49 protein-coding genes (2 of these 49 cut by a window edge) are annotated in these 56528 nt (G+C 68.5%); 17 read left to right on the top strand and 32 right to left on the bottom strand.

Annotation, left to right across the window (positions count from 1 at the left end):
- From AC1DP9_RS21870 to AC1DP9_RS21860, 3 genes are all read right to left on the bottom strand, one after another.
- On the bottom strand, positions 1-1391 hold the 5' portion of the coding sequence (locus AC1DP9_RS21870; protein ID WP_454757807.1) for a SulP family inorganic anion transporter. 343 nt of this gene lie to the left of the window's left edge; the window shows 1391 of its 1734 coding nt (coding positions 1-1391); it begins with the start codon at positions 1389-1391; the stop codon falls past the left edge of the window.
- Between the two features lie 82 nt (positions 1392-1473).
- Positions 1474-2385 (bottom strand): bestrophin family protein, encoded by a 912-nt coding sequence (locus tag AC1DP9_RS21865; RefSeq protein ID WP_477108473.1) that lies wholly within the window; start codon positions 2383-2385, stop codon positions 1474-1476.
- 1 nt (position 2386) lies between these two features.
- Positions 2387-3601: a cation:proton antiporter gene (locus AC1DP9_RS21860; RefSeq protein WP_477108472.1), complete on the bottom strand. Its 1215-nt coding sequence runs from the start codon at positions 3599-3601 to the stop codon at positions 2387-2389.
- A gap of 209 nt (positions 3602-3810) precedes the next feature.
- On the opposite strand from AC1DP9_RS21860, the gene AC1DP9_RS21855 reads away from it, so the two are divergent.
- Together AC1DP9_RS21855 and AC1DP9_RS21850 are read left to right on the top strand one after the other, a co-directional pair.
- Positions 3811-5223 (top strand): PepSY-associated TM helix domain-containing protein, encoded by a 1413-nt coding sequence (locus tag AC1DP9_RS21855; RefSeq protein WP_477108471.1) that lies wholly within the window; start codon positions 3811-3813, stop codon positions 5221-5223.
- Positions 5224-5281: 58 nt separating this feature from the next.
- Positions 5282-5680, top strand: coding sequence for a hypothetical protein (locus AC1DP9_RS21850; RefSeq protein ID WP_477108470.1), 399 nt, complete (start codon positions 5282-5284; stop codon positions 5678-5680).
- A 9-nt stretch (positions 5681-5689) separates the two neighbouring features.
- On the opposite strand, the gene AC1DP9_RS21845 is transcribed toward AC1DP9_RS21850, so the two are convergent.
- The 10 genes from AC1DP9_RS21845 to AC1DP9_RS21800 form a co-directional block, all read right to left on the bottom strand.
- The gene (locus AC1DP9_RS21845) at positions 5690-6343 is read right to left on the bottom strand and encodes a methionine ABC transporter permease (protein ID WP_477108469.1); all 654 of its coding nucleotides are present in this window, start codon (positions 6341-6343) and stop codon (positions 5690-5692) included.
- Positions 6324-7466 carry a methionine ABC transporter ATP-binding protein gene (locus tag AC1DP9_RS21840; RefSeq protein ID WP_477108468.1) on the bottom strand — a complete coding sequence of 381 codons (1143 nt, stop codon included), beginning with the start codon at positions 7464-7466 and terminating at the stop codon, positions 6324-6326. The genes AC1DP9_RS21845 and AC1DP9_RS21840 overlap by 20 nt, the downstream gene beginning before the upstream one ends.
- Positions 7467-7482: 16 nt before the next feature.
- Positions 7483-8304, bottom strand: a complete 822-nt coding sequence (locus AC1DP9_RS21835) for a MetQ/NlpA family ABC transporter substrate-binding protein (RefSeq protein ID WP_477108467.1) — start codon at positions 8302-8304, stop codon at positions 7483-7485.
- A gap of 21 nt (positions 8305-8325) precedes the next feature.
- The gene (locus AC1DP9_RS21830) at positions 8326-9681 is read right to left on the bottom strand and encodes an LLM class flavin-dependent oxidoreductase (RefSeq protein ID WP_477108466.1); all 1356 of its coding nucleotides are present in this window, start codon (positions 9679-9681) and stop codon (positions 8326-8328) included.
- On the bottom strand, positions 9681-10934 hold the full coding sequence (locus AC1DP9_RS21825) for an SfnB family sulfur acquisition oxidoreductase (RefSeq protein WP_477108465.1): 1254 nt from the start codon (positions 10932-10934) through the stop codon (positions 9681-9683). The genes AC1DP9_RS21830 and AC1DP9_RS21825 overlap by 1 nt, the downstream gene beginning before the upstream one ends.
- Before the next feature lies 1 nt (position 10935).
- The gene (locus AC1DP9_RS21820; protein ID WP_477108464.1) at positions 10936-12171 is read right to left on the bottom strand and encodes an SfnB family sulfur acquisition oxidoreductase; all 1236 of its coding nucleotides are present in this window, start codon (positions 12169-12171) and stop codon (positions 10936-10938) included.
- Positions 12172-12299: 128 nt separating this feature from the next.
- Entirely contained in the window at positions 12300-13262 is a 963-nt protein-coding gene (locus AC1DP9_RS21815; protein ID WP_477108463.1) for a type 2 periplasmic-binding domain-containing protein, read from the bottom strand.
- Entirely contained in the window at positions 13255-14028 is a 774-nt protein-coding gene (locus AC1DP9_RS21810) for an ABC transporter permease (protein ID WP_477108462.1), read from the bottom strand. Before AC1DP9_RS21810 ends, AC1DP9_RS21815 begins: the two co-directional genes overlap by 8 nt.
- Positions 14025-14912, bottom strand: a complete 888-nt coding sequence (locus tag AC1DP9_RS21805; RefSeq protein ID WP_477108461.1) for an ABC transporter ATP-binding protein — start codon at positions 14910-14912, stop codon at positions 14025-14027. The genes AC1DP9_RS21810 and AC1DP9_RS21805 overlap by 4 nt, the downstream gene beginning before the upstream one ends.
- Positions 14909-15973, bottom strand: a complete 1065-nt coding sequence (locus AC1DP9_RS21800) for an ABC transporter substrate-binding protein (protein WP_441645364.1) — start codon at positions 15971-15973, stop codon at positions 14909-14911. Before AC1DP9_RS21800 ends, AC1DP9_RS21805 begins: the two co-directional genes overlap by 4 nt.
- 261 nt (positions 15974-16234) lie before the next feature.
- Here AC1DP9_RS21800 and AC1DP9_RS21795 point away from each other — a divergent pair, with 261 nt between their 5' ends.
- The 4 genes from AC1DP9_RS21795 (at position 16235) to AC1DP9_RS21780 (ending at position 19107) form a co-directional block, all read left to right on the top strand.
- Entirely contained in the window at positions 16235-17026 is a 792-nt protein-coding gene (locus AC1DP9_RS21795; protein WP_477106025.1) for an alpha/beta hydrolase, read from the top strand.
- 98 nt (positions 17027-17124) lie between these two features.
- Positions 17125-17682, top strand: a complete 558-nt coding sequence (locus tag AC1DP9_RS21790) for a DUF3455 domain-containing protein (protein ID WP_477108460.1) — start codon at positions 17125-17127, stop codon at positions 17680-17682.
- Positions 17683-17812: 130 nt separating this feature from the next.
- Entirely contained in the window at positions 17813-18391 is a 579-nt protein-coding gene (locus tag AC1DP9_RS21785) for a sigma-70 family RNA polymerase sigma factor (protein ID WP_255370972.1), read from the top strand.
- Positions 18388-19107, top strand: a complete 720-nt coding sequence (locus AC1DP9_RS21780; protein WP_092300545.1) for an anti-sigma factor — start codon at positions 18388-18390, stop codon at positions 19105-19107. Before AC1DP9_RS21785 ends, AC1DP9_RS21780 begins: the two co-directional genes overlap by 4 nt.
- 6 nt (positions 19108-19113) lie before the next feature.
- Here AC1DP9_RS21780 and AC1DP9_RS21775 read toward each other — a convergent pair whose 3' ends face one another.
- Together AC1DP9_RS21775 and AC1DP9_RS21770 are read right to left on the bottom strand one after the other, a co-directional pair.
- Positions 19114-20088: a DUF3616 domain-containing protein gene (locus AC1DP9_RS21775; RefSeq protein ID WP_477108459.1), complete on the bottom strand. Its 975-nt coding sequence runs from the start codon at positions 20086-20088 to the stop codon at positions 19114-19116.
- Between the two features lie 28 nt (positions 20089-20116).
- Positions 20117-20959, bottom strand: coding sequence for an IclR family transcriptional regulator (locus tag AC1DP9_RS21770; protein ID WP_477108458.1), 843 nt, complete (start codon positions 20957-20959; stop codon positions 20117-20119).
- A 133-nt stretch (positions 20960-21092) separates the two neighbouring features.
- Between AC1DP9_RS21770 and AC1DP9_RS21765 the strand changes: the two genes are divergently transcribed.
- Genes AC1DP9_RS21765 through AC1DP9_RS21750 form a run of 4 tightly spaced genes read left to right on the top strand, consistent with a single transcriptional unit; the run spans position 21093 to position 26228 of the window.
- Positions 21093-22100, top strand: coding sequence for a Bug family tripartite tricarboxylate transporter substrate binding protein (locus AC1DP9_RS21765; protein WP_477108457.1), 1008 nt, complete (start codon positions 21093-21095; stop codon positions 22098-22100).
- A 50-nt stretch (positions 22101-22150) separates the two neighbouring features.
- Positions 22151-24142, top strand: a complete 1992-nt coding sequence (locus AC1DP9_RS21760; protein ID WP_477108456.1) for an FAD-dependent oxidoreductase — start codon at positions 22151-22153, stop codon at positions 24140-24142.
- Positions 24139-25344: a CaiB/BaiF CoA transferase family protein gene (locus AC1DP9_RS21755; RefSeq protein WP_092300559.1), complete on the top strand. Its 1206-nt coding sequence runs from the start codon at positions 24139-24141 to the stop codon at positions 25342-25344. Before AC1DP9_RS21760 ends, AC1DP9_RS21755 begins: the two co-directional genes overlap by 4 nt.
- Entirely contained in the window at positions 25344-26228 is an 885-nt protein-coding gene (locus tag AC1DP9_RS21750; RefSeq protein WP_477108455.1) for a patatin-like phospholipase family protein, read from the top strand. The genes AC1DP9_RS21755 and AC1DP9_RS21750 overlap by 1 nt, the downstream gene beginning before the upstream one ends.
- 19 nt (positions 26229-26247) lie before the next feature.
- Here the strand turns inward: AC1DP9_RS21750 and argH are convergent, their stop codons facing one another.
- Complete coding sequence (gene argH, locus AC1DP9_RS21745) at positions 26248-27765, bottom strand: argininosuccinate lyase (protein WP_477108454.1); 1518 nt, start codon at positions 27763-27765, stop codon at positions 26248-26250.
- A 109-nt stretch (positions 27766-27874) separates the two neighbouring features.
- Here argH and AC1DP9_RS21740 point away from each other — a divergent pair, with 109 nt between their 5' ends.
- Positions 27875-28744 carry a LysR family transcriptional regulator gene (locus AC1DP9_RS21740; RefSeq protein WP_441593004.1) on the top strand — a complete coding sequence of 290 codons (870 nt, stop codon included), beginning with the start codon at positions 27875-27877 and terminating at the stop codon, positions 28742-28744.
- On the opposite strand, the gene AC1DP9_RS21735 is transcribed toward AC1DP9_RS21740, so the two are convergent.
- From AC1DP9_RS21735 to AC1DP9_RS21720, 4 genes are all read right to left on the bottom strand, one after another.
- Entirely contained in the window at positions 28741-30552 is a 1812-nt protein-coding gene (locus tag AC1DP9_RS21735; protein WP_092300572.1) for a tyrosine-type recombinase/integrase, read from the bottom strand. The genes AC1DP9_RS21740 and AC1DP9_RS21735 overlap by 4 nt on opposite strands.
- Before the next feature lie 183 nt (positions 30553-30735).
- Positions 30736-32409, bottom strand: coding sequence for an S-layer protein (locus AC1DP9_RS21730; RefSeq protein ID WP_477108453.1), 1674 nt, complete (start codon positions 32407-32409; stop codon positions 30736-30738).
- 110 nt (positions 32410-32519) lie between these two features.
- Entirely contained in the window at positions 32520-33488 is a 969-nt protein-coding gene (locus tag AC1DP9_RS21725) for a SphA family protein (protein WP_477108489.1), read from the bottom strand.
- Positions 33489-33610: 122 nt separating this feature from the next.
- A complete protein-coding gene (locus tag AC1DP9_RS21720) occupies positions 33611-34666 on the bottom strand; it encodes an SMP-30/gluconolactonase/LRE family protein (protein WP_477108488.1) in 1056 nt (351 codons plus the stop codon).
- A 276-nt stretch (positions 34667-34942) separates the two neighbouring features.
- On the opposite strand from AC1DP9_RS21720, the gene serA reads away from it, so the two are divergent.
- Both serA and AC1DP9_RS21710 read left to right on the top strand, forming a co-directional pair.
- Positions 34943-36145: a phosphoglycerate dehydrogenase gene (gene serA / locus AC1DP9_RS21715; RefSeq protein WP_092300584.1), complete on the top strand. Its 1203-nt coding sequence runs from the start codon at positions 34943-34945 to the stop codon at positions 36143-36145.
- A 216-nt stretch (positions 36146-36361) separates the two neighbouring features.
- The gene (locus tag AC1DP9_RS21710; RefSeq protein WP_441592996.1) at positions 36362-37351 is read left to right on the top strand and encodes a tripartite tricarboxylate transporter substrate binding protein; all 990 of its coding nucleotides are present in this window, start codon (positions 36362-36364) and stop codon (positions 37349-37351) included.
- Between the two features lie 53 nt (positions 37352-37404).
- Here the strand turns inward: AC1DP9_RS21710 and AC1DP9_RS21705 are convergent, their stop codons facing one another.
- Positions 37405-38475 (bottom strand): type IV toxin-antitoxin system AbiEi family antitoxin, encoded by a 1071-nt coding sequence (locus tag AC1DP9_RS21705; protein ID WP_477108452.1) that lies wholly within the window; start codon positions 38473-38475, stop codon positions 37405-37407.
- 310 nt (positions 38476-38785) lie between these two features.
- On the opposite strand from AC1DP9_RS21705, the gene AC1DP9_RS21700 reads away from it, so the two are divergent.
- Entirely contained in the window at positions 38786-39052 is a 267-nt protein-coding gene (locus tag AC1DP9_RS21700) for a DUF2188 domain-containing protein (protein WP_441592994.1), read from the top strand.
- A 50-nt stretch (positions 39053-39102) separates the two neighbouring features.
- On the opposite strand, the gene AC1DP9_RS21695 is transcribed toward AC1DP9_RS21700, so the two are convergent.
- The 3 genes from AC1DP9_RS21695 to AC1DP9_RS21685 form a co-directional block, all read right to left on the bottom strand.
- A complete protein-coding gene (locus tag AC1DP9_RS21695) occupies positions 39103-39396 on the bottom strand; it encodes a hypothetical protein (protein ID WP_441645372.1) in 294 nt (97 codons plus the stop codon).
- A gap of 108 nt (positions 39397-39504) precedes the next feature.
- On the bottom strand, positions 39505-39798 hold the full coding sequence (locus tag AC1DP9_RS21690) for a BON domain-containing protein (protein WP_477108451.1): 294 nt from the start codon (positions 39796-39798) through the stop codon (positions 39505-39507).
- A gap of 15 nt (positions 39799-39813) precedes the next feature.
- Entirely contained in the window at positions 39814-41460 is a 1647-nt protein-coding gene (locus AC1DP9_RS21685; protein WP_477108450.1) for a BON domain-containing protein, read from the bottom strand.
- A 323-nt stretch (positions 41461-41783) separates the two neighbouring features.
- On the opposite strand from AC1DP9_RS21685, the gene AC1DP9_RS21680 reads away from it, so the two are divergent.
- Positions 41784-42143: a hypothetical protein gene (locus AC1DP9_RS21680; RefSeq protein WP_092300601.1), complete on the top strand. Its 360-nt coding sequence runs from the start codon at positions 41784-41786 to the stop codon at positions 42141-42143.
- A 196-nt stretch (positions 42144-42339) separates the two neighbouring features.
- Positions 42340-42840: a hypothetical protein gene (locus AC1DP9_RS21675; protein WP_092300604.1), complete on the top strand. Its 501-nt coding sequence runs from the start codon at positions 42340-42342 to the stop codon at positions 42838-42840.
- A gap of 12 nt (positions 42841-42852) precedes the next feature.
- On the opposite strand, the gene AC1DP9_RS21670 is transcribed toward AC1DP9_RS21675, so the two are convergent.
- Positions 42853-43395 (bottom strand): malto-oligosyltrehalose synthase, encoded by a 543-nt coding sequence (locus tag AC1DP9_RS21670; protein WP_092300607.1) that lies wholly within the window; start codon positions 43393-43395, stop codon positions 42853-42855.
- 302 nt (positions 43396-43697) lie between these two features.
- Between AC1DP9_RS21670 and AC1DP9_RS21665 the strand changes: the two genes are divergently transcribed.
- Entirely contained in the window at positions 43698-44003 is a 306-nt protein-coding gene (locus AC1DP9_RS21665) for a hypothetical protein (protein ID WP_092300610.1), read from the top strand.
- Positions 44004-44113: 110 nt separating this feature from the next.
- Here the strand turns inward: AC1DP9_RS21665 and AC1DP9_RS21660 are convergent, their stop codons facing one another.
- From AC1DP9_RS21660 to AC1DP9_RS21630, 7 genes are all read right to left on the bottom strand, one after another.
- Positions 44114-44950 carry a BON domain-containing protein gene (locus AC1DP9_RS21660; RefSeq protein ID WP_477108449.1) on the bottom strand — a complete coding sequence of 279 codons (837 nt, stop codon included), beginning with the start codon at positions 44948-44950 and terminating at the stop codon, positions 44114-44116.
- A 162-nt stretch (positions 44951-45112) separates the two neighbouring features.
- The gene (locus AC1DP9_RS21655; RefSeq protein ID WP_092300759.1) at positions 45113-46489 is read right to left on the bottom strand and encodes an MFS transporter; all 1377 of its coding nucleotides are present in this window, start codon (positions 46487-46489) and stop codon (positions 45113-45115) included.
- Between the two features lie 293 nt (positions 46490-46782).
- Positions 46783-47235 carry a short-chain fatty acid transporter gene (locus AC1DP9_RS21650; RefSeq protein WP_477108448.1) on the bottom strand — a complete coding sequence of 151 codons (453 nt, stop codon included), beginning with the start codon at positions 47233-47235 and terminating at the stop codon, positions 46783-46785.
- 126 nt (positions 47236-47361) lie between these two features.
- Positions 47362-53244 carry an excinuclease ABC subunit UvrA gene (gene uvrA / locus AC1DP9_RS21645; RefSeq protein ID WP_477108447.1) on the bottom strand — a complete coding sequence of 1961 codons (5883 nt, stop codon included), beginning with the start codon at positions 53242-53244 and terminating at the stop codon, positions 47362-47364.
- 223 nt (positions 53245-53467) lie between these two features.
- The gene (aspT, locus tag AC1DP9_RS21640; protein WP_477108446.1) at positions 53468-55165 is read right to left on the bottom strand and encodes an aspartate-alanine antiporter; all 1698 of its coding nucleotides are present in this window, start codon (positions 55163-55165) and stop codon (positions 53468-53470) included.
- 66 nt (positions 55166-55231) lie between these two features.
- Complete coding sequence (locus AC1DP9_RS21635; RefSeq protein WP_477108445.1) at positions 55232-55822, bottom strand: hypothetical protein; 591 nt, start codon at positions 55820-55822, stop codon at positions 55232-55234.
- Positions 55819-56528: the end of an alkyl/aryl-sulfatase gene (locus AC1DP9_RS21630; RefSeq protein WP_454757790.1), read on the bottom strand. It continues 1261 nt past the right edge of the window; the window shows 710 of its 1971 coding nt (coding positions 1262-1971); the start codon falls outside the window, past its right edge — the gene reads right to left on this strand; its stop codon occupies positions 55819-55821. The genes AC1DP9_RS21635 and AC1DP9_RS21630 overlap by 4 nt, the downstream gene beginning before the upstream one ends.

Genomic DNA, 56528 nt, shown 5'->3' with positions numbered 1-56528 from the left:
AACAGCACCAGCCCGTCGATGCGCGCCGCCTCGGGGTAGCGCTTCATGTCGTGATAGCCGCGCAGCCCGGGCACCCGGCCCAGCACCGCGAAGTGCGGCCGCCAGCCGTCCCACAGGAACTCGATCACCGCCACCACCACGGCGAGGCAGATGCCGGGAATCGCGCCGAACACAGCCACGCCGGCGAAGCACAGCATCGACAGCCAGAACTCCCATTGCTGGATGCGAAAGATGCGCTGCAGGTCCTTGAACTCGAACAGCCCGATCGCTGCGGCGATGACCACGGCGGCCAGCGCGCTGGTGGGCAGGTAGCGCAGCAGGTTGGGCGCGAACATCAACAGCGCCGCCACGGCGACGGCGCCGACCACGCCGGTCAGCTGCGTGCGTGCGCCGGCCGCCTCCGCCACCGGGGTGCGTGACGCGCTGCTGCTGATCGGAAAGCCCTGGAAAAAGCCCGCCGCCAGATTAGCGGCGCCGAGCGCCACCATCTCCTGATTCGGGTCCACGCGCATATGCGCGCGCGCCGCGAAGGTGCGCGACAGCACGCTGGTATCGGCAAACGCGATCAGCGCCACGGCGCAGCCGCCGAGCACGATCTTGACCAGATCCGCCTCGCTGAGCCACGGCACCGCAAACGCCGGCAGGCCCTGCGGAATTTCGCCGAGGATCTTCACGCCGCGGCTATCCAGATGGAACAAGGCGACCGCCAGCGTGGCCAGGATCACGGCGATCAGGATGCCGGGAACCCGCTCGAAGCGCTTGAGCAGCAGGATCACGACCAGGCTGGCCGCCCCCACCGCGAAGCTGTAGCCGTTGGTCTGGCCATCGGCAATCGCCCGGCCCAGCTCCCACAACTCGCGCAACGGCCCGGCATCCTCGATCTGGATGGCGAACAGTTTCGGCAGTTGGCTGACCAGCACGGTCAGCGCAATGCCATTCATATAGCCGTAGCGGATCGGCTTCGACAGCAGCTCGGTGATGAACCCAAGGCGCAGCAGCCCCAGCACGATGCAGAACAGGCCGGAAACGATGGCCATCAGGCTGGCTGTGGCGATGGCGCGCGCCGGATCGCCGGCGGACGCGGTAATGACGACGGCCAGAATCGGCGCCGCCAGCGCGGAATCCGGCCCCAGCACCAGAATTCGGCTCGGGCCGAATAGCGCGTAGGCCAGCAAGGGGACGATCGTCGCGTACAGGCCATAGACGCCGGGCACGCCCGATGCCTCGGCATAGGCGATGCCCACCGGTACCAGCATCGTGGTCAGCACCAATCCGGCAGCAATGTCACGGGGTAGCCAGGCTGGCTGGTAGGTCGCCAGGGTTGCCAGTCCGGGCAACCAGCGCCGCCATGGGGAGGCAGGCGCGTCACGCGGGGCAGAGGCGTTGGCCATGGATGGGGTGGGCAGGCACGCCGCATGCAGCGCGATGCTTCAGCATAGGCCGGGAACGCCGCAAAGGGAAATGGCGCGAACGTCAGGTCTGGATGAAGTCCCGGTGGGCCGGCGCGGCGCTCTTGGGGGCTTCGCCGATCATCTCCAGCACCGTCGATTCAATCATGTAGGACATGGCGGTCAGCGCCAGATCATTGGGTTCCTCGCCGAACGGCTCCTCGATCTCGGCGCTGAGCGCCTCCAGCGCGAAGAAGGTGTAGGCGATAAAGCAGACGATCACCGGCGTCATCAGCCCGATCGAATCCAGCAGGCCGAACGGCAGCAGCATGCAGTACAGGTAGATGCAGCGATGGATGATGACGGAGTAGGTGAACGGGATCGGCGTGCCGGCCAGCCGCTCGCAGCCGCCCAGCGCCGTGCTGAGCTGATTCAGCGACATTTCCATCGACTGGGCCAGCGGCGGCGCCAGTTGGCCGGCACGGAGTCGCTCCCCCACCCATTCACCCGCCATCAGCAGCACGATCGCGGGTTTGAACTTGGCGGCCTTGAGGCGGGCCGCATCCGCCTCGTCGAGGAAAGGCGCCACATCGGGCCAGGCCTCGCTGCCGCGCAACTGATGGCGCAGCGCGTGCACGAACGCGCAGAGCCGATAGGCCAGCTGGCGCGCGTCGCGCGGGTCGGCCCCGAGCGTCAGCGCCTGCCGCGTCAGCGAGCGCGCTTCATTGAGCACGCTGCCCCAGAGCGTGCGCCCTTCCCAGAACCGCGCGTAGCTGGTGCTGTTGCGAAAGCCAAGGAAGATGGCCAGCGTCAGGCCGATCAGCGAGAACGGCACGAAGTTCAGCGATACCTTCCAGTCGCCAATCCGGCCGTGGAAGATGGTGATCAGCGCGGCAAACAGCGTGATGGTGACGAGCTGCGGGGCGATCTTGGGCAGCACCGAGCCCCGCAGGACAAACAGCATCCGGAACCAGTGGAGCGGCGGGCGGGTAATCATGTCAGGGGGCCTCGCGCAGCCGCAGCGCCGCCAGTGCCAGCGGCTTGGCGACGACGGTCGTGGCGAGGGCCATCAGCAGCAGCCCCGAGAACGCCGCCGCGCTGATCAGGCGGTTCTCGAGCAGGATGGCCAGCACCACCACCTCCATCAGCCCCTTGGTCTGGGCCAGCGCGCCCAGCGTCCAGGCGTCGCGCCGCCCCAGGCCGGCCATCCGCGCCGGCAGCGCCGTACCCGCCATCTTGCCCACCACGGCCACGACGGTGGCCACGGCAAACACCACGAGGGCGTCGCCGCCGGCCGTGGTCAGGTCCGTGCGCAGGCCGGTCATCAGGAAGAAGAACGGCATCAGCACCACCACCGTGGTCGGCTCCAGCTGCCGGCCGATATCGGCCGCCGCGCCCCGCGGCAGCACCACGCCGGCCAGGAATCCGCCCAGGATGTAGTGCAAGCCGATCAACTCCGACGCGCACGCCGAGCCGAAGATCAGCACCACCACCGCAGCAAGCCGGGCATCCGTCCCGCGCAGGCGCGGCAGGCCCGCCGCCAGCAGCGGCCGGACGATCAGGAACATGGCGGCCACGTAGGCAGCCCCCGTCAGCACGAGCCGCAGCGGCGCGTGGGCCGCCTGCCCGGTGCTGGCGAGGATGCACGAGAGCACGATCCAGATAGCGGCATCGCTGACGGCCGCGCAGGCCACCGCGAGGCGGCCGGCCGTGGAATCGCTCAGGCCCATTTCCCGCAGGATGGCGCCAAGCACCGGCAACGCGGTCACGGCCATCGACACCCCCACGGCAATCGCGAATTGCCAGGGCGTGGCGGCCTCGCCCAGCAGCCCGGGCCGGAAGTGGCCGAGCCCCAGCCCGGCGCCCACGCCCAGCACGAACGGCACCAGCACGCAGCCCAGCGCGGCGCTAATGGCGATCTTCCGCAGGCCGCGCGCCTCGCCCCCGCCAATGTGCAGGCCGGACAGGAAGGCGAACAGCACCACGGCCAGCCATTGCAGGCCGGTCAGCGCGGTCAGCCGGGTGGCGCCGAACAGCGCCTGCCAGCTATCCGGCCAGAAGGCCCCGAGCAGCGACGGCCCCAGCAGAATGCCGCCCACGATCTGCATGACCACGAGCGGCACGATGCCACCCATGCGCAAGCCGCGCCACAGCAGCAGCGGTGTGCCGACGACCAGACAGGCCTGGGCGAAGAAAATCGAGGTGGGATTCATGGTCTGAGCGATGGTTGGCGCGATGCAGCGGCGATGATACCTCGCCCGCATCACGCGCCCGTCGCTCAGGCCGGCGCCTTGCGGAAGGCAATCGCGAAGCGGTCCCAGGCATTGGGGGCACCATCGATCACACGCGCCAGCGGCATTAGGTCGCAGCCGCAACCGTCACCCGGAAGGTATCCTTGGCGCACGTTCTTTTCGCACGCCTCATGCCCCAAATCGCTCCCCGGCCCGCCGCCCTCGCCAGCGCGGACGCCTCGTACCGCATGCTCTGGCGCTGGCATTTCTACGCCGGCCTGTTCGTGATGCCGTTCCTGATCGTGCTGGCCGTGACCGGCACGCTCTACTGCTTCCAGCCGCAGATCGAGCCCCTGCTCTACCCGCAGTTGCTGAAGGTCGAGCCGTCCGGCGAGCGGCTACCTGCCCAGCGCCTGCTGGACCGCGCACGGGAGGCCGCGCCCACCGGGGCGACAGTCACCAACTACACGCTCAATACCGATCCCCGGGCGAGCGCCGAATTCGTCTTCCGCCTGCCTGCGGGCGGCAGCGACAGCGTCTTCCTGAACCCCTACACCGGCACCTACCTCGGCAGCCTGAGCGTGGAAGACCGCTTCATGAAGCAGGTGCGCATGATCCACCGCGCCCTGCTCGTCGGCAAGCCGGGCGAGTTGCTGATGGAACTGGCGGCATGCTGGGTGCTGGTGATGATCGCCACGGGCCTGGCGATGTGGTGGCCGCGCCTGCGCCAGCGCGGCGCGCGCGCCTTCGTGCCCGGCCCCGCCACGGGATCGCGCGGCGGATGGAAGGAAATCCATCTCGTGCTCGGCGCATGGCTGGCCGTGGGCGCCTTGGCGTTCATCCTGTCCGGTTTGCCGTGGACGGGTTCGTGGGGCAAGCAGTTCAAGGCGCTCGCCACGGCCGCCAATCTCGGCCGTCCGGCCGATGGTCAGGGCGACATGCACGCGCATGCCGCGCCCCCGGCCGCCGGCGCCGATCACGCCAAGCATCACCACACGATGGAATCGCTGCCGCTGGCGGACATGCCATGGGCCGTCGGCCTGACCGCCGTGCCCAGCGTAGCCCCGGCGCAGACCGCGCCGCTGACACTGGATCAGGTCGTGGCCGTGGTGGCCGCCCAAGGCATCACCACCGGCTGCCAGGTGGTCTTCCCGAAGGCGCCCGGCGGCGTCTATACCGCGTCCTGCTTCCCTGCCGATCCGAGCGGCGAGCGCACGCTCCATATCGATCCCGCCAACGGGCGAGTCGTCAAGGATCTCCGCTTCGCCGACTACGGGCCCGTGGCGCAGGCCATCTCGTACGGCACCTCCCTGCATATGGGCCGCTACTTCGGGCTGGCCAACCAGCTTATCAGCGCGGCGATTTCGTTGGGCCTGATGGCGATGGCCATCACGGGTCTGGTGATGTGGATCCAGCGCAAGCCGGCGCGCAAGCTCGGCGCACCGAGCCATCCCGCCGCATTGCCGCCGATGCGCGCCTGGGCCATCGGCCTGGGCCTGCTCGGCGCCGTGTTCCCGATGATGGGCGTCACGCTGCTCGCGGTCTGGCTGCTCGACCGCCGCATCGCTGGGGCGGGCGGTGTGCGGACTGCGCCGACGGTGTGACACGCCTTGCCGGGGAATTGGGGGTAAGATCGCCCCACTCCCCAGCCTTGCCTCCACCGTGGAAGACTTTCCTTACCTTGATTTCGACGCCTTGCTGCAACTGGCGCAGCGCACCGACCACGTCACCGCCGACTGCACCTGCGCCGCCGACGCGCTACGCGGCTGGGCCAGCCTGCCAATTTCGTTTCCCGACGCACAACTGAAGAAGATCGGCACGCTGGTTGCCAGCGCCTATGAGGAAGCGACGTTCCAGGAGTACGACCCCGACAGCGTCGGCTTCTGGTCGCCCGAGGCCCCGGTGGCGCCGCTGTACTACCCGGCCAACCGTTGCGATGTCTGGGCCTGCACGGTCTGCGACCGCGCGTTCCTGCGCTATGTGGAAGGTGGCGGCTACTTTGTCGATCCCCGCATTCGCCGGCTCACGGGCCGCGTGCTGGTCGATGCCCGCCTGGGTTGAATCGCCCGATCAGCGCGCGCGCAAGCGCCTGACCCACCGGTCGCCGGCTGCCTGTACGCCGGTGACCAGCGCAATCAGCACCACAATCACCACGACCATCACCACCGTATCGAAGCGCTGGTAGCCGTAGCGGATCGCCAGGTCGCCCAGCCCGCCCGCACCGACCGCGCCGGCAATCGCGGACGCCCCGATCAGCGAGACCACGGTGATCGTGAACCCGCCGACGATGCCCGGCAACGCCTCCGGCAGCAGCACATGCCAGACGATGTGGCGGCGCTGGCATCCCATCGCCTGGGCCGCCTCGATCAAGCCATGGTCCACTTCGCGCAGGCTCACCTCGGCAATCCGCGCGAAGAACGGCGTGGCGCTGATCGCGAGCGGCACCACGGCCGCCCAGACGCCAATCGTCACCCCTACCACCAGCCGCGTGAACGGCAGCAACGCCACCAGCAACACGATGAATGGCGTAGCGCGGAAGCCGTTGACCAGGGTGCCAGCCAGCCGATGGAAGCGCGGCGCGGGCCGCATGCCGCCCGGCGCAGTCACCACCAGCAGCACGGCGAGCGGCAGCCCGGCCAGCGCGGCGATCAGCGCGGAGGCGCCGACCATCGTCAGCGTATCGAGGAAAGCGGCCCAGAGGCGGTCAATGAGTATCGGAGACATAACCTAGCGTGGTGACGTGATGGGCGAGCGGCGCGTCAGCCCTCGCCGCATCGTCCGGCGTGGCGTGGGCGGGGATGGAGAGCAGCAGCGCGCCTTGCGTGTGCCCCTGAATCCGGTCGAGACTGCCATGCAGCAGCCGCACGCCGGCGCCGAACGCGGCGGCCACGCGCGACAGATCCGGCACCTCGCCGCCGGCATAGCGCAGTTCGACCACTCGATGCCAGTCCCCCGCGCCCTCCGGCTGCGCATGCAGGCGCTGCGCGATGTCCTCCGGCACACGCGTGGTCAGCGGCGCCAGCAGCGCCCGCGTGGCGTCATGCTGCGGATTCCCGAAGACCTGCCACACCTGCCCGGTCTCGGCGATGGCCCCGCGTTCCAGCACCAGCACGCTGTCGCAGATCGCCCGAATCACGCGCATTTCGTGGGTAATCAGCACGATGGTGATGCCAAGCCGCGCGTTGATGTCGCGCAGCAGGGCCAGGATCGACTGCGTGGTCTCCGGGTCCAGCGCGGAGGTGGCCTCGTCGCAAAGCAGGATGTCGGGCCGATGAACCAGCGCCCGCGCAATGCCCACACGCTGCTTCTGTCCGCCCGACAGCCGGCCGGGGTACGCATCCGCCTTGCCGTCGAGGCCGACCAGCGCCAGCAGCGACGCCACGCGCTCCGCGATCTCCGCCCGGGGCACGCCGGCCACCTTGAGCGGCAGCGCCACGTTTTCGGCCACGGTCTTGGCGGACAGCAGGTTGAAGTGCTGGAAGATCATGCCGATCCGCCGGCGCAACGTCACCAGCTCGCCCGTCCCCAGCGTCGCGACATCGACACCGCCCACGGTGACCCGGCCTGCGCTCGGCGTCTCCAGCCCGTTGATGGTGCGCAGCAGGCTCGACTTCCCCGCGCCGCTGCGACCGATGATCCCGAAGACGCCGCCAGCGGGAATCTCAAGGTCAATCTCGCGCAGCGCCTCCACCGGCCCGCTCGCCGCGTGATAAGTCTTGCCCACGCCCTCGAATCGGATCGAACCCGCATTGGGCGCGGTTGTGCCTTCCGCGCGTGCCACGGGCGGCGCGCTACGCGAAGCAGTCTGGAGAAGTCCCCTGCGGAACAACGGAAAGGTGGCGGCCATCTGCACAAGTCTCCAGTCAGGGCTTCAGCCAGGGCAGGCTGTAGAGCTTGTCGTTGTTCGCGAACGAGGTGCTGAGCTGCTTGCGCACCGCCGGCGACTCCTGGTAGATCTTCACGAAGCGCGCCACGCGGGCATCGCTGGCATTGTTCTCCCGCGTCACGAAGCGGATGGCGAAGTAGGTGTCGTCGATGCCCGAGTAAAGCAGCCCGGAGCCCGCCACCTGCGGCTTGCCGGCGTTGACGAAGTGCGCCGGGTAGCCCTGCGCGAGGTCCACGTCATCGAGCGCGCGCACGAGCTGCGGCCCCTCCACTTCCACGAACTTGAGCTTCTTGGGGTTGTCCACGATGTCGTTGACGCTGCCCTTCGCGCCCACGCCATCGCGCAGCTTGATCAGCCCCGCCTTCTGCAACAGCAGCAGGCCGCGCCCCTGATTCACCGGATCGTTCGCCACGCCCACGCGCGCGCCGTCCTTGAGGTCGCCGAAGCGCTTGATGTGGGTGGAATACAGGCCGATGTTGGGCAGCACCCCAAGCGCCACGCTGCGGAACTTGTAGCCGCGCTCCTTCACGGCGTTGTCCAGAAACGCCTGATGCTGGAAGTAGTTGATGTCGAGGTCCCCGGCAGCCAGCGCCACGTTCGGCGTGGTCCAGTCGGTGAACTCGATCACCTTGACGTCGAGGCCCTGCTTGCGGGCCTCGGTGGCGGCCACCTCGACCGAGTCGGCCAGCGAGCCCGGCGTGACGCCAATGGTGAGCGGCGCGGCGTGCGCGGCTGAAGAGGCGGAAGCGACGATCGCCAGCGAAGCAAACAGGGGAAGCCGCAGTGAGGATTTCAGCATGGTGATGGGCAGGATGAAGAATCAAAGGCGGCGGAACTGCGCGGCCGCGTGGCGATCTGGCAGGCGGTCGCCGTCGCCGAACAGCTTGTGGCGCAGCGACCCCTCGGCATAGGCCGTCTTGTAGCGGCCCCGGTTCTGTAGCTCGGGAACGATCAGGTCGACGAAGTGCGTGTAGCTCTCCGGCACCACGGTGCGGCTCAGGTTGAAGCCGTCGATGCCGGTCTCGTCGATCCAGGACTCGAGTTCGTCGGCCACCTGTGCGGGGTCGCCAACGATGGCGGGATAGCGTCCGCCCAGCTCGAACAGATCCAGCAGCTTGCGGCGCGTCCAGCCATGCTGGGCGGCGGTGCGCTGCGCGGACTCGATGGCGTTGCCGCCGCCATAGTCCACCGGCTCATCGAGGCCATAGCGCGCGAAGTCCACGCCCGTGCTGGCGGCGAAATGCGCAAGCCCGGCTTCGCGGCTCGCGTAGTCGCGGTACTCGGCGTGGAGCGCGCGCGCCTCCGCTTCGGTGCGGCCCGTGACCACGGCAGCGCCGGCAAAGACCTTGACGTCATCCGGGCGCCGCCCCGCCGCCACCAACTGCTCGCGCAGCGCGCTGACGGTCTTGCGTGCCGCCTCCTTGCACGGCGGCGAGATAAACACGCATTCCGCGTGGCGCGCCGCGAACTGCTGGCCGCGCCCCGAACTGCCGGCCTGGAATAGCACCGGGGTGCGCTGCGCGGAGGGCTCGGCGAGGTGGTAACCCTCCACGTTGTAGTAGCGGCCGTGATGGACCACCTTGTGCACCCGGGCCGGATCGGCGAATGTACGCGTGGCCTTGTCGCGCAGCACGGCGCCCTCCTCCCAGCTGCCCTCCCAGAGCTTGTAGAGCACGTCCAGATACTCGTCGGCGCGGTCGTAGCGCTCGTCATGCGGGAACTGCCCGTCGAGGCCCATGGCGCGCGCCGCGCTGTCCAGATAGCCGGTGACGATGTTCCACCCAACCCGGCCGCGCGTCAGGTGATCGAGCGTGGAGAAGCGCCGCGCCAGCAGGTACGGTGCGTCGTAGGTCAGGTTGACCGTCACGCCGAAGCCAAGGTGGCGCGTGGCGGCGGCCATGGCCGGTACCAGCAGCAGCGGATCGTTGACCGGCAGCTGGATCGACTCACGCAGCGTGACATCGACATTGCCGCGATAGAGGTCGTAGACACCGACGATATCGGCGATAAACAGCCCATCGAACAACCCGCGCTCCAGCGTGCGCGCCTGCTCCACCCAGTATTCGAGCGTGTTGTATTCCGTGGAGCGGTCGCGCGGGTGGGTCCACAGGCCGTGATTGATGTGCCCGACGCAGTTCATGTTGAACGCGTTGAGCAGGATCTGCTTGCGCGCCATCAGAGGGCTCCGTGCCGCGTCGGCGGGCGGTCGTTGAGGTAGTAGTTGCCGATGGCGTGATACTTCCATCGCACCGGATCGTGGAGGGTATGGGTGCGCGCGTTGCGCCAGAAGCGGTCTAGCCCTTGCCCGTCGAGCGTCGATGCCGTGCCGCCCAGTTCGAACAGCCGGGTGCCGGCCAGCAGCGAGGCGGTGGTTGTGGCCGCGCGCGCTTCCGCCACGGCGATGGATGCCGCCGCTACGGTCTGGGCGTCGGGGCTGCGCTGCGCCGCATCGACGATGCGCCCGGCCCGCCGCACCAGCGCCTCGGCGGCGCGGAGCCTGACCTTGACGTCACCGACCTGATGGATCGTCAGCGGATCTTCGCTGGCACGTGCGACCTTCGCATCCACCCAGGGCCGTGCATGATCGCGGATGAACGGCAACGTGGCGGCGAACGCGCCGCGCCCAATGCCAAGGTCGATGGCCGCATGCATCAGCTGCGCCACGGGACCGATGGTGGTCGGCGTCTCGAACGACGCCTGGAACGGCAGCACCCAGTCCGCCTCGACGCGCACGTTGTCGAACGTCACCGATCCGCTACCCGTGACGCGCTGGCCGAAGCCATCCCAGTCGTCGACGATGGTGATGCCGGCTGCATCGCGCGGCACGATAGCGATGTAAGTGACCTCGCGCCCATCCTCCTGCGCCAGCGTGGGAATCTGGTGTGCGAAGACCGCACCCGTGCAATAGAACTTGTTGCCGATCAGCCGGAAGCCGTCGCCATCCGGCACCAGCCGCGTGCGGCGCTTGAAGTCCTTGTGACCGATCTCGGCCAGCGCATTTCCGAAGCGCTCACCGGCCAGCGCCCGGGCGTAGAACGCCGCTCGCTGCGCCGCCGTGCCGCCCACGCGCAGCACTTCGAGCGCGTAGTAGTGGTTCTGCGGGATCTGGCCCAGCGAGCCATCGGCAGCAGCGAGCGTTGCGATCACTTCGGCCAGCGTGCCGTTGGACACGCCGGCGCCACCGTGCTCGCGCGGCACGGTGATGCCCAGCAGGCCGCTGGCGCTCAGCGCGTCGAGTTCTTCCCACGGCAGGCGGCGCTCGCGGTCGCGCAGCGCGGCGTCGGGGGCAAAGCGTTCCGCCAGCAGTTGCGCGGCGGCGATGGCTTCGGCGTCATCGGCAATGCGATGGGCGCGCGGCGGCGGCGCGGCCGGTGCGGGACGGCTGTCCCGATGATCGGCAGCAGGTGGAGGCGTAAACAGCAAGGTCATATCAATTCCAGGAGTGCCGTGCCGGCAGAACGCCGTTGAGGTGATAGTTGCCGATCAGGTGGAGCTTCCAGCGCACCGGATCGTGCAGCGTATGGGTGCGCGCGTTGCGCCAGTGGCGGTCGAGGTTGTGCCTGGCGCGCGTGGCGGAGGAGCCCGCCAGCTCGAACAGCTTCTCGCTGGCCGCGAGCGCGATCTCGGTGGTCAGCACCTTGGCTTCCGCCACGGCCACCGACGCCTCCGCGCTCAGTTCGTCCGTCACCGTGCCAGCGGCGATGGCATCGAGCGTGCGCCCGGCCTCCCCCAGCACTTCGCGCGCGGCGTGGAGATCCACGGCAAGCCGGCCGACATCGCCGATCAGATAGGGATCGTCGGTGGCGTGCTCCACCTTGGCGTCGATCCACGGCCGCGCGTAGGCGCGCACGAAGGCGATGGCATCGTCGAAGGCAGCCTGTGCGATACCCAGGTCGATGGCGGCCTGGATCAGCTGCGAAGTCGGCCCGTAGATCCCGGGGCGCTCCGCAAGCTGCCAGACCGGCAACACGTCTTCCTCTGAGACGGCCACGTTGTCGAAGAGCACCGTGCCACTGGCGGTGGTGCGCTGGCCGAACGACGACCAGTCGTCGTTCACGGTCAGGCCCGCCGCATCGCGCGGCACCCATGCCTGCACGGCGCGGCCTTCGTCGTCCAGCGCGCGTACGGGCACCCGATGCGCGAACAGCGCGCCGGTCGAATAGAAGCGCTGGCCAGTCAGCCGCAAGCCCTGTTCTGTGCGGCGCAGCCGCGTGCCGGTTTGCAGGACGGTCTGGCTCGTGGCGGAGCGGCGTTCCGGCCCCGCATTGCCAAGCCGCTGCCCGGCGAGCACCTCGGCGTAGTAGCGCTGCTTCTGCGCCGGCGTGCCGATCTCGCGCAGCACGCCGAGCAGGCCGAAGTGATTCTGCGGGATCTGACCCAGCGAGCCATCGGCGGCGCTGAGGATCGCAAAGACCTCTGCGAGCGTGGCGTACGACACGCCGGCACCGCCGAACGCGCGCGGAATCGTGATCGCCCCAAGCCCGCTGGCGGACCAGCGGTTCAACTCGTCCCAGGGCAGGATGCGCTCGCGGTCGCGTCGCGCGGCGCCTTCGGCAAAATCGGCCGCCAGGGCATGCGCCACGGCGATGGCTTCGGCGTCGTCCGCAATGCGCCCCACAGGCGCACCGGAGCGCTGTAGGACGTGCAATTCCGAGAGGTTGGTCATGGTGCAGCGAGTGGGGGAACAAGCGGCCATTGGAGCATGGCCCCCCTACACGTCACGACGAATTTTTTCGAGGATGCTTAGGCGCTGCGGCCCGCATATCGATAGCCGCAGGCAGACATCGGCTGGCGTCAGGAATGGCAGACGAGGCCGTCGCCAAGCTGGCTGGCTTCGTAGGCAATATCGCCGGCGCGCTGCGTACGGGCAGTGGCGAGCGCCCCGCCGATCTTCCAATGCCGCACGGCACGATCGAGCCACGCGGCGGAGCGGGAGTCGTCCTGCCGGACCACGATCTGCGGACTGGCGTTGTCGGGAAGCAGGCCCGCGTCGAGCCGCCGATAGAAGCGCCACTCGGGCAATCCCATCAGCCGCGCCACCACAGGGGCGTCTTCCGCCAGCGCCTGGCATTCGCCGGCCATAAACGCGGCCACGGCGCGGATCGACGAAGAATAGGAACGTACCTGCGCGCCCAGCGTCTCCGTGACGGGATGCGCATAAGGGCTACCCTGTGCGACACAGACCGCGCGCCCGGCGAGATCACTCGGCGCACGATAGTCGCTGCCGCGCAGCGTGACGAGCGCGCCGGCGCCGCCGGTGTAGGCGGTCGGCACGGCATACGGACCGCTATCGATGGCGCCGGCCACCACAAGATCGACACCGGGCACGCTCACACCGCGCGCATCGGCAGGCAGGCCGACTACCCGCAGACGCACCTGCAATCGTTCAGCAAGATAGCGCGCGAGCGAGACATCGAACGCATCGGGTTCAGGCGGCGTTGGCCGGCTAGGCGGCGCGGGACGGGCGTACTGCCGCACGCCCACCACCAGCTCGCCACGCGCCCGCACGGCTTCGAGCAACGGGCCGCGCGGCAGCGTCGTCCAGTCGGGCTCCCGCTCCAGGTACCGCGCCCCCGCCTGCAAGGCAACCGGCAATCGTTCGACAAGATGCGGCGACTGTTCTAGCCAGCGTGGCGCGGCAGCCAGGCCGAGCAGGCCGGCCGCCACCGCCAGCGCGATGGCATGCCACGCGCCGGGGATCAAACGCGGCGCTTCGGCCGCCGGCGCGCACCCGCATTCGGACGCGATCTCAGCCATTGAGCGTGAGCCCCTTGCGCCAGCGCGTCATGCGGCGCTCCACGCGTGCCAGCCCATAGTTGAGCACCAGCCCCAGCACCGCCAGCAGCAGGATGCCCGCGTACATGGTCGGAATCTGGAAGACCTCCTGCGCGTTGAGCGTCATGAAGCCGAGCCCGGAATGCGCGCCGATCATCTCCGCCGCCACCAGAGCGGTGATGCAATACGTGCCCGCCAGCCGCACGCCCGTGAAGATCGACGGGGACGCCGCCGGCAGCACGACCTTGCGGAACACGAACAGCCGCGACGCGCCCATCGAGCGGGCCGAGTCGATCAGCAGCCGGTCCACCTGCTTGACGCCGCCAATCGTGCTCAGCAGCACCGGCCAGAACGACGCCCAGAAGATGATCGCCACCTTCGAGGTCTCGCCAATGCCGAGGAACAGGATGAACACCGGGAACAGCGCGAAGGCCGAGGTTTGCCGGAACAGCTGCAGAATCGGATCGACAATCGCTTCGAAGCGGCTGAACCAGCCCATCAGCAGGCCCAGCGTCACGCCGAGCCCGATGGCAGCCGCCAGGCCCCACAGCGAGCGCTGGAGGCTGGCGAGCAGGTGCTTCCACAGCGCACCGCTGCCGACCAGCTGCCAGATGGCGCCCAGGATCTGCGATGGCGGACTCAGGTAGGCGGCGCTGACGATGCCCAGCCGTGGCACCAGCTCCCACAGCAGCAGGAAACCGATGATGCCCAGCACGCCGAGCGCGCGGTCGGTAGCCTTGCCGCTCATGATGCGGCCCTCGCCAGCACAGGTTCGGCGGCCGCACGCTCGCCGGGATTGGCCGTAGCGCCGAGCGGGCGCGGCATGGCGGCCGGGTTCGCGAACTGCACTTCGTCCTTGAGCACGTCCCACGCCTGCTGGCGCAGTCGCACGAACGCTTCGGAATTTCGCACCTCGGGCGCGCGTGGGCGCGGCAGCGGCACGTCGAGAATCGCCTTCACCGTACCCGGGCGCCGCGTCATGATGGCGATGCGGTCCGACAGGAAGATCGCCTCGTCGATGCTGTGGGTGATGAACACGATGGTCTTGCGCGTCTGCTCCCAGATCCGCAGCAGCTCGCCTTGCAGGATCTCGCGCGTCTGTGCGTCCAGCGCGGCGAATGGCTCGTCCATCAGCAGCACTTCGGGCTTGTAGGCCAGCGCGCGCGCAATCGCCACGCGCTGCTTCATGCCACCCGAGATTTCATGCGGAAAGCGCGGGCCGAAGCCGGTCAGCCCTACCAGTTCGAGGTACTCGCCCGCAATGCGCCGCCGCTCCGCACGCGGCACGCCGCGAATCTCGAGCCCGACCTCGATGTTCTCGAGCACGGTACGCCACGGGAACAAGGCGTAGCCCTGGAACACCACGCCCTGCGCCGGGTTGATGCCCTGCAGCGGCTTGCCGTCGATGGCGATGTTGCCACCGGTGCGGTCAGTCAGGCCGGCGAGGATGCTCAGGAAGGTCGACTTGCCGCAGCCGGACGGCCCCAGGATCGACAGCAGTTCGCCGTCGCGGATATCAAGGTCGAAGTCGCGCAGCACGGCCACGTTCTCCGGGCGCCCCGCCTCGTTGCGCACGGCATAGTCCATGCGCACGCCGCGCGCGGTGATCTTGTGGGAGTCGGTCGTGCTCATGCCTTCGCCGGTCCCTGCGTGGCGTACGGATTGAACTCGTTCGTGTAGAGATCGCGCGCGGCGACTTTGCCCTTGGGGAGCTTGCCCTCGGTTTCGAGGACGTCGATGTAATACTGGATCGGCGGCTCGGTGACGACGAGGTTATCGACGTAGGCGTAGCGGTCCACGTAGTCGAGCTGCAGGTTGATGCGCTTGGACACCAGCTTGCGCGCGTCCTCCGGGTTCGCGTTGACCCAGTTGGCCGCCTTGGCGAGCGCGGTCACCACGTCGCGCACGGATTCCGGATGCTCGCGAATGAACTTGCCGTGCGCGCTGTAGGGCTGCATGCCGCCCAGCCCGGCGTCGAGGTCGAAGTCGCTCCACAGCCGCACCAGCTTGTCGGCGTGGTCGGCGCGGCCCGAGAACGGTGCGTGGATGATCGCCAGGTCGGTGTTGCCGGTGACCAGCGTCTGCTCGGCCTGATCGTCCGGAATCACGACGAAGTTGATCTTGTTGACGTCCACGCCCTTCTCGCGCAGGTACGTCTTGGTGACGAACTCCGCGCACGCGCCGAAGCTGTTGATGCCGACGGTCTTGCCTTCGAGGTCTTTCGGGGCGCGGATGCCGGACGCCTTGCGCACGAAGTACTTCATGTGCGGCGCGTCCTGCAGCGTCTTGTTGCCGGCCGCCACTACCTTGATGTCGGAGCCGCTGGCCACCGCCGAGATCACCAGCGGCACCATGCGTGAGCCGAAATCGATCTCGCCCGTGCCCACCAGCGGGATGATCTGGGGCGCCGCCACCTTGCCGATGTACTCGGGCCGCGTGTTCGTGCCTTCGAAATAACCGAGCTGGTCGGCCAGGTAGACCAGATCGAAGGTCGGGTTGTCCGGGTAACGGAAGCGCACCTTGTCGCCAACCTTGCCGACCACCGCCGGCGCACCGGCCGCCGCTTTCGGCGTGGCGGTCTCGTCGCCACGAGAGCACGCGGCCAGCAGCGAGCCTGCGCCGCCGGCAACGGCGAGGGATACGAGTTGTTTGAGCGCGGTACGGCGAGTGTTGGCCACGGAGTGCGACGGCATCGGAAGTCCCTGTTCAGATTGGAATGCGGAGCGGCATTCAGTATCGGAAAGGGGCGCGGCGCGCACAACGAAGTCTTTCAACTATCGATATTGCCCGGGCGCGGCGGGTTGCCGGCGGATTTCGCACGATGTTTGCACGATCCCACGGGGCTGCGCGCAGGAAGTCACCGGAGACGGAATAGCCGACGCGGGCGGTTCGTCTGACTGCAGACAGCCCATGACGCTGCAATTCATCCCTCTACCTGATCGAAAGGACTGACCATGAAACTCCACCGCACCCTCCCGGCCACCCTGGCCGCGCTCGCCGCCCTCACCCTCGCCTCCGGCGCCATGGCGCAGACGCCTTCGCCGGCGAACACCGTCCCCGTCAAGAACATCGTGCTGGTGCACGGCCTGTATGCCGATGGATCAAGCTGGGAGAAGGTCATTCCGCTGTTGCAGGCGAAGGGCTACCACGTCACTTCGGTGCAGAACCCGACGACATCGCTGGACGCGGACGTCGATGCGGTCAAGCGCGCCCTGGCGGTCCAGGACGGCCCCACGCTGCTCGTGGCGCACTCCTATGGCGGCATGGTCATCAGCCAGGCCGGCGATGACTCGAAAGTGGCCGGGCTGGTCTATATCGCCGCCCGCGCGCCGGACGCCGGCGAGGACTACCCCGCGCTGACAAAGACGTTCCCCGCCGCGCCGGCCTCGGGCGGATTGCAATGGGGTGCGGATGGATACGGCCGGCTTTCCGAACAGGCATTCCTGCACGACTTCGCCGGGGATCTGCCAGAAACGCAGGCGCGTGGCTACTACGCCGTCCAGCAGCCGATGGGCAAGGCCATCACCATGGCGAAGACCACCGTGGCGGCCTGGCGCGACAAGCCGACGTGGTACGCGGTGTCGACCCAGGACCGCACGATCAACCCGGACCTCGAACGCTTCATGGCCAAGCGCATGGGCGCGCAGACCGTGGAGATTCCGGCGAGCCACGTCTCGCTGCTGTCCCGCCCGCAGGAGGTGGCCAACCTGATCCTCCAGGCCGCCGCAGGCAAGTCGGCCGGATAAATACTTCCGCCTGACTGCATCCAATCGCTCCGCTGGTGTGTAGCGTCTGTGCGGCCTCCGGGTTCGCACCGATCCACGACACACCAAGGAGCCCCACCATGATCCGCATCTCCCTTCTCGTTCCGGTCTCGGCCTGCCTCGCCCTGACCGCCTGCGGCGGCATGCACCAGTCCGGTTCGATGTCTGCGCCCACGCCCACGCCTGTCGCCGACGCCATCAAGGTGCCCGACGGCCACAAGCTCGCCATGCAGACGGTCGGCGTGGGCGAACTGCGCTACGAGTGCCGACCCAAGGCCAACGCCGCCGACCAGTTCGAATGGGCCTTCGTCGGCCCCACCGCCACGCTGAACGACCGCAGCGGCAAGGCGGTCGGCAAGTACTACGGCCCGCCGGCCACATGGGAAGCCACGGACGGCTCGAAGGTCACCGCCACCCAGGTGGCCGTGGCGCCCGGCGGCGACGGCAACATCCCGCACCAGCTCGTGAAGGCAAATCCGACGACCGCCAGCGGCATGATGAGCGGCGTCACCTTTATCCAGCGCGTGGCCACCCGGGGCGGCGTGGCGCCGGCCGCGGCCTGCAGCGCGGCCAATCGCGGCGCGGCGCAGATGGTGCGCTATCAGGCCGACTACCTGTTCTGGAAAGCGGCGGCCTGAGCGGGCTGGCGCGCGCGGCATTAGGGAAAGCCCAGCAGGCCGCCGCTGACGGTCGGGCGTAAGATGTGCGCTCGGGCGCCCCCGGGCCCCGACCCCAGCCCCGCAGCCCTGCCGCCAACAGAGCCCGCTCTTGACCGCCGCCCTGCCCTCCGTCAACGACCATTTCGACTACGAATCCGCGCTCGCCGGTTGCGCCGCGCGGGACGTGACGGCCTTGCGCCGCCTCTACGAGCATGCGGCCCCGTACCTGCTGGGCGTGGCGGTCCGTATCGTGCGGGACCGCGCGCTGGCGGAAGACGTGCTGCATGACGCCTTCGTCAAGGTCTGGAGCCATGCGCATACGTTCGACCCCGCACGCGGCGCGGCGCGCGGCTGGCTGTTCAGCCTGGTCCGGCATCAGGCGCTCAACCTCGTGCGCGACCGCCTACGGCTGGTGCTGCCCGACGAGGACATGGCGCAGGCCATCGAGGACGAGGCGGCACTGGCCGCCGTGGCGGGCACGGCCCCGGCCGGCGAGACCCGCGTGATGCTCGGCCGGCTGGCCATCTGCCTCGAACAACTGGACCCGCCCAAGCGCGACAGCATCCTGTATGCCTATGTCGATGGCTGCTCGCACAGCGAGATCGCCACGCGACTCAACGCGCCGCTGGGCAGCGTGAAAGCCTGGGTGCGGCGTGGCCTGCAGGCGCTGAAGGAGTGCATGCAATGAGCGACGACTGGGATGCGTTGGACGACCTCGCCGCCGGCTACGTGCTGGGCACGCTCTCCGCCGCCCAGCGCGAGGACGTGGCGCGGCGCCTGCCGCAGGAGCCCGGCCTGCAAGACCGTGTCGATGACTGGGAAGCGCGCCTCCATCCGCTGTCGGCGCTGGCCGAGCCCGTCACGCCCGCGCCCCGCGTCTGGGCGGGCATCGCGCGCAGCATCGGCCATGCCGAACAGCGCCCCAAGCCAGCCACGCCTGCCACCGGCACGCCCGGATGGTGGCATTCGCTGGCGCTCTGGCGCGGTATTGCCTTCGGGGCGACGGCCTGCTCGCTGCTGCTGGCCGCCATGCTGGGCCTGCGCGCGTTCGCGCCGCCCGCGCCGCCGCGCTATGTGGTGGTGCTGGCCGCGCCGCAGGACAAGACGCCGGGCTGGCTGATCCAGGCTTCCAGCCCGCGCCGCCTGAAACTGATTCCGCTCGGCGCGCAAGCCGCACCGACCAATCGCGCGCTGCAATTCTGGACCAAGGCCGACGACTGGAGCGGGCCGGTCTCGCTGGGTCTGGTACAGGCTGACCAGTCACTCGATGTCGCGCTGGACCGCCTGCCGGCCCTCCAGGACAACCAGTTGTTCGAGATCACGCTCGAGCCCGCCGCCGGATCGCCCATCGGCCGCCCGACCGGCCCGGTGCTCTATATCGGCCGCGCGGTGCTGGTGCGCTAGCGCCGCCTACGGCGCCACCGTCACGCTGCGGAACCCCTGCCGGGCCGCCGGCAGGCGCTTGCATGCCACGCCATCGCGCAGCACACCGCCGTCGTCGCTGAGAATGCGCAGGCGCTGCGTGCCCGGCATCGTGAAGATGGCTTCCGGCTTCAGCGTGGCGATGGCGGCCTGGCCGAACGCCACGGGCCGGTCATTGGCGGCGCCGGACCATTTATATAGGGCGAAGGTGCCATCGTCAGCCACCGGCCCTGCGGCGATCACATACCCCTGCCCCACGCGCTCGATGCTGCGGATGCCGCGCCCGCCCAGATCGAGCAGTAGCGGGCTGCCAAACTTCGCCGGCTTGCCGTCGATGAGCCCATCAGGGTTCACCAGCGGCACGAGGATGGCCTTGCCATCGACCAGCGGATTGCGGAAGCCGATCAGCAAGCCGCCATCCGCTGCCGCGAGTCCTTCGATATTGAGCCCGCCCGGGCTTTCCGGTGCCCGTTCGGCGGCCGTCTTGAGCGGCAGCGAGGCCAGCGCCGGAGACGCCACGAGATCTTTCAGCAGATCCTTGTAGGGCCGGCCCACCGGCTTCAGCGACAGCCGGCCCGGATCGAGTTCCACCGCGAAGAGCCGGTGCCGGCGCCCCTGCTCCTTGCCCTTGGCATTGCGGCCGTGCGACGAGATGACGTAGGCGCGCTGGCCGACAACGGCGGCTCCTTCGAGGTCCGACTCGCCATCGTCATCGGTGCCGAGGAAGCCGCCAAGCGTGAAGGTCTTGACCGCGCGCGGCTGACCGGCCTGGTACACCGTCAGCACGTTGTGCTCGTCGCCCACCACGACGAAGTGGTCGGGGCCGAGGGCGAAGCCGGCCGAGGCGTCGCAGAGTCCGGTGTAGGTCTCCACGCCATCCGCCGGCCCAGCCGCTCCAGCCGGGCCTGCGCCAAGCATCAGACATATCGCCAGACAGGCCATGCCACGCAGGGGGATTCGCATCGTCCGTTCTCCGTTGGGGTCGAAGGTGCTACGCCAGATCGGCACCCGGGGCGCCATCCAGCCCGGTCCCAGCATACGCGCACCGGAAGCCCGCCGAGCGCAGTTCTTCGGCGATCAGGTCGGCAATCCACTGCTTGCGGGACTCCTGCATGCGGCTGCGGATGGCGGCCACGCTCACCGCCGCGAAGTTGCCCGGCGTGATTTCGAAGCGCATGCCGACGCCGCTCACGCCCTCGTTGACGAGGCTGTCCGTCTTGGCCAGCCCGGCCGAGCGCGCGCGCGTCACCAGCGTGCGCAGCTTGGCCAGCGACAGCCCGTGCGGCGTGAATTCGGACGTATGGCGCGCGTAGAGCGCGGCAATCTCGCCATCGTCGAGCATCGACAGCAGCGTCACGCCCGCCGAGCCGATGCCGAGCACGCGCATGCCGCCCACCTGCAGCACCAGCGCCTTGACCGGAAAGGCGCCCTCCTCGCAATGGAGGCAGTGGCCGTAGTCGCCATTGCGCACCACGAGGAAGACCGTGTCCTCGGTGCGCCGCGCCAGCCGCTGCATCACCGGGCGGCAGCGGTCCAGGATCGGCGCGCCCTTCATCGCCGCCAGCCCGAGCTGCATGGCGTCCAGCCCGAGCCGGTAGAGCCGCTGTTCGCGCTCGACCATGCCGGATTCGACCAGACTCGTCGCCAGCCGGTAGGCGGTGGCGCGGTCCAGCCCGGCCGCCTGCGCCAGCACGCCCAGCGCCACGCCGGCGGGGTGATGGGCCGCAATCAGCTTGAGCAGCACCATCGCTCGTGTGACGGTCTGTGCACCCTTGGGAGCGCTGCCGGTGTCCTCGCCGGCTTCCGTCTCTGCTTCTGTCTCTGCTTTTGTCATGTTTTCGGCCTCTCCCCGGTCGAGATGTTCACATAGTGAATATTGGTAAAGATTCCGTTTGAATACTGAACACGCCCGGGATGAAATGCAACCATACCAAGCACGAACACGTGCACACACCCGGAGACAACCCATGACGTTCCGCCGCCTCGCCAGTGCGATCCCCCGCGTGCTTTCCTTGCCGCGACTGGCCATCCTGCTTGGCCTGGCCGCCACGCTGCCCCTGCCTACGCCCGCTCGTGCCGACACCTGGCCGACCCGGCCGGTGCGACTGGTGGTGGGCTATACCGCCGGCGGCGCGTCCGACACGGTGGGGCGGATCATCGCCAACGAGCTGGGCGCGATGATCGGCCAGCCGGTGGTGGTGGAAAACCGCCCGGGCGTGGGCGGCATGCTCGGCATGGGCACCGTCGCCAAGAGCGCGCCGGACGGCTACACGCTGGGCGTGGCGGTCAGCGGCACCATGGTGATCGGGCCGCATCTGGTCAAGGCCACGCCGTATGACCCGCTGACCGCGTTCGAGCCGGTCAGCATGATCGCCACGGCGCCGATGGTGATGGTGGGCGCGCCGTCCGCGCCGTTCAACAGCGTGCCGTCGCTGATCCAGACCGCCCGCGCGCAGCCGGACCCGATGATGTTCGCCTCCGGCGCCCAGGCGTTCGAGCTGGCGATGCGGCTGTTTGCCGCCAAGGCCGATCTGCGCATGGGCTCGGTGTCCTATCCCGGCGGCGGCCAGGCGTCCATCGACGTCATGGCGGGCCGCGTGCCGGTGATGGTGGACACCATCGGCGCCCAGCAGGCCAATATCAAGGCCGGCAAGCTGCGCGCGCTGGCCGTGCTGGATAACAAGCGCTCCGCCATCCTGCCGGACGTGCCGACGGTCGCCGAAGCTGGCGTGGCCGGCTACCAGGCGGTGGGCTGGCTGGGCCTTGTGGCGCCGAAGGACACCCCCGAGGCCATCGTCACCCGCCTGAACGGCCACCTGCGCACGATCATGGCCAAGCCCGAGGTGCGCGACAAGCTGCTGACGCTCGGCTTCGAGCCCAACACGGACACGCCGCAGGCGTTCGCGCGGGACATCCGCGCCGAGTACGCCAAGTGGGGCGCCGTCGTGAAGTCCGCCGGTCTGACTGCCCAGTAAGCGGCCAATAAGCGCCCAGTAACTCCCCATCCATCCGACTCCCTCGCCCCATGACGACCGACATCCAGGCCGCCGCCAAATGGCAGGCCATGCTCGACCACGCCCTGCAAGACGCCAACTACCCCACCCTGCTGATGGTGCTGCTGCACCTGACCGGGGACCGCCGCTGGCTCGATCCGCGCTACCAGTGCTCGCGCATCCGCGGCCTGGAAGACAACGATCCCGGTGGGCTACCCGATGAGGTCCGCGCGGAAGTGTTGGCCGCCGCCCGCGACGCCATCCTGGCGTGGAAGTCCGGCGTGGCCCCCGCGCTGCCCGCGCCAGACCCGGACACGCTGGTCGCCATGATGCGGCTGAGCGTGGGCGAGGACATCCCGGCCTCCTACGGGCCGATGATCGCCGCCTGGCTGGGGCTGGACGCGGACATGCGCATCGACCAGCACGGCCGTATCGACGTGCCCGAAGGCTTCCGCGTGGTCGTGATCGGGGCCGGCGTGGCGGGGCTGTGCGCCGCCATCCGTCTGCAGGGTGCCGGCATCCCCTTCGTGCTGATCGAGAAGAACGACGAGGTGGGCGGCACGTGGTACGAGAACCGCTACCCGGGCGCCGGCGTGGATACGCCGAACCATATCTACTCGTACTCGTTTGCCAAGGGCGACTGGTCGCGCTACTTCGCGCTGCGCGGCGAGATCCAGCAATACTTCGAGGACGTGGCGGACCGCTTCGGCGTGCGCCGTCATATCCGGCTGCGCACCACGGTGCAATCGGCCCACTACGATGAGTCCTCGCTGCGCTGGACCGTCCACACGCTCGACGCCGAAGGCCAGGCCGAAACACTGCACGCCGACATGGTCATCAGCGCCGTGGGGCTGCTCAATGTGCCGAGGATGCCCGATATCGAGGGGCTCGACCAGTTCGACGGTCCCTGCTTCCACACTGCCCGCTGGCCCGAGGGCCTGGACGTGACCGGCAAGCGCGTGGCCGTGATCGGCAACGGTGCCAGCGCGATGCAGGTGGTGCCGGCCATTGCCGACCACGTGGCCGCGCTGACCGTGTTCCAGCGCTCGCGCCAGTGGGCCGCCCCGTTCGAGAAGTTCCAGAAGCCGGTGCCGGAGTCCGCGCGCTTCCTGCTGCGCGAGGTGCCGTTCTATCAGGAGTGGTATCGCCAGCGGCTGGCCTACATCTTCAACGACCGCATCCACGGCTCGCTCCAGATCGACCCGGCATGGCCGCACCCGGAGCGCGCCATCAACCAGACCAACGACCGGCATCGCGCCTACTTCACGGACTACATCAAGGCCGAGCTGGGCGAGCGCCAGGACCTGCTGCCGGACGTGCTGCCCGAGTACCCCCCGTTCGGCAAGCGCATGCTGATGGACAACGGCTGGTATCGCACGATGGCCCGCCCGCACGTCTCGCTGGTCACGGGCGGCATCGCCCGGGTGGAAGGCAACGCGGTGGTCACGGACAAGGGCGAGCGGCATGAGGCCGATGTGCTGATCGTTGCCACCGGCTTCGACGCCATCAACATGCTGGCCTCGTTCCAGCTATTCGGCCGGGGCGGGCGCTCCGTGCGCGAGGCGTGGGACCGCCACGGCGCCGAAGCCTACCTTGGCGTGGCCGTGCCGGACTTCCCCAACTTCTTCATGCTGGCCGGGCCGAACACGGCGCTCGGCCACGGCGGCAGCGTGGTCTCGCTGCTGGAGACGCAGGTCAGCTACATCCTCAACATCGTGCGGCAGGCCATGGCGCACAGCGCGGGGCGCTTCGAGATCGAGATCCGGCGCGACCGCCACGACGCCTTCAACCAGCGCGTGCAGGCCGCCCATAACGCCATGATCTGGACCCACAAGGGCATGAGCAACTGGTATCGCAACGCGCAGGGCCGCGTGGTGGCCACCACGCCGTTCCGCAACGACGACTACTGGCACATGACGCGCAAGGCCGATTTCTCTGACTACCGGCTGAAGACTGCGCCGGCCGAGGCGGCCGAGTCACCCGCTGCCGACGAGGAACCCGCCACGCTGGAGGACCGGTCATGAAAACGCCCGGCCCGCACATGCTGAGCGGCCTGCGCATCCTCGACCTCGGCACGATGGTCGCGGGGCCGGTGGCCTGCACGCTGTTCGGCGACTTTGGCGCCGAAGTCATCAAGGTGGAGGTGCCCGAGCGCGGCGACACCGTGCGCGACCTCGGCCCCTTTGTGGACGACGAATGCCTGTACTGGCAGGTGGAGGCGCGCAACAAGAAGTCGATCACGCTGAACCTGCGCGAGCCGGCCGGCCAGGCGCTGCTGTACCGCCTGGTGCGCGAGGTGGACGCCGTGGTGGAAAACTTCCGCCCCGGCACGCTCGAGAAATGGAACTGCGGCTTCGAGACGCTGCGCCAGCACAACCCGGGCCTGATCATGCTGCGCGTGTCCGGCTTCGGGCAGACCGGCCCGTACCGGGAGCGCGCCGGCTATGACCGCATCGGGCTGGCCTTCGGCGGCCTGATGGGCATCACCGGCTACCCGGACCGCCCGCCGGTGCGCAGCGGCACCTCCACCGCCGACTACCAGACCGCCATCCTCGGTGCCTTCGCGCTAATGATGGCGCTTTACCACCGTGACGTGCACGGCGGCGAGGGGCAGGAAATCGACCTGTCGATGTACGAGTCCATCATCCGATTCACCGAGGTGCTGGTGCCCGAGTACGACCGGCTGGGCGTGGTGCGCGAGCGGCGCGGCAACAAGCATTTCGCCGCCGCGCCGGGCGAGCACTTCCGCACGCGCGACGGGCGCTACCTGATCTTCACCTGCTCGGCGGACGCCGGCTTCCAGCGGCTCTGCGTGGCCATGGGGCGCCCGGATCTGGCCGAAGACCCGCGCTACGCCTCGCACAGCCAGCGCTGGGAGCATGTGGACGAGCTGAACCGGCTGGTCGCGGACTGGATCGCTGCGGAGCCGGAGGACGCGCTGTGCCGCAAGCTGGACGCCGCGCGGCTGGCCTACTCCTTCATCTACACCATCGAGGACATCATGCAGGACCCGCACTACGCGGCGCGGGAGAGCATCGCCACGGTGGAGCACCCGAAGATCGGCCCGGTGAAGATGGCGGGCGTGTTCCCGAAGTTCTCGGGCGTGCCGGCCAAGCCGATCGAGCCGGCGCCGGCACTGGGCCAGCACAACGCCGAGATCTACGGCGAGCTGCTCGGCATCGACGACGACGCGCAACGGCAACTGGCGCTGGAGGGCATCATCTGATGGCCGGCCAGCATCGATTCCGCACGGCTGCCGTGTTCGGCGGCGGCGGCGTGGCGGGCATCGCGTGGGAAGTCGGCGTGCTGGCCGGGCTGGCGCGGGCCGGCGTGGCCGTGCATCGCGCCGGGCTGTTCGTCGGCACGTCGGCTGGCTCGGTGGTCGGCGCCCAGCTGGCGTGCGGCCTGCACATCGAGGCGCTGCTGCACGCCCAACTGCATCCGCCCGCCGATTCCCCCGAGCAGTTCCGTCCCTACTCGCAGGCCGAAGCCGACGCGCAGAACCGCAAGCTGGTGGCCAAGGTCGAGGGCGACCTGACGGCGGCGCGCCAGCGCATCGGCGACTTCGCCCGCCGCAGCGAGACCCCCGCCCCGGCCGCGCGCCGCGCCATCATCGCCGCGCGGCTGCCCCAGGCCGACTGGCCCGGGCATCCGCTGCGCATGGCGGCCGTGGATGCCGCCACCGGCGCGCGCCGGGTGTTCGATGCGGCCAGCGGCGTGCCGCTGGTAGAGGCCGTGTCCGCCAGTTGCGCCGTGCCGGGCGTCTGGCCGCCGGTGCAGATCGGCGACGCCTTCTATATAGATGGGGGGATTGCGTCGATGACCAACGCCGAGGTGGCCATCGACGCGGAGCGGGTGCTGGTCCTGTCGCCGTTCGGCTATGCCGAAGGCAACCCGGTCAGCGGCCACCTGGGCGCCGAAGTGGCGGCGCTGCAGGCGGCGGGCTGCGCGGTGCATGTGGTGGCGCCCAGCCCGGCCGCGCTGAAAACGATGGGCCCGAACGTTCTCGACCCCGCCCGCCGCCCAGCCAGCGCCGCCGCCGGGCTCCATCAGGGCGACACCCTCGCCCATGCGATCCGGGACTGGTGGGGGGCGGCGATCGCGGCTTGAAGCCGCCACCCGGAGCGCGTCAATCGATCGACGCCCCCGTGCTCGCAAGTTCGGCGATGGCCCGTTTCAGCGCGGCGCGATCCGTCAACACGCGCTCACGCATGGCGTCGACATCACCTCGCGCGGCGAACAGGTCGGCCTGTTGGGCCAGAACCTGCGCCTGCACCAGCACGGGCGATGGCCCGCCGGCAGCGGTGCGGGCGGCCACGCTGCATTCGGGGTCGAGGCTGCGCGCCACGGCCTCGGGCGACAGGTGCACGGCGCGGCCCGTGTGGCGCAGCGCCGCCGCATCGACCATCGCCGAATCGATCTCATTGGCGGGCAGATGGCGGTCCAGCGCATCGCGCACCACCGCGCCCACCACGTGGTGGGCCTCGCGGAACGACATGCCGGCGCTGCGCACCAGCGTGTCGGCCAGATCGGTGGCCATCGAAAAGTCCCGGCGGGCGCGCGCCAGCATGTGACCGGCCTGTGGCGTGGCGTGGGTCAGCACCAGCCGCAGCAGGGCCACGCAGCGCTTGCACTCGTCCGCCGCCTCCCAGAAGCCGCGCATGCTTTCGCGGTTGCCGTCGCCGCTATGCGTGAAATGGCTGCCCTTCAGCGCCGCCAGCGAGGCCGTGAGCAGACCGATCATGTGACCGCCCTTCCCCTTCAGGTACTCGAGCACGACCGGGTTTTTCTTCTGCGGCATGATGCTCGACGTGCCGGCCACGCTGTCCGGGAAGTCGATCAGCCCGAATTCCGGCGTCGCCCAGACATAAAGATCCTGCGCCACGCGGCCCCAGGTGACCGTGCCGATGGTGATGGCGGCGAGGATTTCCCACGCAAAGTCGCGCGAGGCCACGCCATCCAGCGAATTGGTGGTGGGGCCTGAGAATCCGAGCCAGCGCGCCGTGGCCGTGCGGTCGATCGGGAACGCCGTGCCGGCCAGCGCACCGGCGCCGAGCGGGCAGGCATCGAGCCGGGCCAGCGCCTGCCGCAGCCGGGCGATGTCCCGCCCGAGCGACTCGGCCACGCCGGCCAGGTAATAGCCGTAGGTGATCGGCTGGGCCGATTGCAGGTGGGTGTAGCCGGGCATGACCGTGCCGGCGTGCTCGGCGGCCTTGTCCAGCAGCACCGTGCGGGTGGCCAGCAGTTCGTCGAGGATGGCCAGCGCGGCGTCACGGGCGCGCAGGCGGTCGTGGGTGGCCAGGATGTCGTTGCGGCTGCGCGCCACGTGCAGCCGGCCGCCCACGTCGGCGCCGGCCAGTGCCATCAGCCGGGCCTCGTAGTTGAAATAGGCGTCCTCGCGGGCCGGGTCCAGCGGCACGGCGTCCGGGCCTTCCGCCTCGATGCGCACCAGCGCCTGCGCCAGTTGCGCGACCACCTCGGCCGGCACCAGCCCGGCGCCGTGCAGCATCAGCAGGTGCGCCTGGTTGATATCGCTCAAATACGGGAATCCACTGCCGAATTCGCGCGCCAGGCGCGGCAGGTAGATGTGTTCGCAGACCTCGGGGGCGGTGGCCTGGGTCAGGCGGCGGCTGACTTTCGATTCCATGCGTGTGTTGTTCTCCGGTACGTTGGAGCCAAGTATGGAAATCCGACGGTCATATCGTCAAATCAGTTATTTCGGCGTGTACATACGGATTTGATATACCATCGCCCGTATGAATTTCAAACAGATCGAAGCCTTCCGGGCTGTGATGGTGACCGGCTCGATGACGACCGCCGCCACCCAGCTGCACACCTCGCAGCCGAACATCAGCCGCGTGATCTCGCAACTGGAGCGGGAGACGGGATTCAAGCTGTTTGCGAGGATTGCCGGCCGGCTGACGCCGACCGTGGAGGCCGAAGCCCTGTTCCGGGACGTGGAGCGTTCCTTCCTAGGGCTCGACAGCCTGCGCGCCTCGGCGCGGTCGATCCGGGAGGGGGGCGTCGGCACGCTGCGCATCGGCACCGTGCCTTCGATCGCCATGAGCGTGATGCCGCAGGCCATCGCCCGGTTCCGGGAGCAGCACCCGGACGTGCCCATCGCCGTGCATACCAGTGACTCGCCGACCGTCGCCAAATGGACGGCGAACCAGTTCTGCGACTTCGGGCTGGTGTCCTATGTGGTGGAGACGGCGGGCATCGACAGCGCGCTGCTGCGCGACGAGCCCGGGGTGTGCATCGTGCCCGCCGACCACCGCCTGGCGCGCAAGCGTGTCGTCCACGCGGCGGACCTCGACGGCGAGCGCTTCATCTCGCTCACCCATGGCGATGGTACGCGCGCCATCGTCGATGCCGCCTTTGTGCCGGACCGGCGCGTGCTGACGCTGGAAACGCCCTACGCGGCCACCATCTGCACGATGGTGGAGATGGGCCTCGGCGTCAGCGTGGTGAACCCGGTGGTGGTGCGCAGCCTGAAGCTGCCGGGGGTGCGCGCCATTCGCTTCGAGCCGGCCATCCCGTTCGAAAGCTATGTCCTGCACAACCAGCAGCGCCCGGTGCCGGCGCTGGCGCAGGCGTTCCTGGACTGCCTGCCCGCAGCCGACTAGTACATCCCCGCCTGATCGAGTTCGCGCGCGCGGCGGGCGTCCTCGGCGTGGACGTAGATCGAGGTGGTCGCCAGCGAAGCATGGCCCAACTGGTGCTGCACTACATCCAGCGCCACCCCGCGTGCAATCGCGTGTGAGCCAAACGTGTGGCGCAGCCAGTGCGCGCTGGCCTGTCCGAGCCGCGCCGCGCCGGCCGGGTCATCGGCGGCCATGGCCTGCGCCGCCTGCGCGAAGAAGCCCTTCCAGATGGCATCGAGCTGCGCCACGGACAGCCGGCCCACGGCGCCATCGTCCTTCACCCGGCCGATCAGCGGCGTGGACGGGTGCAGCCGCTCCAGCTCGCGCCCCAGTCCGCGCGCTTCCAGATAGTCCCGCAGCGCCTCGATCACCGGACCCGGCACATGCACCTCACGGGCGCGCGTGCCCTTGCCGACGAACGAGAGCGTCCACACGCCGCGCTGGTCGGCAGCCAGATCCTGCTGGGCGAGGTCGCCCACGGTCACCTGCGCCTGCTCGGAAATCCGCAAGCCGGTGGCGTAGACAAAGCGCAGCATGAACTGGAGCCGCGCCGTGCGCGGGTCATCGCCCGGCAGCGCGGCGGTGAACTTGCGCAGGAACTGCCACTGGGCGTCGGTAAAGCTGCGCGCCACCTTGATGCGGCCCTGCCCCGCCGCCTTGGGCTTGGGCAGCAGCTCGAACGGGTTGTAGCGCAGGTACTGCGCGTTGACGAGCCACGCGCACAGCGATTTGACGATGGTGAACGCCTGCCGCACGCTGCCCGCCGACAACGGCCCCTCGAACGGCCGCCAGTCGTGGCGATAGCGCGGCGTGCCGCGCGGGCCGACCCACTGGGCCGCCGGCTGCGGATCGGCCAGGAAGATCAGGTAGGCGCTGCAATCCTCGACGGTCAGATCGGACAAGGCCTTGCCGCGCGCGAACACGGCCCAGAGCAGGAAGCGCTCGGCCTGCGTGCGATAGGCGCGCCAGGTGTGGCCGCCCACGGGCGGATGCACGCCCAGCCAGGCGTGGATGGCCATCAGGTCGTTCTGGGCGGAAATGCGGGAATCGACGCCATGCGGCGTGCGGTTGTGGCCCTGCCGGCCGTCCAGCGCGGGCGGCAGCAGCAGCGATTCGAGCGGCGCCACCGCCGCTGACGGCGCGCGCAGGCTCGCCAGTTCGGCCGCCGTGGCGGTGCGGCGGGGCACCAGTGCGGCGGCGGGAATCGCGCCGATATCGTCGGCCTGATCGGCCAGCCATGCTTCGATGCGCCGGGCGGTATGGTCGCCGATGCGCCGCGCATGGCGGTGCCAGCGCGGCCCCTCATGGCCGATCACGGCTTGCAGCGCGCCGAGCGTGGCCCAGCCCGCCTCGACCAGCCGCTGGGCGATGGCCGGCGCGAACCAGCCAGTTACGGCGTCATCGCGCGTGGGGCGGGAAACCAGTTGGGGCTTGAGCGCGTCGAGCACGCGCAACAACTTGCGGCGACGGTTCTGGCGCGCGGTGGCGCTCTCGTCGGCCGGCGTGCGGAACAGCGCCAGCCAGGCGCGCTCGGAGATGGTCGGCTGGCCGTCTTCGCGGGTTTCCAGCCGTTTGACGCCGCGCGCCAATTCGGACTCGATCCAGCCGATGGTGGTCCGGGCGACGCGCAGGTCCAGCCCCGTCTCCAGATAGCGGTCAGCCAGCCGGGCGAGGTCGATGCCTTCGAGATAACCGCGATAGAAAGCGAAGTGATGCGGGCCAAGCAGCCGCTCCGGAGCAACCGGCGGGCGCTGCCGGCGACGGACGGCAGTACGTTCAGGGTCAGACAAGGTGCAATGCGGACATCAAGGCGAAGGGCGCGATGATACCGCTGTTTGTTTTTCTCCCCCCTCCCGCTTCCGGGAGAGGGGAAAACCACCTCTTACACAAACGCAGGTGCCTTGATAATTACCATTATCTCGACCCGTCGTTTAACGCCACAAACTCAGCTACCTACCATCACGAACCCACGGTCACGAACCCACGGTCACGAAGACCGGGTTCGAGTAGAACCAGAGGTCGTTGTAGTTGCGGGCGTTGATGGCGTTGAAGCGCGCGGCGTCCTCGGTGACCGTGGTCTTGGCGTCCGGGAGCGGATTGCCGTCCTGGGTCTCACCCGCCACGTTCATGCCGAGGTTGGTGCCACGCAGGCGGAAGTACTGGTTCTTCGTCGCCGTATAGGTGTAGGTCACGGCGTAGTACCCGTCCGAATCCAGCTTCCAGTCGGCCGACGTGAAGGTGGCGATCACCTTGGTCGAGTCGTTGGTTTCCTTGCTGTAGCCCGCCGTGCCGGCCGCGGCGCGCGGCGTCACGTCACCGGCGATCAGGTCGATGTGGTCCACCGTGGGACGCACGTTGACGTTGATGCCGCTGTTGATCGGGTACTCGAAGTGGTTGCGGTCCGGGCTCTTGAAGCGCATGGTGACCGTCACGGTCTCGCCGGCCTTGGCCTTCAGCTCGCCGCCCATCTCGCCCTTGCCGGCGGCGCCGGCCACGTTGAAGTCGAGCGCGTTGATCAGGTCGCCGAACACCGAGAACATGCGGCCCGAGCGCACGCCCTCCAGCACGCCCTTGATGCCCGTGTACTGGTTTTCGATCCAGACATAGGTCTTGGCGTACTCGCCCGGGAAGTAGCCGCTGCTGTTCGTGCCGATGGTCTTGAAGTGGTGGTCGGAATCGGCCACGTTCCAGAAGCGCCGGCCGTCACCGAGCAGCGCGTCCCAGATGCCGCCGACCTGCGCCACCACGTAGTCCACGCCACCGTAGACGCGGTTCTTCAGGTTGGCGTTCACGTAGGCGGTGGTATAGCCGCCGCGGTCCGGCTCCATCTGGTTGCCGACCATGCCCTCCACGCCGAAGGCGATGTTCGGGGCGGTGTCGTTGAATTCGCGGTAGTCGGCGGCGGTGTACTTGCCCGTGTTGCGCGAGGGGTGGTTGATCAGCGCGTAGCTGGTGTCGGGATAGTTGTCGCGCAGCCAGGCCACGGCCTTCACGGCGTCCGCGTGGGTGGTAAAGGCGCGCGGCCCCTTGGCGTTCCAGTTGGCCACGTCCACCGGATCGAACTGGGTATCGGGGCGGTTCGTGAAGAAGTATTCGAACTCGTTGGCCGCCTTGGTGGCCGTGCCCAGCGGCGCGCCGCCGAAAATGCCCACGTTCATGTGGTCATGGGTGGGCATGTCCCATTCGAAGGCCGAGAAGATCAGTTTGTTGACGTACGAGCCATTGACCTGCATCTGGCGCACGGCCGGCATCTCGTACTCGGCCATGGCCCGTGAGAACGGCAGCGGGCCGCCGACGATGTTGGTGCCGTTCTGGTCGCGCGTGGACGGGCGCAGGTGGTTCGAAATGGCGGTCCAGTCGAGGTTGTTCTTGACCAGCGCCTCGTCCAGCACGTTGGCGAGCAGGCTCTGGGCGTCGTCCGATTCCACGGTGTGGACGTGCAGGTCGCCGGTGGTCCATTTGCCGGTCACTTCGGCGGGCTTGGGGTTGTCCGGCGTGCTGGGATCGTTGGGGGTAGCCGGGGTGGACGGGCCGGAAGGCGTGGCCGGGTTCGATGCCGGGGCATCGTCGCTGCTGTTGCAGCCGTAGAACAAGGCGGAGACAAGCACAGCTGCCGCGATCCCGATCGCGGAGTGGGTATAACGCATTTCAGACTTCCCTGATTTCTAGTTTGAGCGCCGATGGTGCCGGCGATTCGTGACAGGAAAGTGATAGTCGTGCGTATTGTCAGTGAATCGTTGCTTGAGGTGGAATGCTGCTACAGCACCAATGTGACAGTCGCCATGAAGGTGGAGGTGCTGTCGAGCCGATTCTTGCTGCTCACCGTCGGCACCCAGCGCAGCCCGAACGAGAGCGGATGCTTGCCGCCGAGCTTGGTGTCGTAGGTGACGATCGGCCCCATGGCGAAGTCGTGGCCGTGGAAGCCGTGCAGCAGGTCTGCCGTGGGGCCGCTATCGCCGCCGAGCTGCTGCACCGTGCCCATGACCAGCCCCACGCCCCACGGGCCGAAGCGCTTCACGCCCATCACGTCCAGCGTGAACAGCGCCGCGTTCTGGTAGTCGGTGGCCGTATTGCGCGTGTAGAACTGGAACGCGCCCACGGCATTGAACTCCAGCCCGTACTGCGGCATCAGGTGGGTGAAGGCCACCTGGGGGATGAAGGTCCAGTTGTTCAGGCTCGGGTTGGCCAGCGCGTCCTTGTTGTACTGGCCGGTCGGCGCCCAGACGTTGAAGCTCAACGCCATGTGGCTGGTCTTGGAGAAGTGATAGCCGGCGATGATCGGGGCGAAGTAGATATCGAACAAGTTCGAAGCCCGGTCCGACGTGCCGGTCGAGAAGTTGCCCAGCGCGCCGCTGGCGCCGGCCGTGGCGTGCACGGTGGTCCAGACATAGGGCAACGTGAAGCTGGAGGCGAAGTTCCATGCGCCGGGGCCGGTATCCCAGACCTTCATGGCGGTGGCCAGCGTGAAGGCGATCTTGGCTTCCACGCCGAGCGTAGTCCGCCCGCCGATGGGCACCTGCCGGTCATTGCCCACGGAGCCGTCGAGGTAGATCTCGCCGAAGTTGACCACCCAGACCGGCTCGGGCGGTACCACGCCTGCATTGGCCTGCACGCTGGTGCCGGACACCGGGCGACCCAGCGCCCCCTCCGTGGCCTGCGCCGCCAGCGGGACCAGGCCCGCGCAACACGCCGCCGCACCATAAAGAAAAACCGACTTCCCCATCATCGATTGCCCCCATCCCGTATCTGCCAGCATGCAGGCATGCTGGCAGAATCCATACGGAATGGAATTCAGTTTTCTCGTCGGCGAGATGAAACTTTTCAGCGATTTTCGATGAATATCGAGAATCAGACCGCGCCGCGCGTCTCCACGTACAGCGCGTACAGCGAGTGGCTGGACGCCATATAGAGGCGGTTGCGCTTGGGGCCGCCAAAGCAGAGGTTCGGGCAGCGTTCCGGCAAGTGGATATGGCCGATGGCCTTGCCCTGCGGATTGAACACGCGCACGCCGTCCAGCTTGGCCGGGTCCGCGCCGGGCGCCCCGCTGCTGCCCCAGCCCGCCCAGATATTGCCATCCACGTCGCACTTCATGCCGTCCAGCGCGCCGGGGCCGTTGGCGTCGATCAGCTTGGTCTTGTTCGACAGACCGCCGTCCGCCGCCACGTCATAGGCCCAGACCACGCGGTGCGGCTGCGCGCGCGCCTCGATCACGTAGAGCTTCTTCTCGTCCGGCGAGAAGCACAGGCCGTTCGGRCCGTTCAGATMGGCAATGACCTGCGTGACCGCGTTGTCTTTCGGATCAATCCGATAGACAGCGTGCGGCAGCTCTGGCGTGGCCTTGTCTCCCTCCCACTCGCCGCCGATGCCGAACGGCGGATCGGAGAACCACAGCGAGCCGTCGGACTTGCAGACGATGTCGTTGGGCGAGTTGAAGCGCTTGCCCTGGTAGCGGTCCGCCAGCACCGTGATGGAGCCGTCGTACTCGGTGCGGGTGACGCGGCGCGTCAGGTGTTCGCAACTGATCAGCCGGCCCTGCTTGTCGCGGCAGTGGCCGTTGCTGAAGTTGGCCGGCTGGCGGAAGACGCTCCACTGGTTGGCGGCTTCGTCGTAGCGAATGATGCGGTTGTTGGGGATATCCGAGAACAGCAGGTAGCGGCCGTCGCCGAACCAGACCGGCCCTTCCACCCAGCGGAAGCCCGTGGCGAGCTGCTCCACGGTGGAACTGAACAGGCGGTATTTGGCAAAGCTGGGGTCGAGGATTTCCACGGCCGCGTCGGGATAGCGCTGGCTCGGCTTGAACTCGAAAGCCTGGGCGAGCGCCCCGCCGCTGGCCGCCGCCGCTGCGGCAGCGCCGCCGGCTTTCAGCAGGGTCCGCCTGCGTGCGTCGAATGGGGTGTCTTGCATCATGTTGTCTCCGTCCTCGTTATAGTTATCGGACATCATATGAGAACAAAAGCGGCGCTGCAAGCATTCGAATAAGGGATGTTGACCGAAATTACCCTAGTTGTACGATGACAAAGACATCTACCCAATGAGGCGCCGCGAGTGGCCCGCGATGCCCACTTCATGAGCACGGGTAAGGGACAGTGATAAGGTGAGCGCATCGACGCGCCAGGCCCTCAGTTCCTCATGGCCGCGCGCCCACAGCATCTCCAACCTCCTGACCCTCGGCAGACCCTCATGGCCACCGCCATCCTCCTCGAAAATATCCACGCCAGCGCCCAGCAAATGCTGGGGCGCCATCAGATCGACGTCGCCACGCAGGGCAAGGCCCTCGCCGGCGAGCCCCTCCAGCAGGCGGTGCAGGGGCACGAACTGCTTGGCATCCGCTCCGCCACCACGCTCACGGCGGAAACCTTCGCCCAGCCCGGCAAGCTGCTGACGGTGGGCTGCTTCTGCATCGGCACCTCGCAGGTCGACCTCGGCGCGGCGGCCCACGCCGGCATTCCGGTGTTCAACGCCCCGTTCTCCAATACGCGCTCGGTGGCCGAACTGGTCATCGGCCAGGCGATCATGCTGATGCGCCGCATCCCCGAGAAAAGCCGCGCGGCCCATCTGGGCGAGTGGCAGAAGTCGGCCAAGGGCTCGTTCGAGATTCGCGGCAAGACCATGGCCGTGATCGGCTACGGCAATATCGGCGCGCAGGTCGGCATCCTGGCTGAAGCCATGGGCATGCGCGTGGTGTTCTACGACATCCGCCCGCGCCTCTCGCTCGGCTCGGCCATGCCCGCCCACACGCTGGAAGACGCGCTGGCGCAGGCCGATGTGGTGACGCTGCACGTGCCCGCCACGCCCCAGACGCGCGGCCTGCTCAACGCGCGGGCGCTTTCGTCCATGAAGCGCGGCGCCATCCTGCTCAACGCCTCGCGCGGCACGGTGGTGGATATTCCGGCCCTCGCCCAGCATCTGGACGATGGCCACCTGGCCGGCGCCGCCATCGACGTGTTCCCGGAGGAGCCGCGCAGCAACACCGATCCGTTCGTCACGCCGCTGCAGGGCAAGCCCAATGTCATCCTGACCCCGCACGTGGGCGGCAGCACCGAGGAAGCCCAGGAGAACATCGGCGTGGAAGTAGCGACCAAGCTCGCCAACTTCCTGGAGACCGGCGCGACCATCGGCGCGGTGAACCTGCCGGAGATCCAGCCGAACCCGCTCGAGGCCCCGGCGCGCATCCTGAACATCCACTACAACCGGCCCGGCACGCTGTCGCACTTCAACCAGGCGCTGGCCGAGATCGGCGCCAATATCGTGGCGCAGCAGCTGCAAACTGCCGGGGATATCGGCTACGCCATCACCGACATCAGCCTGGTGCCGCCGGCCGGCTGGGCCGAGGCGCTGATGCGTGACGATGCCTTCATCCGCACCCGCGTGATCGCCGCCTGACATTCGTCGGGCGCGCTTCCTCCAACGCTCCCCCGGCGCCTCCGGACTTACCCGGAGGCGCCAATGCAGCCGGCGCATGACGTCGATGAAATCGACGGATAGCGGGCTCGCACCTTCTACCAGGCGCCCCGCGCGCCCTGTCTCCCGGTCATACTGCGGCAGATGTATTGCCAGCCGGACAACCACGATCCGGCGTGACGAACCCAAGGAGACAACATGCAACGTCGTACCTTTGTCCGCTTCGCCATGGCCGGCGCCGCCGTGGCCGCCACGGGCGCCGGCATCCTGCCGGGCGTCGCGCAGGCCGCCGATGAATTCCCCACCCGCCCGATCCGCCTGATCGTGCCCTACGGCGCCGGCGGCGTGACCGACCAGGTGGCCCGCGCGCTGGCCGATGCGGCCGGGCGCGAGCTGGGCCAGACCATCGTGGTGGAGAACAAGCCGGGCGTCAGCGGCACGCTGGGCGCCACGCAGATGGTGACCACCGAGCCGGACGGCTACACGCTCAGCATGGCGCCGGTGGTGATCTTCCGCCTGCCGCACGTGCAGAAGATGCGCTACGACCCGCTCAAGGACCTGACCTACGTGTCGATGATCGCGGACTACAACTTCGCGGTGGCGGTGAAGAAGGACGCCAAGTGGCAGACCATGCAGGAGCTGATTGCCGAGGCCAAGGCCGACAAGCGCGGCATCAGCTATGGCACCACCGGCATCTATGGCAGCCAGCATCTGACGATTTCGGAACTGGCGCGCGTCTCCCAGTCGAACTGGACCCACGTGCCCTATAAGGGCGACGCCGAGGCCATCACCGCCCTGCTGAGCGGCTCGTCGGACGTGGCTGTGCTGTCCAACACCCTGCTGCCCTATGTGCAGAGCGGCCAGATGCGGGTGCTGGCCACGCTGTCGGAGAAGCGCGCGGCGGACTTCCCGGACGCCCCCACGCTCAAGGAAATCGGCTATCCGGTCTGGTCGAACTCGCCGTTCGGCGTGATCGGGCCGGCCGGCATGAAGCCCGCGGTGGTCAAGCGGCTTGACGAAGCGTTCCGCAACGCGCTCAAGGACCCCAAGTTCCTGAACGTGACGCGCCAGTACGGCATGATCACCAACTACATGGGCCCCGAGCAGTATTCGGCCTATGCGCAGAAGGCATTCAAGAGCGAGGGGGAGATCATCGCGCGGCTGGCTGCGGCGATGAAGAACCAGTAAGGGAGCCGAGCAGACGAAATTTGAACGAGATCAGGCGACGGCTGGCCGGTGGCCTAGAACCGGTCCAGCACGTCCTTGATGCGCGCCTTGCGCAACTGCGTGGCCTCCGCGAGGTGGTCCGCATCGAGCGTGGCCATCAGGTCGGCATAAACGAGGATGGGCGGCGCCAGGTCCGGCCGGCCCGGCGGCGGGGACTCCAGCCCCTCTACCGATGGGTCCCAGAACGCTTCGAGCACCTCCACCGTGCCGTCCGGGTCCGGCTGCAGCCGGTGTTTCTGGGTCAGCATCTGGAGCGCGCCCGCCATCCGCGCGGGGGCGATATAGAGCGTCTGGCTGGCCGGACGAATCCCGCCGACCATCGCCGCCGCCGCGACCTCGCCACTCCAGTAGCCGCCCAGCTCCGTTGCGTTGACCGCCTGCCACCAGTCCGCCGCCGGCGCACTGAAGCGGCGCGGCTGTAGCCGGTGGCGCAGGATGGTCGGATAGTTGGCCACCCATTCATCGAGCAGCCGGTCCGGCGCGGTGAGGCGCCGCCCCTCGTCCTCGCGCGTCTCCAGCAGCCAGCCGCGCGCGGACAGCCCGTTGAACACCGCCCCCACCGAGCCCAGCGCAATGCCGCTGACCCGGGCGATTTCCCGGTACGTGGCCTGGAGCAGTTCCGGCTGGCACAGCAGCGCGAAGACCATCCGCTGGGAACTCGGGTTGCCGCTGATGCGCACGGCGGGCCGCACCACGCTGTCCGGCGGGGTCTGGCCAATGACGAAGACGAACAATTCCGGGGCATCGAGGAAGGTATTGCCGGCCGTGTCGAGGAACTGGAGCCCCATCTCGCGGCACTGCCCGGCCAGCGCCGGGGTCAGGTAGGTGGTGACGAGCAGGCCCGGCGCGCGCTCCTGCAACTGGGCGCGCACCACGGAGAGGTCCGCGACCGTGCGCACCGAGCGCCGGCACTCCACCGCGTAGCGATGGGCGGCGTCGCCGCGCCGCAGGGAAATGGCGGCCACCGGCGCCTCGCCGCCCGGGTCGCGCCGGCCATGGCGGATGCGGGCCTGCATGCCCGTAGTGCGGTGCAGGGCCACCAGCGCGGCCTCCACCCAGTCGATATCGCCCGCCTTCTGGTCCATGGCTGCGTCCTCCGGGTCGCCGAACGGGAATCGGGAAAAGTAACCCCGATCATGGACCAAAGGACGCCGCTGTTCAACTTTTCGCGCTGTTCAGCCCGATTGAACAGGCGGCGAAACATGAACATGGCGGGGGGCGCGGGCGCTCCCACCACGACGAGATCCGCCCGCGTCACGCGCCAAGCGGCGGCCACCGACAGCCCTGTCAGACAAACGCCGATGCAGCATGCCGGGGTCGCCATCCGAGAATATTGGCAGTCCGCGTGGAGACGGACCTCTCAATAATCGGGAAGCGACCAGGAGCACATTCACCATGCCGAAGAATTTTCACATCGTGCTGAACGACGGCTTTTGGGATCTGCGGGCGGACGGCGTGCCGCGCGCCATCAGCCGTCACAAGACCCGGGACGAAGCCATCCGGGTGGGCCGTGCGGCAGCGGAGCGCCTCAAAGTCTCGCTGCGCGTGGAGGACGAGCAGGCTGAGGCAGCAGACGACGTAGAAGAAACGGAAGAGGCCGAAACATCCAGCCCCTCCACGTTCCAGATGGATTGCGGGATTGCGCGCATGGCTGCGGCCTGAGGCCCATCCCCCCGTCCTGTGACAACGCCCCCTCGGGGGCGTTTTTCATGTCAGGAGCGGTTGTCCACGGGCGGCGCATCGGGGTCGCGGCTGCCGGGGTCGTGGAGGTCCTGCTCCCCCACGCCGGGCGGCGCGTTGCCCCGCTCGTCCGGCTTGCCCCGCTCCGCCTGCGGGTTGGACTGCGGGCCCGAGGGCTCGGCATTGGACTGCGGGCTGGATTGCGGGCTGGATTGCGGCGCCTGCGGGTTCTCGCCACGCTGGCCGGCATCGGCGCCAATCGCGTCATGGTTGCGACGACGGTCGCGGTTGCGCCGGCGGCGCGTTCCTGCATAGGCGAATGGCATGGGCGTCTCCTTCTTCTTGCTGTGATACGGATGGTCGTCCTGCGTTGCAACGTCCGGCTTGATTCGTTCCGCGTTAAGGTTCCGCGTTCAGTCTTTCCGCGCTTTCCGCTAGCGGCCTGCCGAAGACCGGTCAGGCGCCACGCGGACGCGGTTCTCCACGGCGCGCACGCCGGGAATCCGGTCGATGGCGTCCTCGACGCGCGCCCGGTCAGCCCGGGTGCCGATGGCGCCTTCCAGCGTCACCGCGCCCTCTTGCACGGTCACCGACACCTCGCTCACATCGATCCCGCTGCGCCAGAGGCGCTCGCATAACAGGTCATGCAGCGACGCATCGGAGCGCACGCGCGTGGCGCGCTGGCTGCGGTCGGCGCCCGCGCCGGGCGCCGTATTCAGTTCACTCATGGTGGCTCCCTTCCATCAGGTGGACGATTTTCCGGGTGGGGTCGAACCGGACTGCGGATCTGTGCCCGTGGGCGCCTTGCCGGTCCGGCCGGCCTCCAGTGCGCTGGTGTAGCCGCTGGACGAGGAACCGGGGGTGGTGCTCGCACTGCCCGAGCTGCCCGAGCTACTCAAACCGCCGAGACGGCTGCCCGATTGCATGCCCGATTGCATGCCCGATTGACTGCCCGATTGGCCTCCCGCTTCGCGCTGCACCCGCAACTGGTTCTGCACGTCCTTCACGCCGAACACATCGTCGGCAATATCCTCGATGCGGTACTTCTGCTGGCGGTCCATCACCGAGCCGCTCAGCGTGATCACGCCGCCAGATACCGTCACCTCCACGTCGCGGACGTTGAGGCGGCCGCTGTGGGTCAGGCGTTCGCAGAGGTCTTCGCGGATACGTTCATCCGACCGCTGGTAGCCCTTGGGCGCCACGCGCTGGGCACGCGCCGCCGCCGAGCCGCCCGCGCCGCCATAGCCGCGATTGAGCGAGCTACGCTCGTTGGCACCGGTGAACTGCTCGTAGGCCTGGTCGTCGCGGTCGTAGCCGGCCCGGTCGAACCCGGCCGAGCGGCTGGCGCCGCCATAGCCGCGTGATCCGGCGGACTGGCCGCCCCAGTTACGGGTGCCCTGCTGCCCGGCGGATGGCTCGTAGTCGGACACGCCATAGGCGCCGGGATAGTGGGTCCGCATATCCGGCGAATGCCCCGGCTCATCCCACGGCGCGCCGCCGCTGCGTGACGCGTCAGGCCACTGACCGCTCATCTGGCGATTGCGCTCCTGCATGCGCGGGTTCTGCTGTTGCATGCTGCGGCTCCGCTGCTGGCTTTCCCAGCCGCCGCGTGCGCCGCCCTGGCCCCGGCCCTGGCCCCATTCGTCACCCTGGCTGCCTTGCTGGCTCGACCATTCGCTGCCACGGCCGGCACGCCCTTGCTGATGCCAGTCGCCCCAGCGCTCACGCTCGCCCGAGCCGACAAAGCGCTCGCGCGATCCAGATCCGCGCTGCTGGCCTTCGCCATACTCGCCGTAGCGGCCTTCGCCATAGCCGGCGGGGCCGCCCTGATCCCGCCCGCCGCCGGGGTTCCAGCCCTCGCCGGCGCGGTTGCCGCCGTAGCGGTGCGCTTCCATGCGGCGCGGGTCACCGCCATAGCCGCTGCGCTGGCCGTATAGCGACGAGGGGTCCTCGCCATAGCGTTCGCGTTCGCCCCGGCTACGCTCGTTCTGCTCGCTGCCGTAGCGCTCCGATTGACCCTGATAGCCGCCGTAGCCGCTTCCCGTCCGCACGGAGGATTCCTGCGAGGTGCTCTGGTTGCTGCCCTGCTGGTTGCCGCCCTGTTGGCCGCTGCCCTGCCAGTCGCTGCCGCCGCCCTGCTGCTGGCTGGGGCGCCCTTGCCAATCGGAGCCGCCGCCTTGTTGCTGATTCCCTTGCTGCTGATGGGACAGCCAGTTGCCGCTGTCGGCCTGTTGCTGGCGCTGCCAGTGGCTGCCGCCCTGATTCTGCCAACCGGCGCGCTGGGTGCTGCCGCGTTGGTCGTCGGTGTTGCGATCGTCGTCGCGGTCACTGCCGTAGCCGCCCGAGGTGCGGTCGTCGGACCCGCCACCCCTGTAGTTGCCCTGGTTCATGTGGATCTCCGGTTGATCATCGATCGCGGCGCCCTCTCTTGCCACGCCACGCCGCCGTGCTTCTCTCGTGCTTCTCAACCGGGACGCAAATTCCATACCGCGCGCCACAGCACGGCCCGTGCGGCCCACGGCGCACGCCCGGCGTCCTCGTACCCATCTCCGACCTTTCCCCTTTTACATGCCGATATAAAACGTGCAAAACCCAGCACCGGCGGCAAAGTAGTCGATGTCCTACATGCGTTTCAGGCATCGCCCCCAAGTGGCAGGCGGCCGTCCCGAATATCGTGGAACTACCGTGAGGACACAATCTTGGAGAAACCGACATGAAACGCACGCTTACCGCAACCGCCCTCGCCCTCAGCGCGCTGATCGCGATGCCTGCCATGGCCCAGGGGGGCGGCCAGGCCCCCGTCTCGCCGAACGTGCCGAACCCGAGCGCGCCGCCGGCCCCTGAAGGCCCCAGCACGCAGCGCGGCACCTTGCCTTCTGCCACCCAACCCGGCAGCAGCGGCACGATGAGCAGCGGCTCGACCATGCACAAGGACAGCACGACCACCAAGAAGGACTCCACGGCACGTTCGAAGAAGCCGCGCGAGCAAGGCGCCCCCGCGGTGCCGACCGCCGACGCACCATCCGGCCCGAAGGGTGACTCGCCGGACCCGGCGCCGGGCACCAAGCGCTAAGTTCGCGCCAAGCCCGCCGACCGGTCATCACCCGCGCCGCCCCCTGCGTTTGCAGGCGGGCGGCGTTTTGCGTGCATTCAACTCAGATCTGCACGAAATTTCAGGGCGATATGGATAGGGCTTTGGTCCCGGAACGGCTACCGTCTCCTACAGTGAGACATGACAAGACAACTGCAAGGACATGACGGAGACGTAGATGGATGCATTGACTACTACACTCGCCCGACTGAGCCGCCATGCCCAGTCGTGCGCAGAGTCGTTGTCCGCCGTGGCCGCTGCGGCGTCTGACCCGCAGATGCGCGCCGTGCTGGCGCATCGGGCGAACATGCAGCGCTGTGCGGCAGCCGAACTGGCCGTCCGGGCCGGCGCCAGTCTGGGCGACGGACACGGTACTTCGCACGGCTCTGCCGTGCCCCCACCGCGGCGCGATACGCCGGGCAGCCCCGGCACGCCCTCGCCGGACGCCGGCGAGTTGCTGCTGCTGCGCCACGCGGCACAACAGGCCGGCCGCGCGGCCAGCGCCTATGGCGCACTGCTGCGCGAGCCGATCGACGATCCGGACCTGCGGTTGCTGCTCGCCCATTACTACCGGGGCGCCACGGAATTGCAGCGGCTGCTCGAGCATCGCGTAGCCGAGTTCTCTCCCGCGCGGGCCGCAGGCATGACGTCGCGGCGGATGAGTCCGCCGCTGCACTAGGAGGGCAGCGCCCTAACCTTGCGGATAGCCGGCGCGCAGCAGCCCCGCCTGGCGCGGCGCGGTCAGTTCCTGCTGCGGCTGGTACGGCCGGATCACCAGCGCCACATAGTCGTCGTCCTTGGGCGACACCACCAGGTACACCAGACCCGACATGACCAGGGCAACCTCGCCCAACTGCGCGGCGATGCGCGCGGCAATGAAGCGCTGGAGCAGCACCGGGTCCACGGTGGCGTCGATGGCAAGCGCGGCCGTGCAGATCGTCATCAGGCACTGTTCCACGGCGCGGCAGACCACCACCACCTCGTCGATGGCGTACCCGGTGTGGGCCGCGCGCACGAGCACGGAAATGCCCTCGCTGGTCTTGGCGCGATGCCAGCCGGGTTTGGCGCGGAAATCGGGCAGCGCGAGGCGAGACCCGGCGCCCGTCGCCACGGCGTTGAACTGGTGGGCGAAGTCGCGCGGACTGATGGAGAGCAGTTGTTTTTCCACGGGCGTGGAGGAGACGGCTACCGACGAGGCCAGGCTCATCGTCACCAGGATGCCGGACAAGTTCATCGTGATCTCCCTGGCTGACGCCTGGCGGTGCCCTGCACCGCGTAGGTCACGCAGCCCACCATCCCTGAGCAATTGGCATTCCAGCCTCTGGCGGGCGGTCTGCGTGGCGAATGTGTGTCGCGGTCCCCTGCCTCGAACTATAGGCGGCGGCGGGTCTTGGTGAAAACCCTAAACCTTCGCCCCTGCCGTTGCGCATGCCGGCCGCCCCGCCGAGCGGGATGTGCCGACTGGCATGCAACTTGCCGCCCTTCTTGTCGAAGGACATGTGAACCGACCATGAATCGATCATCAGGAGCCCCATCATGAGCAAGACGTCCCGCCATCCGCATGACACGCCCTCCCGACGAGGGGACCAGACCGGCGCCAGCGACCCCGAGAGCATCCCCAGCACGCTCGATCCCAACCTGGACACCGATGCCAGCGACCTGGAACGGGAGCTGGGCCAGGCCGAGCGCGACCTCCACGTGGCCGAGGAAGACAATCCCGAGGACGAGATCTCCGACGAAGTGCAGCGCGCCGCCGAGTCCCTGCCGTCCGACACTCCGGTCGACCGGGCCGACCAGACCGACAAGCGCATGGAAAATCCGCCGAACGGCAGCGATCTCTAGGGTGCCCGTCTCCGGGCCATCCCATGAAAAATGCCCCGGCGAACCGGGGCATTGTCTTTCGCGAGGGGGGCAAATCGGACTAGTTCGACACTAGTTCGACACTAGTTCGATTATTCCGAGGCCAGCACGCCATACGGGCGGATGTGGAGCTTGTTGATCACATCCGTCACGCCGAAGGTGTCATCGGCAATGTCTTCCACCTCGTACTTGATGCGCCGATTGTCCACCGAGCCGGTCAGGGTGACGATGCTGCCCATGACCGTGACGTCCACTTCGCTCACGTCGAGGCCCGACTGATGGGCCAGCCGCTCGCACAGTTCCTCACGGATGCGCTCGTCGGTACGGGTGTAGTTCTTCGGTCCCACCCGGCGCGAATAGCCATAGGGCGACCGCTCCTGCCCGAACGACTGGTCACCGCGTGAGCGCTGGCGGTAGTTGCGGCCGGCCTCGGCCTCGTAGCCGCGCTGGGGCTGGGGCTGGGGCTGGTAGGGCTCGTAAGGGGGATTGGGGTCGGCGCGCCGGGCGGGCGTGGTGCCGGGCGAGCGCGAGGCGGCCTGATAGCCATCCTCATAGCCGCTGCTGTAGGCGGTCACGTAGCCGCGGTTGTGCGGCGTGCTCTCGTCGCGGTTCTCGTCGTAGGTGGAGCGTGCTGGATAGTAGACCGGGCCGCCACGTGCCTGGTTGCCCTGCCGGCCCGATTCCGTGCCCCATGCCGTACGGTCGCGCCGCCAGGCGCCATCGTCGCGCACATTGTCGTCGGGCGCGTTCCAGCCGTTGTCGCTGGCGTCATAGGGATTGCGGTCGCGCGTGTTGCCGTACCGGCCGCCCGACAGGTCGCGTTCCCGCCAGTTCCGATCATCGCCCGGTACGTGACCGTAGCCTTGCTCCGAGCCGCCGTAACGCTGGTCCGGCCACCGGCGTCGGCCATAGTCGTCTGATCGCTTCATTGCGTTCCTCCATGGGCTGGGGCGCGAGACGCGGCCCCGATACGGAAGAAGCGGCAAGTTTCATACCGAGCGCGGCAGGCGCCCGGTGTGGCGAATCATCCACCTACGGCATGCAGTTTCTACAAGCTGTGCGCGCACAAAGCGGCGCCGCTTAATTCCTGATTATTTGCCGGCGGCCCGCATCGCGGCGCTGTCCGCGCTGTCCGCACTTTGCGGCGTCACCAGCCGCAGGCCGCTGGCGATGGCCGCCAGCCCGGCAAAACCGGCGCCGAGCGACAGCGCCAGGGTCGGCCCATGCTCGCCGGCAATGCTGAACGACAGCGCCACCAGCGCAGCGCCCGTGGCCTGACCGATCAGGCGCGCCGTGGCAATCACCCCGCTGGCACCGCCCGAGCGCTCGCGCGGCGCGCTGCCCATCAGTGCCTTGAGGTTGGGCGACTGGAAGAAACCGAAGCCAGCCCCGCAGATCGCCATGCGGATGCCGATGTTCAGCGCGCTGGCATCCGCCGGCATCATCGCCAGCGACGCCATGCCGACCGCCATGACGGCCAGCCCCACCCCGCCGAGCAGGCCGGGCGGATAGCGGTCAGACAGGCGCCCCGCCAGCGGCGCCATCAGCGCGACCACGGCGGACCACGGCGTCAGGAGGAAGCCGGTTTCCACCGGATTGCGCCCCAGCACATGCTCGAAATAGAACGGCAGCGACACGAAGGCCAGCCCCTGCGCGGCGAACGAGCAGACGGCGGTCAGCGTGGACAGCGCGAACATCGGCCGACGGAACAGGTCCACCGGCAGCATCGGGGCCGGATGACCGCGTTCGCGGCGCAGCAGCAGCACGAAGGCGATGAGGAACACCACGGCGGCTGCCACCACGTATTCCACCGGCTCGCGCTGCACGCCCTCGCCGAGCGCGAAGATCAGCGCCGCGAAGGTAATGACGTTGAGGATGGCCGCCACGGGGTCGAAGCCATGCGTGCTGCGCTTGCTCTCCGGCAGCGAGCGCCAGCCGATGGACAGCGCCAGCAGCCCGATCGGCAGGTTCACGGCGAACAGCCACGGCCAGGTGCCGAACGAGAGGATGACGGACGCCACGGTCGGCCCGACCGCGAACGACACCCCGACGATCAACGCGTTCAGCCCCAGCCCGCGCCCAAGCCGGTGCATCGGAAAAATCGCCGAAATCAGCGCCGTGTTCACACTCATGATGGCGGCGGCGCCGATGCCCTGCAGCGCCCGCGCGGCAGCCAGTGACGGCAGCGACCACGCCATCGCGCAGATCACCGACGAGATGACGAAGACGATCACCCCGCTCAGATACATGCGCCGGTGACCGACGATGCCGCTCAGCGCGGCGAACGGCAGCAGCGTGGCCACCATCGCCAGTTGGTAGGCGTTGATGATCCAGACCGAGGCCTGCGGGGTGCTGCGCAGGTCCGCCGCGATGGCCGGCAGCGCGGTATTGGCGATGGCCGTGTCGAGCGTGGCCAGCGCCACCGCGATCATGATCGCCGCCATGCCGCGCTTCTCGCGGGGCGTCATGGCGTTGTCGAGCGGGGGCTGCGTGGCCGGGCTGGGCGGCGCGGAGGACGGCTGGCTGGCGGGGGTCTGCACGGTCGGATTACCAGTAGGGGCGATCGGGGCGAAGGCGCCGGACGGGGGGCCGTCCATGTCGCCAGATCGAGACAATACGGGAAAACGCGCGGGCCTGCTGAAGCCGCTTCAGCGTCCGCTTAATAGATCAGAGGGAAGTTGCCGGGAGATCGCGGCCGATGGGAAGAGGTTCCCCACCGTTAGCGGCGCGATATCAGCGAAATGCTGGATAAGTCAACGATTCAGTACCGCATCTGCACGTCGTCCACGCGGCTGGTGCGCGTGTTGAACAGGCAGGTGTAGCGGAAGGCCATGGCCGAGTCCGAGGCATCGGGCTCAAAGGTGCCCTCGCCGTTGACGCCGGTCTGCGTGCTGGTCTGCTGATAGATCCGCTCACGGTCCGGCATCATCATCACGCTGCCGGGCTGCGGATAGCGCTGCTTGACCGCGTTGGTGACGGCCTTTTCGCAGGCGTTGCCGGCGGCTTCCATCTGCGAACGGCTCAGGCCACCGGAGCCGCCGTAGGTGACGCCCGGCGCCGGTGTAATCGTGGTGGAGGGTGACGCAGGCATGCGCTGCGGCGGGGCCGGGGGCGGCGTGGTGCACGCCGCCAGCAAGGCGACTGTGGCCAGCCCGAGGCTGGCCAACGGCACATCAGACAAACGAGAAAGAAAGCGTGATGAAAAACGGGGCATCGGGTCGGTTCCGGTATCGGCTACGGACCGTCGGATGACGGGGATATCGGAACGACTCTATGCCAGGAATGCAGTGGGAGCAACCTGGATCAGGTCTTTTTCATCACATTCACGCTTATTCCACCCTCATTCCACTGCGATCCCCCGCTTTTCCTGCTCGGCGCCTTCGTGGGGTTCGCGCGCCAGCACCGGCACCAGCGCCGCGCCGGTATGGCTCGCCGCGTTTCGCGACAGCGTCTCCGGGTCCGACGCGCCGACGATGGTGCCGCCGGCCGCCCCACCCTCCGGGCCGAGATCGATGATCCAGTCCGCTTCGGCAATCACGTCGAGGTCATGCTCGATCACCACCACGCTGTGCCCGCCATCGGTCAGCCGGTGCAGCACGCGAATCAGCCGCGCCACATCGGCCATATGCAGGCCCACGGTCGGTTCATCGAGCACATACAGCGTGTGCGGCGCCTTCTGGCCCCGGCGCGTGATGTCGTCACGCACCTTCGACAGCTCCGTCACCAGCTTGATCCGCTGCGCCTCCCCGCCAGACAGCGTGGGCGATGGCTGTCCCAGCGTCAGGTAGCCGAGGCCGACATCCTTCATCAGTTGCAGCGGATGGGCGATCTGCGTGATGGCGCCGAAGAACTCCACCGCCTCGTCGATCTCCATGGTCAGTACATCGCCGATATTCTTGCCGCGCCAGGTCACCGCCAGCGTCTCCGGGTTGAAGCGCTGGCCATGGCAGACGTCGCACAGCACCTTCACATCGGGCAGGAAGCTCATGCCGATGGTGCGCACGCCCTGGCCCTCGCAGGCCGGGCAGCGCCCGTCGCCGGTATTGAACGAGAAGCGCGAGGCGCTGTAGCCGCGCGCCTTGGCCTCCAGCGTCTCCGCAAACATCTTCCGGATCGCGTCCCAGACACCGATATAGGTGGCCGGGCACGAGCGCGGCGTCTTGCCGATGGGGGTCTGGTCGACCTCCAGCACGCGATCGATGGACTCCCAACCGCTGATCGACGTGCAGCCATGCCACGCATGCGCCACATTCAGCGCGCGCGTGGCCGTAGGCTTGCCGGCCTTCTCGGCGGCAGCCCGGGCCCGGCGCGTGGCCGGCGACGACATTACCGAGCGCCCCACGGCGTCCAGCAGGTTGGTCATCAGCACGTCCCGCGCGAGCGTGGACTTGCCCGAGCCGGACACGCCGGTAATCGCCACCAGACGCGCCAGCGGAATCCGCGCCGTGACATGGCGCAGGTTATGTAGATGCGCACCCTCCACGGTCAGCCATTGCGCCGGCTCGGCTTCCCGGCCCGCGCGCGCCGGCCGCACCGCGCGGCGCGGCTGAAGCGGATGGATGATCGGCCGCGCCAGGAACTGGCCCGTGGTGGAGTCCGGCGCGGCGGCCAGCGCCGCCACCCCGCCCTGCGCCACGAGATGCCCGCCGCGCTTGCCGGCGCCGGGGCCAATATCGATGATGTGGTCGGCACGGCGGATGGTGTCCTCGTCATGCTCCACCACCACCAGCGTGTTGCCCTTGTCGCCAAGCTTGCGCAGGGCGTCCAGCAGGATCTGGTTGTCGCGCGGATGCAGGCCGATGGTCGGCTCGTCCAGCACGTAGCACACGCCCTGCAGGTTGCTGCCGAGCTGCGCCGCCAGGCGGATGCGCTGCGCCTCGCCGCCCGAGAGGCTCGGCGCGGCCCGGTCCAGGCTCAGGTAGCCCAGCCCCACTTCTTCCAGGAACTGCAGCCGGCTGGCGATTTCCGACACCACGTCGCGCGCGATCTCGGCATCGCGGCCCTTGAGCCGCAGGCCGTCCACCCAGCGCCGCGTATCGGACACGGTCCATTGGGCGACATCGGTAATCGCGCTGGCCTCGAAGGTCACCGCGCGCGCCACCGGGTTCAGCCGCGTGCCGCTGCAATCGGCGCAAGGCGTATCGCCCACGCCTTCCGGCTCCTGCTCCTCGGACGGCAGGCTTTGCTCGCGCCCGCGGTTGTCGTCGGCGCCAAGCACCGTGTCGTCGTATGCCGCGCGCTGCTCGCGGGTCAGCGCCAGCCCCGTGCCCACGCAGGTGGTGCACCAGCCATGCTTGCTGTTGTACGAGAACATGCGCGGATCGAGTTCCGGGTAGCTCGTGCCACAGACCGGACAGGCGCGCTTCGTCGAAAACACCTTGGTTTCGCCGACGTGGCGGGTGCCGTTGCCATCGTGGATGGCGTCGTGCAGCCCATCCAGCGGCGCCAGCAGGTGCATCACGCCCTTGCCCACCTCCAGCGTCTGGTCCAGCAGCGCACGCAGCGCCGCCTCGTTATCCGCCGAAATCACGATGTCACCCACCGGCAGTTCGATGGTGTGCTCGCGGAAGCGGTCCAGGCGCGGCCATGGGTCCACCGGCAGGAATTCGCCGTCCACGCGCAGGTGGGTGTTGCCGCGCGCCTTGGCCCACTTGGCCAGATCCGTATAGACGCCCTTGCGGTTCACCACCAGCGGCGCCAGCAGGCCCACATGCTGGCCGCGATGGTCGCGCAGCAGTTGCGCCACGATGGACGCCGCGCTCTGCGACGTCACCGGCGCGCCGTCATGCACGCAGTGCTGGATGCCGAGCTTCACGTACAGCAGGCGCAGGAAGTGCCAGACCTCGGAGGTCGTCGCCACCGTGCTCTTGCGGCCACCGCGCGACAGCCGCTGCTCGATGGCCACGGTCGGCGGAATGCCATACACCGCGTCCACCTCCGGCCGCCCGGCCGGCTGCACGATCGAACGCGCATAGGCATTCAGCGATTCCAGATAGCGGCGCTGGCCCTCGTGGAACAGGATGTCGAAGGCCAGCGTGGATTTGCCCGAGCCCGAGACGCCCGTAATCACGTTGAACTTCCCGTGCGGGATATCGACATTCAGCGATTTCAGGTTGTGCTCGTGCGCGTTGACGATGCGCACCACTCCCTCGCCCTCGATGGCCCGGCGCGCGCGCTTGGCCTGCAGCGCGGCTTGCAGCGGCAGGCCGTGCTCGGCCATCTCGGCGCGCTCGGCGGCCAGCGTGCCGGCCTCGCCCATGGCCTGGTCATACTGGATCAGCGCATGGCCGGTATGCGAGTGTTCGCAGCCCTTGACGTCCTCGGGCGTGCCCACGCACAGCACCTCGCCGCCGGCGTCGCCGCCTTCCGGGCCCAGGTCGATCAGCCAGTCCGCCGCGCGAATCACGTCCAGGTTGTGTTCGATCACGATCAGCGAATGGCCGCCGTCCAGCAGCTTGCCGAACGCGCGCATCAGCTTGGCGATGTCGTCGAAATGCAGGCCGGTGGTGGGTTCGTCGAACATGAACAGTCGCCGGGGCAGGATCACCGCCTTGCGGTTCTTCACCGGCTGGGTCTGCGCGGTCTCGGCCAGGAAGCCGGCCAGCTTGAGCCGCTGGGCCTCCCCGCCGGACAGCGTCGGCACGGGCTGGCCCAGCTTCACGTATTCCAGGCCGACGTCGGCAATCGGCGCCAACACGCGCAGGACGGCGGCATCGTCGGCGAACAGCGCCGTCGCCTCGCTGACGGTCAGCTCCAGCACATCGGCCACGCTCAACTGGCGCGGCGGCTGGCCACGCACGGCGCGGGCGATCTTCACCTCTAGCACCTCGGCGCGATAGCGCGTGCCGTCGCAATCGGGGCAGCGCAGGTAAACGTCGCTCAGGAACTGCATCTCCACGTGCTCGAAACCCGAGCCGCCGCAGGTCGGGCAGCGCCCGTCGCCCGAATTGAAGCTGAACGTGCCGGCCGTGTAGCCGCGCTGGAGCGCCAGCGGCGCGCGGGCGAACAGCTTGCGGATCTCGTCGAACGCGCCCACGTAGCTGGCCGGGTTGGAGCGCGCGGTCTTGCCGATGGGCGACTGGTCCACGAAGACCACGTCATCCACCTGCTCGGCGCCGATCAGGTCGCGGAACGCGCCGGGGGACTCGGTGGCCTTGCCGAAATGGCGCGCCATGGCCGGGTACAGCACGTCCTGCAGCAGCGTGGACTTGCCCGAGCCGGACACGCCAGTCACGCAGACCAGCCGGTTCAGCGGAATCTCGACGCTGACATCGCGCAGGTTGTGCTCGGTGGCGCCTTCCAGCCGGAGGCGCGGCGTGTCCGCATCGACCTTGCGCGCCTGCCAGTGCGACGCATCCGTCACAAGGCGCCGCCCGCCGAGGTAGTCCCCGGTCAGCGTGCGTTCATGGCGGATGGCCGCCGGCGTGCCGTCGAAGACGATGTCACCGCCGCGCTCGCCAGGGCCGGGGCCCATGTCGATCAGCCGGTCGGCGGCCAGCATGACCGAGGGGTCGTGCTCCACCACCACCAACGTGTTGCCGGCGTCGCGCAGCCGATGCATCGCCTCGACGATCCGGTTCAGGTCGCGCGGATGCAGGCCGATGCTCGGCTCATCGAGCACGAACAGCGTGTTGACCAGCGAGGTGCCCAGCGCCGTGGTCAGGTTGATCCGCTGGACCTCCCCGCCAGACAGCGTGCGGCTCTGGCGGTCCAGTGTCAGGTAGCCCAGGCCCACGTCGCACAGGTATTTCAGGCGCGTGCGCACCTCGGCCAGCAGCAGCTTGAGGGCGTCGTCGAGCAAGGCGCTCGGCAGCGTCAGATCGTCGAAGAAGCGGCGGATGCGGGCAATCGGCATCAGCATCAGGTCGTGCACGGTCAGGCCCGGCAGCGCCTCCAGCTGGGTGCGATCCCAGTCCACGCCGCGCGGCAGGAAGCGGTGATCCGGCTGGAGCACGGCGTCTGCATTGGCCTTGTCGCCCAGGCGCCAGAGCAGCGATTCGGTCTTGAGGCGCGCGCCGCCGCAGGTTTCGCAGGGCGTGTAGCTGCGGTACTTCGACAAGAGCACGCGGATGTGCATCTTGTAGGCCTTCGACTCCAGGTAGCTGAAGAACCGCATCACGCCGTACCACTGCTTGTTCCACTGGCCGTTCCAGTCCGGCGAGCCGTGGATGACCCAGTGCTGCTCGGCCTCGCTGAGCTGGTTCCACGGCAGGTCGCGCGGAATGCCGGCGCGGGCGGCGTAGCGCATCAGGTCGTCCTGGCATTCCTTCCAGGCCGGCGTCTGCATCGGCTTGATCGCCCCGTCGCGCAGCGATTTGCGGCTGTCGGGAATCACCAGGCCCAGGTCCACGCCGATGACCCGGCCGAAGCCCCGGCAGGTCTCGCAGGCGCCATAGGCGGAATTGAACGAGAACAGCGCCGGCTGCGGGTCCGCGTAGCGGATATCGCTTTCCGGGCTGTGCAGGCCGGTGGAGAAGCGCCAGACCGGGCCGTCGCCGGCGTCGGTCACCACCTGCACGCTCACGCGACCGCCGCCGCGCTTGAGGGAGGCTTCGATGGCCTCCACGGCGCGGGCCTTGTCCACATTGGCGATGCGGAAGCGGTCTGCCACCACGTCCAGCACCTTGCGGCTGCCGGTGGCGGACTCGACCACGCGCTGGCCGTGCACGCGCGTGTAGCCGCTGACGGACAGCCATTGCGCCACTTCTTCCTCGGTGGCCGAGGCCGGCAGTTCCACGGGGAAGGTCACCACCAGCCGGGCGTCGGCAAAGGGCTGGCCGGGCGCGGTGCGGGCGGCCAGTTCGGCGTAGATGGTCTCGGGGGAGTCATGACGCACCGGCAGCGCCGTCTGGCGGTCGAACAGTTCGGCCGCGCGCGCGTAGAGCAGCTTCAGGTGGTCGTTCAGCTCGGTCATCGTGCCGACGGTGGACCGGGAGCTGCGCACCGGGTTGGTCTGGTCGATGGCGATGGCCGGCGGCACGCCGTCCACCTTGTCCACCTGCGGACGGTCCATGCGGTCCAGGAACTGGCGCGCGTAGGCGCTGAAGGTCTCCACGTAGCGGCGCTGGCCTTCCGCGTAGAGCGTATCGAAGACCAGGCTGGACTTGCCCGAGCCCGAGGGGCCCGTTACCACGGTCATCTGGCCCGTGTGCAGGTCAAGGTCGATATTCTTGAGATTGTGCTGACGGGCGCCGCGGATGCGGATCAGGCCATGGTCGGACAATTTTGCCTCGCAAATCAATGGGTTAAGCGCAATGCAGGGGGCGGACGCACCGCCGGAGCCCACCATCGTACTCCGATCGGCTCGGCGAATTACGATGGCTTCGCAGGCCCCGGCGGGGTCTGGTGTGGCGCTACTATACTGTACAAACGTACAGTATGTGGAGCGCGGCTTGCTGCGGCAGAGTGCGCAGCGGAGGGAGAGAGAAAATCTGGGCTGGGGACGGCTACCCCAGCCGGTAGGCCAGCGCCACGATGATCGGCCCGAGTACGGGAAGCATCACATTGGCGATGGCATAGGTCACCGTATAGCCGAGCAGCGGCACCGAACTCTGGCTGGCGGCCAGGATGGCGCTGATCGCCGGCGTGCTCACGTGCTGCCCGGCGATGGCGCCAATCAGCAACGGGCCCTCGATCTTCAGGAACACGTGGCCGATCCATAGCGACAGGCAAGCCGGCACGAGCGACACGGCGAGGCCGACCAGCGGCAGCATCGCGCCATGCTCGCGCACCAGCGTGATGGCATCCGGCCCCGCCGACAATCCCACGCTGGCGACAAATATCGCCAAGCCGAGGTCCTTCAGCAACTGGACCGCAGCCGGCGGCATGTCACCCAGCCCGGGCCGCTTGAAGTTGATCCAGCCGAACACCAGCCCGCTCAGCAGCGCCCCGCCGCCGCTGCCGAGCGAGATCGGAATCCCGTACACGGTCACGGACAGCATGCCCACCAGCAGACCCAGCAGGATCCCCACGCAGAGGAAGACGAGATCGGTGGTGTCCACGTGGCGCACGGCCGTGCCCAGCTCCTGCGCGGCCGCGCTCAGCGCCGGGTCGGTGCCGACCAGCGTCAGGCGGTCGCCGTGCAGCAACTGCGTCGCCGGCGTGATCGGCAAGCTCATGCCGGAGCGCATGATCTGCTGCACCCAGACGAAGCGGATATGCCGCTGCGTGGCCGCCCGGGCGAGATCGCCCAGCGTGCGGCCGTTCAGACCGGGCTTGTTGACGATCACCTGGCGTTCGTCGAGCTGGAGCACATCATGGTGGGCAGATGGCGGCAACACCTCCACGCCGACCCGTTCGCCCGCATTGACCAGCCGCTCGCGCACGCCGATCAGGGCGACGATGTCGCCCGCCTCGATCTTCTGGTCCGGGTCCGCCGTGACGGCCTCACTGCCGCGGAACAGGCCCGCGACGAGGGTGCGCCCGCCAATCTGGCGTTCAAGCTGGCCGACGGTCAGCCCGGCGGCCCCTTCGGCGCGATAGGCGCGGCCTACCAGACGCGGGAGCGCCGGTTGCGTGGCCACGTCGTCATCCGAGGCGGCCTCCAGCCGGGTGGCGAGCTCGCGGGACGCCGTCTTCAGGTTGAGCCGCAACAGCATCGGCGCGACCTGACTGGTGAAGAAGACAATGCTGACGAGGCCGACCAGATAGGTCAGCGTGTACGCGGTGGCGATGTTCGATTCCATCCGCGTGGTTTCCGCCGCGCCCAGGCCAAGGTGCTTGAGCGCTTCGGCCGCCGTGCCGACCACGGCCGATTCGGTGGCAGCGCCAGCCGCAAGGCCCGCCGCCGTGCCGGGGTCCAGGCCCATCATCCGCGTGGCGGTGAGTACGATCGAGATAACGGCAATCGCCTCGATCAGCGGCAGCACCATGAAGCGCAGGCTGGAGCGGTTCAGGTTGGCGAAGAACTGCGGGCCGCCGGAATAGCCCATCGCGAAGATGAACAGCGCGAAGGCCACCTCCTTCAGCTCCCCGTGGAGCTGGCAGCCGGTCTGCCCGATCAACAGCGCCACGATCAGCGTGCCGCACACCCCGCCGAGCCCGATCGGCCCGATCTTGAGCTTGCCTACCGCATAGCCGAGGCCGACGGTCACGAACAGGACCGCCATCGGCACGTCGTTGAAGATTCCGACCGAACATTGCATGGTGACCTCTCCAGCGGCCGGCGATTGCAATGCTCGCCGTGCGACGATTGTGCTTCGGGGGGCGGACTAGTGCCGGCTGCTCGCTACATGGCTCGCCAGCGAAGATCCACCCGCCATGGCAAATCGCGCCGCCAGCACCGTCGCCACGCGGGTTTGGGCGGCGGGCTCGCCCACGACCACGACCAGTCCGGCATCCACAGCCTGCGCCCAGCCGATGCGGCCGTCCAGCAAGGCGCGCAGCACGGGTTCCCCGGTCACCACGACCACGTCGCCATCGGCCGGGCCCGCGTCGTGATGCGCATCGGGGGCGGCGTGCCGGCGGCTCGCCGCACCATATCGCGTCCAAAGCCGCGACTCCACCTGCAGCAGCGCCATCGGCGGCAGCTTCGGCCCGGCCGATTCGAGCCGCTGCTCCAGCCTATGTGCCGCATCGTCCGCACGTTCTCGCGCCTGCGCGCCGGTATTGCTTTCGGCAGCAGGCAACCTGCCCGCGCCAATGGCATCGTGAAGCGCGAAGGCCACGCCAATGGAGGCCGGATGCGCGGCGCCGACTTCATCTCCCAGCACGAAGTCGGAGCCGCACGCCGCCACCGTCGTCGGGAGGGGCCCAAGCCACGCTACCAGCGTGGCCATCAACACCGCGGTCGTCGTCTTCATGGCGTCACGATGTTGAACCAGAACGGGAAGGTGTCGAGCAGGGCGAGGAACTCGCTCAGTGCCTCGCGGCGGCCCTCCACCTTCATATCGCCCTTGGCGATGGCGTTCTCGATCGTGGTCTCCTTGAGCTGGATGGCATCGAGCGTCGCTTTCGAGAGCGTGATCTTTGCGTCGGGCTGCGCCAGCGGCTTGCCATAGTTCAGCACCGCGTTCTCGACCGCCAGCCCGTACTGCTTCTTCAGGTCGGTAAAGTCGAGGTTCAGCCCGATCTTCTTGCCAGCGGCCTTCGGCCCGTTCAAGCGAACCGCCAGATAGTCGAACAGCATCTCCGGCGGCATCGCCTTGATGGTGTCCGGGCTCGCGGTCGTCGTCCCGCCGGCCTTGGGCACGCCATTGCGCAGTTCATAGGCGCCCATCAGGTAGACCGAGCGCCATGGGCCGCTCTCCGCCTGGTATCCCAGCTGCTCGAGGGAATCGGCCAGCAGGTCCTTGCCCGCCTTGCCGTTGGGGTTGGCGAATACCACATGCTTGAGGACTTCGGCCGTCCAGCGATAGTCGCCCTTGCTGAAATCCGCCCTGGCGCGCTTGAGCACCGCCGCTTCGCCGCCCATGTACTCCACATATTTCTTGGCGGCCATTTCCGGCGGCAGGTTGTTGAGGTCGGACGGATTGCCGTCGTACCAGCCCATGTAGCGCTGGTAGACCG

It is taken from the genome of Cupriavidus sp. 01L43, assembly GCF_056399925.1.
This window is presented reverse-complemented; position numbering and strand designations above follow the sequence as displayed.

Excerpts from the sequence above, each read along its gene's own strand:
- AC1DP9_RS21865 (WP_477108473.1), bottom strand. The coding sequence starts at position 2,385 with ATGATTACCCGCCCGCCGCTCCACTGGTTCCGGATGCTGTTTGTCCTG.
- AC1DP9_RS21860 (WP_477108472.1), bottom strand. The coding sequence starts at position 3,601 with ATGAATCCCACCTCGATTTTCTTCGCCCAGGCCTGTCTGGTCGTCGGC.
- AC1DP9_RS21855 (WP_477108471.1), top strand. The coding sequence starts at position 3,811 with ATGCCCCAAATCGCTCCCCGGCCCGCCGCCCTCGCCAGCGCGGACGCC.
- AC1DP9_RS21845 (WP_477108469.1), bottom strand. The coding sequence starts at position 6,343 with ATGTCTCCGATACTCATTGACCGCCTCTGGGCCGCTTTCCTCGATACG.
- AC1DP9_RS21840 (WP_477108468.1), bottom strand. The coding sequence starts at position 7,466 with ATGGCCGCCACCTTTCCGTTGTTCCGCAGGGGACTTCTCCAGACTGCT.
- AC1DP9_RS21835 (WP_477108467.1), bottom strand. The coding sequence starts at position 8,304 with ATGCTGAAATCCTCACTGCGGCTTCCCCTGTTTGCTTCGCTGGCGATC.
- AC1DP9_RS21830 (WP_477108466.1), bottom strand. The coding sequence starts at position 9,681 with ATGGCGCGCAAGCAGATCCTGCTCAACGCGTTCAACATGAACTGCGTC.
- AC1DP9_RS21825 (WP_477108465.1), bottom strand. The coding sequence starts at position 10,934 with ATGACCTTGCTGTTTACGCCTCCACCTGCTGCCGATCATCGGGACAGC.
- AC1DP9_RS21820 (WP_477108464.1), bottom strand. The coding sequence starts at position 12,171 with ATGACCAACCTCTCGGAATTGCACGTCCTACAGCGCTCCGGTGCGCCT.
- AC1DP9_RS21815 (WP_477108463.1), bottom strand. The coding sequence starts at position 13,262 with ATGGCTGAGATCGCGTCCGAATGCGGGTGCGCGCCGGCGGCCGAAGCG.
- AC1DP9_RS21810 (WP_477108462.1), bottom strand. The coding sequence starts at position 14,028 with ATGAGCGGCAAGGCTACCGACCGCGCGCTCGGCGTGCTGGGCATCATC.
- AC1DP9_RS21805 (WP_477108461.1), bottom strand. The coding sequence starts at position 14,912 with ATGAGCACGACCGACTCCCACAAGATCACCGCGCGCGGCGTGCGCATG.
- AC1DP9_RS21800 (WP_441645364.1), bottom strand. The coding sequence starts at position 15,973 with ATGCCGTCGCACTCCGTGGCCAACACTCGCCGTACCGCGCTCAAACAA.
- AC1DP9_RS21795 (WP_477106025.1), top strand. The coding sequence starts at position 16,235 with ATGAAACTCCACCGCACCCTCCCGGCCACCCTGGCCGCGCTCGCCGCC.
- AC1DP9_RS21790 (WP_477108460.1), top strand. The coding sequence starts at position 17,125 with ATGATCCGCATCTCCCTTCTCGTTCCGGTCTCGGCCTGCCTCGCCCTG.
- AC1DP9_RS21780 (WP_092300545.1), top strand. The coding sequence starts at position 18,388 with ATGAGCGACGACTGGGATGCGTTGGACGACCTCGCCGCCGGCTACGTG.
- AC1DP9_RS21775 (WP_477108459.1), bottom strand. The coding sequence starts at position 20,088 with ATGCGAATCCCCCTGCGTGGCATGGCCTGTCTGGCGATATGTCTGATG.
- AC1DP9_RS21770 (WP_477108458.1), bottom strand. The coding sequence starts at position 20,959 with ATGACAAAAGCAGAGACAGAAGCAGAGACGGAAGCCGGCGAGGACACC.
- AC1DP9_RS21765 (WP_477108457.1), top strand. The coding sequence starts at position 21,093 with ATGACGTTCCGCCGCCTCGCCAGTGCGATCCCCCGCGTGCTTTCCTTG.
- AC1DP9_RS21760 (WP_477108456.1), top strand. The coding sequence starts at position 22,151 with ATGACGACCGACATCCAGGCCGCCGCCAAATGGCAGGCCATGCTCGAC.
- AC1DP9_RS21755 (WP_092300559.1), top strand. The coding sequence starts at position 24,139 with ATGAAAACGCCCGGCCCGCACATGCTGAGCGGCCTGCGCATCCTCGAC.
- AC1DP9_RS21750 (WP_477108455.1), top strand. The coding sequence starts at position 25,344 with ATGGCCGGCCAGCATCGATTCCGCACGGCTGCCGTGTTCGGCGGCGGC.
- argH (WP_477108454.1), bottom strand. The coding sequence starts at position 27,765 with ATGGAATCGAAAGTCAGCCGCCGCCTGACCCAGGCCACCGCCCCCGAG.
- AC1DP9_RS21740 (WP_441593004.1), top strand. The coding sequence starts at position 27,875 with ATGAATTTCAAACAGATCGAAGCCTTCCGGGCTGTGATGGTGACCGGC.
- AC1DP9_RS21730 (WP_477108453.1), bottom strand. The coding sequence starts at position 32,409 with ATGCGTTATACCCACTCCGCGATCGGGATCGCGGCAGCTGTGCTTGTC.
- AC1DP9_RS21725 (WP_477108489.1), bottom strand. The coding sequence starts at position 33,488 with ATGATGGGGAAGTCGGTTTTTCTTTATGGTGCGGCGGCGTGTTGCGCG.
- serA (WP_092300584.1), top strand. The coding sequence starts at position 34,943 with ATGGCCACCGCCATCCTCCTCGAAAATATCCACGCCAGCGCCCAGCAA.
- AC1DP9_RS21710 (WP_441592996.1), top strand. The coding sequence starts at position 36,362 with ATGCAACGTCGTACCTTTGTCCGCTTCGCCATGGCCGGCGCCGCCGTG.
- AC1DP9_RS21705 (WP_477108452.1), bottom strand. The coding sequence starts at position 38,475 with ATGGACCAGAAGGCGGGCGATATCGACTGGGTGGAGGCCGCGCTGGTG.
- AC1DP9_RS21700 (WP_441592994.1), top strand. The coding sequence starts at position 38,786 with ATGCCGAAGAATTTTCACATCGTGCTGAACGACGGCTTTTGGGATCTG.
- AC1DP9_RS21695 (WP_441645372.1), bottom strand. The coding sequence starts at position 39,396 with ATGCCATTCGCCTATGCAGGAACGCGCCGCCGGCGCAACCGCGACCGT.
- AC1DP9_RS21690 (WP_477108451.1), bottom strand. The coding sequence starts at position 39,798 with ATGAGTGAACTGAATACGGCGCCCGGCGCGGGCGCCGACCGCAGCCAG.
- AC1DP9_RS21685 (WP_477108450.1), bottom strand. The coding sequence starts at position 41,460 with ATGAACCAGGGCAACTACAGGGGTGGCGGGTCCGACGACCGCACCTCG.
- AC1DP9_RS21680 (WP_092300601.1), top strand. The coding sequence starts at position 41,784 with ATGAAACGCACGCTTACCGCAACCGCCCTCGCCCTCAGCGCGCTGATC.
- AC1DP9_RS21675 (WP_092300604.1), top strand. The coding sequence starts at position 42,340 with ATGGATGCATTGACTACTACACTCGCCCGACTGAGCCGCCATGCCCAG.
- AC1DP9_RS21670 (WP_092300607.1), bottom strand. The coding sequence starts at position 43,395 with ATGAACTTGTCCGGCATCCTGGTGACGATGAGCCTGGCCTCGTCGGTA.
- AC1DP9_RS21665 (WP_092300610.1), top strand. The coding sequence starts at position 43,698 with ATGAGCAAGACGTCCCGCCATCCGCATGACACGCCCTCCCGACGAGGG.
- AC1DP9_RS21660 (WP_477108449.1), bottom strand. The coding sequence starts at position 44,950 with ATGAAGCGATCAGACGACTATGGCCGACGCCGGTGGCCGGACCAGCGT.
- AC1DP9_RS21655 (WP_092300759.1), bottom strand. The coding sequence starts at position 46,489 with ATGACGCCCCGCGAGAAGCGCGGCATGGCGGCGATCATGATCGCGGTG.
- AC1DP9_RS21650 (WP_477108448.1), bottom strand. The coding sequence starts at position 47,235 with ATGCCCCGTTTTTCATCACGCTTTCTTTCTCGTTTGTCTGATGTGCCG.
- aspT (WP_477108446.1), bottom strand. The coding sequence starts at position 55,165 with ATGCAATGTTCGGTCGGAATCTTCAACGACGTGCCGATGGCGGTCCTG.
- AC1DP9_RS21635 (WP_477108445.1), bottom strand. The coding sequence starts at position 55,822 with ATGAAGACGACGACCGCGGTGTTGATGGCCACGCTGGTAGCGTGGCTT.